The organism is Pseudomonas sp. NBRC 111143 (assembly GCF_001320965.1).
Taxonomy (GTDB): Bacteria; Pseudomonadota; Gammaproteobacteria; order Pseudomonadales; family Pseudomonadaceae; genus Aquipseudomonas; species Aquipseudomonas machongensis.
Window position 1 is genome coordinate 172,471 of record NZ_BCBT01000001.1, and the last position, 56,674, is coordinate 229,144.

Annotated in this window: 54 protein-coding genes (2 of these 54 running past the window's edge); 33 read left to right on the forward strand and 21 right to left on the reverse strand. The window is 64.6% G+C overall.

Annotated features, from left to right (window positions below):
- The 3 genes from APH44_RS00650 to APH44_RS00660 all read left to right on the forward strand — a co-directional run.
- On the forward strand, positions 1-137 hold the 3' end of the coding sequence (locus APH44_RS00650; protein WP_054890755.1) for a nitrite/sulfite reductase. It extends 1,516 nt beyond the left edge of the window; 137 of the gene's 1,653 nt are visible here — the last part of the coding sequence; its start codon lies beyond the left edge, outside the window; the stop codon is at positions 135-137.
- Entirely contained in the window at positions 121-615 is a 495-nt protein-coding gene (locus APH44_RS00655) for a DUF934 domain-containing protein (protein ID WP_054890756.1), read from the forward strand. The genes APH44_RS00650 and APH44_RS00655 overlap by 17 nt, the downstream gene beginning before the upstream one ends.
- Positions 616-742: 127 nt before the next feature.
- Positions 743-2,320, forward strand: a complete 1,578-nt coding sequence (locus APH44_RS00660; RefSeq protein WP_054890757.1) for a hypothetical protein — start codon at positions 743-745, stop codon at positions 2,318-2,320.
- A 64-nt stretch (positions 2,321-2,384) separates the two neighbouring features.
- On the opposite strand, the gene ureG is transcribed toward APH44_RS00660, so the two are convergent.
- The 8 genes from ureG to APH44_RS00700 are packed head-to-tail and all read right to left on the reverse strand — an operon-like array spanning position 2,385 to position 7,929.
- Positions 2,385-3,008, reverse strand: coding sequence for an urease accessory protein UreG (gene ureG / locus APH44_RS00665; RefSeq protein ID WP_054890758.1), 624 nt, complete (start codon positions 3,006-3,008; stop codon positions 2,385-2,387).
- 11 nt (positions 3,009-3,019) lie between these two features.
- Positions 3,020-3,694 carry an urease accessory protein UreF gene (locus tag APH44_RS00670; protein WP_054890759.1) on the reverse strand — a complete coding sequence of 225 codons (675 nt, stop codon included), beginning with the start codon at positions 3,692-3,694 and terminating at the stop codon, positions 3,020-3,022.
- Positions 3,694-4,239 carry a HupE/UreJ family protein gene (locus APH44_RS00675; protein WP_054890760.1) on the reverse strand — a complete coding sequence of 182 codons (546 nt, stop codon included), beginning with the start codon at positions 4,237-4,239 and terminating at the stop codon, positions 3,694-3,696. Before APH44_RS00675 ends, APH44_RS00670 begins: the two co-directional genes overlap by 1 nt.
- A 27-nt stretch (positions 4,240-4,266) precedes the next feature.
- Positions 4,267-4,734 carry an urease accessory protein UreE gene (ureE, locus tag APH44_RS00680; protein ID WP_054890761.1) on the reverse strand — a complete coding sequence of 156 codons (468 nt, stop codon included), beginning with the start codon at positions 4,732-4,734 and terminating at the stop codon, positions 4,267-4,269.
- Between the two features lie 10 nt (positions 4,735-4,744).
- Positions 4,745-6,448 (reverse strand): urease subunit alpha, encoded by a 1,704-nt coding sequence (ureC, locus tag APH44_RS00685; RefSeq protein ID WP_054890762.1) that lies wholly within the window; start codon positions 6,446-6,448, stop codon positions 4,745-4,747.
- Complete coding sequence (locus tag APH44_RS00690) at positions 6,445-6,762, reverse strand: urease subunit beta (protein ID WP_054890763.1); 318 nt, start codon at positions 6,760-6,762, stop codon at positions 6,445-6,447. Before APH44_RS00690 ends, ureC begins: the two co-directional genes overlap by 4 nt.
- Positions 6,763-6,781: 19 nt before the next feature.
- Positions 6,782-7,084 carry an urease subunit gamma gene (locus tag APH44_RS00695; RefSeq protein WP_054890764.1) on the reverse strand — a complete coding sequence of 101 codons (303 nt, stop codon included), beginning with the start codon at positions 7,082-7,084 and terminating at the stop codon, positions 6,782-6,784.
- 11 nt (positions 7,085-7,095) lie between these two features.
- Positions 7,096-7,929, reverse strand: a complete 834-nt coding sequence (locus APH44_RS00700; protein WP_054890765.1) for an urease accessory protein UreD — start codon at positions 7,927-7,929, stop codon at positions 7,096-7,098.
- Between the two features lie 369 nt (positions 7,930-8,298).
- Between APH44_RS00700 and APH44_RS00705 the strand changes: the two genes are divergently transcribed.
- Together APH44_RS00705 and APH44_RS00710 are read left to right on the forward strand one after the other, a co-directional pair.
- The gene (locus APH44_RS00705; protein WP_054890766.1) at positions 8,299-8,709 is read left to right on the forward strand and encodes a DUF2946 family protein; all 411 of its coding nucleotides are present in this window, start codon (positions 8,299-8,301) and stop codon (positions 8,707-8,709) included.
- 62 nt (positions 8,710-8,771) lie between these two features.
- Positions 8,772-10,925 (forward strand): TonB-dependent siderophore receptor, encoded by a 2,154-nt coding sequence (locus APH44_RS00710; RefSeq protein WP_054890888.1) that lies wholly within the window; start codon positions 8,772-8,774, stop codon positions 10,923-10,925.
- Between the two features lie 88 nt (positions 10,926-11,013).
- Here APH44_RS00710 and APH44_RS00715 read toward each other — a convergent pair whose 3' ends face one another.
- Positions 11,014-12,054 (reverse strand): Ldh family oxidoreductase, encoded by a 1,041-nt coding sequence (locus tag APH44_RS00715; protein WP_054890767.1) that lies wholly within the window; start codon positions 12,052-12,054, stop codon positions 11,014-11,016.
- A 416-nt stretch (positions 12,055-12,470) separates the two neighbouring features.
- Between APH44_RS00715 and APH44_RS00720 the strand changes: the two genes are divergently transcribed.
- The 5 genes from APH44_RS00720 (at position 12,471) to APH44_RS00740 (ending at position 19,426) form a co-directional block, all read left to right on the forward strand.
- On the forward strand, positions 12,471-13,283 hold the full coding sequence (locus tag APH44_RS00720; protein WP_054890768.1) for a gamma-glutamyl-gamma-aminobutyrate hydrolase family protein: 813 nt from the start codon (positions 12,471-12,473) through the stop codon (positions 13,281-13,283).
- A gap of 402 nt (positions 13,284-13,685) precedes the next feature.
- Complete coding sequence (gene kdgD, locus APH44_RS00725) at positions 13,686-14,597, forward strand: 5-dehydro-4-deoxyglucarate dehydratase (RefSeq protein ID WP_054890769.1); 912 nt, start codon at positions 13,686-13,688, stop codon at positions 14,595-14,597.
- Positions 14,598-14,700: 103 nt separating this feature from the next.
- Complete coding sequence (locus tag APH44_RS00730) at positions 14,701-16,056, forward strand: MFS transporter (protein WP_054890770.1); 1,356 nt, start codon at positions 14,701-14,703, stop codon at positions 16,054-16,056.
- Between the two features lie 79 nt (positions 16,057-16,135).
- Complete coding sequence (garD, locus tag APH44_RS00735) at positions 16,136-17,689, forward strand: galactarate dehydratase (RefSeq protein WP_054890771.1); 1,554 nt, start codon at positions 16,136-16,138, stop codon at positions 17,687-17,689.
- Between the two features lie 156 nt (positions 17,690-17,845).
- On the forward strand, positions 17,846-19,426 hold the full coding sequence (locus tag APH44_RS00740; RefSeq protein WP_054890772.1) for an aldehyde dehydrogenase (NADP(+)): 1,581 nt from the start codon (positions 17,846-17,848) through the stop codon (positions 19,424-19,426).
- Positions 19,427-19,680: 254 nt separating this feature from the next.
- On the opposite strand, the gene APH44_RS00745 is transcribed toward APH44_RS00740, so the two are convergent.
- The 3 genes from APH44_RS00745 to APH44_RS00755 all read right to left on the reverse strand — a co-directional run bounded on the left by APH44_RS00745 (position 19,681) and on the right by APH44_RS00755 (position 23,511).
- Entirely contained in the window at positions 19,681-21,735 is a 2,055-nt protein-coding gene (locus tag APH44_RS00745) for a pyridoxamine 5'-phosphate oxidase family protein (RefSeq protein ID WP_054890773.1), read from the reverse strand.
- A gap of 166 nt (positions 21,736-21,901) precedes the next feature.
- A complete protein-coding gene (locus APH44_RS00750) occupies positions 21,902-22,651 on the reverse strand; it encodes a FadR/GntR family transcriptional regulator (protein WP_054890774.1) in 750 nt (249 codons plus the stop codon).
- An 80-nt stretch (positions 22,652-22,731) separates the two neighbouring features.
- Positions 22,732-23,511, reverse strand: coding sequence for a helix-turn-helix domain-containing protein (locus APH44_RS00755; protein ID WP_054890775.1), 780 nt, complete (start codon positions 23,509-23,511; stop codon positions 22,732-22,734).
- Between the two features lie 108 nt (positions 23,512-23,619).
- Here APH44_RS00755 and APH44_RS00760 point away from each other — a divergent pair, with 108 nt between their 5' ends.
- The 8 genes from APH44_RS00760 to APH44_RS00795 all read left to right on the forward strand — a co-directional run bounded on the left by APH44_RS00760 (position 23,620) and on the right by APH44_RS00795 (position 31,550).
- Complete coding sequence (locus APH44_RS00760) at positions 23,620-24,435, forward strand: sulfite exporter TauE/SafE family protein (protein WP_216642243.1); 816 nt, start codon at positions 23,620-23,622, stop codon at positions 24,433-24,435.
- Positions 24,436-24,554: 119 nt separating this feature from the next.
- Positions 24,555-24,884 carry a hypothetical protein gene (locus APH44_RS00765; protein ID WP_054890776.1) on the forward strand — a complete coding sequence of 110 codons (330 nt, stop codon included), beginning with the start codon at positions 24,555-24,557 and terminating at the stop codon, positions 24,882-24,884.
- Between the two features lie 330 nt (positions 24,885-25,214).
- Positions 25,215-25,682: a (2Fe-2S)-binding protein gene (locus tag APH44_RS00770; RefSeq protein ID WP_054890890.1), complete on the forward strand. Its 468-nt coding sequence runs from the start codon at positions 25,215-25,217 to the stop codon at positions 25,680-25,682.
- Positions 25,682-27,931, forward strand: a complete 2,250-nt coding sequence (locus tag APH44_RS00775; protein ID WP_054890777.1) for a molybdopterin cofactor-binding domain-containing protein — start codon at positions 25,682-25,684, stop codon at positions 27,929-27,931. The genes APH44_RS00770 and APH44_RS00775 overlap by 1 nt, the downstream gene beginning before the upstream one ends.
- Positions 27,932-27,944: 13 nt before the next feature.
- A complete protein-coding gene (locus APH44_RS00780) occupies positions 27,945-29,288 on the forward strand; it encodes a cytochrome c (RefSeq protein WP_054890778.1) in 1,344 nt (447 codons plus the stop codon).
- A 10-nt stretch (positions 29,289-29,298) separates the two neighbouring features.
- Complete coding sequence (locus APH44_RS00785; protein ID WP_054890779.1) at positions 29,299-30,321, forward strand: XdhC family protein; 1,023 nt, start codon at positions 29,299-29,301, stop codon at positions 30,319-30,321.
- Positions 30,322-30,373: 52 nt separating this feature from the next.
- Positions 30,374-30,973 (forward strand): NTP transferase domain-containing protein, encoded by a 600-nt coding sequence (locus APH44_RS00790; RefSeq protein ID WP_054890780.1) that lies wholly within the window; start codon positions 30,374-30,376, stop codon positions 30,971-30,973.
- Positions 30,974-31,046: 73 nt separating this feature from the next.
- Positions 31,047-31,550, forward strand: a complete 504-nt coding sequence (locus APH44_RS00795; protein WP_141687472.1) for a GNAT family N-acetyltransferase — start codon at positions 31,047-31,049, stop codon at positions 31,548-31,550.
- 106 nt (positions 31,551-31,656) lie between these two features.
- Here the strand turns inward: APH44_RS00795 and APH44_RS00800 are convergent, their stop codons facing one another.
- The 6 genes from APH44_RS00800 to APH44_RS00825 form a co-directional block, all read right to left on the reverse strand.
- On the reverse strand, positions 31,657-32,847 hold the full coding sequence (locus tag APH44_RS00800; RefSeq protein ID WP_054890781.1) for a multidrug effflux MFS transporter: 1,191 nt from the start codon (positions 32,845-32,847) through the stop codon (positions 31,657-31,659).
- A 47-nt stretch (positions 32,848-32,894) separates the two neighbouring features.
- Positions 32,895-33,494, reverse strand: coding sequence for a thermostable hemolysin (locus APH44_RS00805; RefSeq protein ID WP_054890782.1), 600 nt, complete (start codon positions 33,492-33,494; stop codon positions 32,895-32,897).
- A 15-nt stretch (positions 33,495-33,509) separates the two neighbouring features.
- Complete coding sequence (locus tag APH44_RS00810) at positions 33,510-34,994, reverse strand: AMP-binding protein (RefSeq protein ID WP_054890783.1); 1,485 nt, start codon at positions 34,992-34,994, stop codon at positions 33,510-33,512.
- Complete coding sequence (locus APH44_RS00815) at positions 34,991-35,923, reverse strand: TauD/TfdA family dioxygenase (RefSeq protein ID WP_054890784.1); 933 nt, start codon at positions 35,921-35,923, stop codon at positions 34,991-34,993. The genes APH44_RS00810 and APH44_RS00815 overlap by 4 nt, the downstream gene beginning before the upstream one ends.
- Positions 35,924-36,221: 298 nt before the next feature.
- Positions 36,222-37,160 carry a LysR family transcriptional regulator gene (locus APH44_RS00820; RefSeq protein ID WP_054890785.1) on the reverse strand — a complete coding sequence of 313 codons (939 nt, stop codon included), beginning with the start codon at positions 37,158-37,160 and terminating at the stop codon, positions 36,222-36,224.
- Between the two features lie 25 nt (positions 37,161-37,185).
- On the reverse strand, positions 37,186-37,692 hold the full coding sequence (locus APH44_RS00825) for a MarR family winged helix-turn-helix transcriptional regulator (protein WP_054890786.1): 507 nt from the start codon (positions 37,690-37,692) through the stop codon (positions 37,186-37,188).
- 123 nt (positions 37,693-37,815) lie between these two features.
- On the opposite strand from APH44_RS00825, the gene APH44_RS00830 reads away from it, so the two are divergent.
- The 3 genes from APH44_RS00830 (at position 37,816) to APH44_RS00840 (ending at position 41,540) form a co-directional block, all read left to right on the forward strand.
- Entirely contained in the window at positions 37,816-38,628 is an 813-nt protein-coding gene (locus APH44_RS00830; RefSeq protein WP_054890787.1) for an alpha/beta fold hydrolase, read from the forward strand.
- Complete coding sequence (locus tag APH44_RS00835) at positions 38,621-39,787, forward strand: MFS transporter (protein WP_054890788.1); 1,167 nt, start codon at positions 38,621-38,623, stop codon at positions 39,785-39,787. Before APH44_RS00830 ends, APH44_RS00835 begins: the two co-directional genes overlap by 8 nt.
- 340 nt (positions 39,788-40,127) lie before the next feature.
- Positions 40,128-41,540 (forward strand): cytosine permease, encoded by a 1,413-nt coding sequence (locus APH44_RS00840; RefSeq protein WP_054890789.1) that lies wholly within the window; start codon positions 40,128-40,130, stop codon positions 41,538-41,540.
- Positions 41,541-41,616: 76 nt separating this feature from the next.
- Here the strand turns inward: APH44_RS00840 and APH44_RS00845 are convergent, their stop codons facing one another.
- Positions 41,617-41,910: a DUF1330 domain-containing protein gene (locus APH44_RS00845; protein WP_054890790.1), complete on the reverse strand. Its 294-nt coding sequence runs from the start codon at positions 41,908-41,910 to the stop codon at positions 41,617-41,619.
- A gap of 77 nt (positions 41,911-41,987) precedes the next feature.
- Here APH44_RS00845 and ribBA point away from each other — a divergent pair, with 77 nt between their 5' ends.
- The 6 genes from ribBA to APH44_RS00875 all read left to right on the forward strand — a co-directional run bounded on the left by ribBA (position 41,988) and on the right by APH44_RS00875 (position 49,031).
- Entirely contained in the window at positions 41,988-43,100 is a 1,113-nt protein-coding gene (gene ribBA, locus APH44_RS00850) for a bifunctional 3,4-dihydroxy-2-butanone-4-phosphate synthase/GTP cyclohydrolase II (protein WP_054890791.1), read from the forward strand.
- A gap of 210 nt (positions 43,101-43,310) precedes the next feature.
- Positions 43,311-44,336, forward strand: a complete 1,026-nt coding sequence (locus APH44_RS00855) for an ABC transporter substrate-binding protein (RefSeq protein WP_054890792.1) — start codon at positions 43,311-43,313, stop codon at positions 44,334-44,336.
- Complete coding sequence (locus APH44_RS00860; protein WP_054890793.1) at positions 44,333-45,250, forward strand: ABC transporter permease; 918 nt, start codon at positions 44,333-44,335, stop codon at positions 45,248-45,250. Before APH44_RS00855 ends, APH44_RS00860 begins: the two co-directional genes overlap by 4 nt.
- Before the next feature lie 6 nt (positions 45,251-45,256).
- The gene (locus APH44_RS00865) at positions 45,257-46,066 is read left to right on the forward strand and encodes an ABC transporter permease (RefSeq protein WP_054890794.1); all 810 of its coding nucleotides are present in this window, start codon (positions 45,257-45,259) and stop codon (positions 46,064-46,066) included.
- Positions 46,067-46,084: 18 nt separating this feature from the next.
- The gene (locus APH44_RS00870) at positions 46,085-47,233 is read left to right on the forward strand and encodes an ABC transporter ATP-binding protein (RefSeq protein ID WP_054890795.1); all 1,149 of its coding nucleotides are present in this window, start codon (positions 46,085-46,087) and stop codon (positions 47,231-47,233) included.
- Positions 47,234-47,633: 400 nt separating this feature from the next.
- Entirely contained in the window at positions 47,634-49,031 is a 1,398-nt protein-coding gene (locus APH44_RS00875) for a cytosine permease (RefSeq protein ID WP_054890796.1), read from the forward strand.
- Between the two features lie 60 nt (positions 49,032-49,091).
- On the opposite strand, the gene APH44_RS00880 is transcribed toward APH44_RS00875, so the two are convergent.
- Positions 49,092-49,859: a class II aldolase/adducin family protein gene (locus tag APH44_RS00880; protein ID WP_082420944.1), complete on the reverse strand. Its 768-nt coding sequence runs from the start codon at positions 49,857-49,859 to the stop codon at positions 49,092-49,094.
- A gap of 141 nt (positions 49,860-50,000) precedes the next feature.
- On the opposite strand from APH44_RS00880, the gene APH44_RS00885 reads away from it, so the two are divergent.
- The 6 genes from APH44_RS00885 to APH44_RS00910 all read left to right on the forward strand — a co-directional run bounded on the left by APH44_RS00885 (position 50,001) and on the right by APH44_RS00910 (position 56,621).
- Entirely contained in the window at positions 50,001-51,953 is a 1,953-nt protein-coding gene (locus tag APH44_RS00885) for an FAD-dependent oxidoreductase (RefSeq protein WP_054890798.1), read from the forward strand.
- Positions 51,954-51,994: 41 nt separating this feature from the next.
- Positions 51,995-52,597, forward strand: coding sequence for a cupin domain-containing protein (locus APH44_RS00890; RefSeq protein WP_054890799.1), 603 nt, complete (start codon positions 51,995-51,997; stop codon positions 52,595-52,597).
- A gap of 84 nt (positions 52,598-52,681) precedes the next feature.
- Positions 52,682-53,989, forward strand: coding sequence for a substrate-binding domain-containing protein (locus tag APH44_RS00895; protein WP_054890800.1), 1,308 nt, complete (start codon positions 52,682-52,684; stop codon positions 53,987-53,989).
- A gap of 73 nt (positions 53,990-54,062) precedes the next feature.
- Positions 54,063-54,926: a LysR family transcriptional regulator gene (locus APH44_RS00900; RefSeq protein ID WP_054890801.1), complete on the forward strand. Its 864-nt coding sequence runs from the start codon at positions 54,063-54,065 to the stop codon at positions 54,924-54,926.
- A gap of 117 nt (positions 54,927-55,043) precedes the next feature.
- The gene (locus tag APH44_RS00905) at positions 55,044-55,961 is read left to right on the forward strand and encodes an AEC family transporter (RefSeq protein WP_054890802.1); all 918 of its coding nucleotides are present in this window, start codon (positions 55,044-55,046) and stop codon (positions 55,959-55,961) included.
- A gap of 48 nt (positions 55,962-56,009) precedes the next feature.
- On the forward strand, positions 56,010-56,621 hold the full coding sequence (locus APH44_RS00910) for a cell wall hydrolase (RefSeq protein ID WP_054890803.1): 612 nt from the start codon (positions 56,010-56,012) through the stop codon (positions 56,619-56,621).
- Positions 56,622-56,636: 15 nt separating this feature from the next.
- On the opposite strand, the gene APH44_RS00915 is transcribed toward APH44_RS00910, so the two are convergent.
- Positions 56,637-56,674: the final stretch of a TonB-dependent siderophore receptor gene (locus APH44_RS00915; protein ID WP_054890804.1), read on the reverse strand. Its footprint extends 2,131 nt past the window's final position; the window shows 38 of its 2,169 coding nt (coding positions 2,132-2,169); its start codon lies beyond the right edge, outside the window — the gene reads right to left on this strand; the stop codon is at positions 56,637-56,639.

Sequence of the window (56,674 nt, forward strand, 5' to 3'; positions counted from 1 at the left end):
ACGACATGGCTGACGTGATCGAGAAGCTGATCAACGTGTACGTCGAGCAGCGCAACGAAGACGAGCGCTTCATCGACACCTACCAGCGTATCGGCATCGACCCATTCAAGGAACGCGTCTATGCAGCGAATCATTAAGAACAACCAGCTCATCGACGAAACCTGGCACCTGCTGCCCAAGGAAACCTCGTTCGACGAGCTGACCAACTGCGACGACTACATCGTTCCACTGCAGCTGTGGCGCGACCATGCCCATGCCCTCAAGGCCCGCGACGGCGGCCTGGGCGTGTGGCTGGACAGTGACGAAGAAGCCGAGGAAATCGGCGAGGACGTCCAGCACTTCCAGGTCATCGCCCTGAACTTCCCGGCCTTCACCGACGGGCGCAACTACTCCAATGCGCGCCTGCTGCGTGATCGCTACCAGTACAAGGGCGAGCTGCGCGCCATTGGCGACGTACTGCGCGACCAACTGTTCTACATGGCCCGCTGCGGCTTCGATGCCTTCGCCATCCGTGCCGACAAGGACCCGGAAGACGCGTTGCAGAGCCTGAAGGACTTCTCGGTCACCTACCAGGGTGCCACCGACGAGCCGCTGCCGCTGTTCCGCCGCCGCTGATCGCCGCCTGCTGTAACGAACGGCCCGCCTTCTGGCGGGCCGTTTCGTTTGCGCGTTTTTTTCTAATGTTGGGTGCTGGCCTGCCGATATCACTGGTGTACCCGTATCTCTATTCGGCAGGATGCTAATGAATCCGATAACAGCTGCACAGCGCCTGGCCCCGGTCCTGACTGCCCCGCAACCGGCCCCGGCCAGCGCCAGCAACCCGACCGGCATCGCCAGTGTCTCGGCAGTCCCGAGCACCAGCGTGATTCTCGGCCAGAGCAACACCATCAGCGATTCCGAGACCTACTCGCGCCAGGGTCTGCTGCCAGGCCAGGTCCGTTATGTCTGGGAAAAGGACAGCCAGGACAAGCTCGCCACCACGCTGCAGACCGCCTTCCAGTCGTCCAGCAGCGCGGGCCGCTTCAAAGGCATTGGTGCGGCCTTGATCGAACAGCTCGCACAGAACGGCGGCAAGAACATTTCGCAGTCGGTGTTCGCCTTCAGCGACGACTCTCCAATCGACCCTGGCGTGCTCAAGCTGCAGCAGCAGCGCCTGCGCGAGAATCCCGACAGCGGCGTCACCTTCAGCCTGACCACCGCTTCCGGCGCGACCATTCGGTTGTCGCTGGCCAGTAGCGAAAAGGGCCTTGCGGTGAGCGCCGAAGTCGAAGGCGGCTCGCTCAGCAGCGAAGAACTCAAGGGCCTGGGCAACCTCGCCGACTCCTTCCAATCCACCATCGATGGTCTCAACGAGGTGCCACCCCAGCTCAAGCTCGGCGCACTGGTCAAGCTCGATCCGAAGCTGTTCAGCGCCTTGCAGATAAACAGCAAGTTCGAATCCCTGAGCGGCGAGCAGACGTTCTCCCTGAGCCTCGATGACAAGGCGCGCAGCCTCAGCCTGCAGGGCCCGTCCGGCCAGGTGCAACTGAGCCTGGACACCCAGGACGCCGAGCTGCTGGGCAAGTCGGCGCAGCGCAAGGCGGCGATCGACAACTACCTGACCCAGTTCGACGCCGCCCAGCGCCGTGGCCGTGGCGACGAGAACCTGATGAACCTGTTCAAGAACGCGTTCACCCAGCTCAACAGCATTGACGACAATCGCCAACCTGCGGTGCAAAGCCCGACGGCCCTGAACGACAAGGACCGTGCCCTGCTCAGCGGCCTGGCCGACTTCAGCGCCTCGATCAGCGAAACCACACGCAGAAGCAACCCGATGCGCCTGGACGAAACCGACAGTTTCACCTTCAGCACCTCGCAGAGCACCACGGTCAAGAGCCGCGGCCTGCAGGACCGGTCGGTGGAGCAGAACCAGCAGAGCAAACTCACCGCCTCGTTCCACCGCGGCCTCAATCCGCTGACCAACCTGGTGCTGGGCAGCGACCGCGAGTCGCAGAACTACAGCTACCACCTGATCGACGACCAGGCCAGCAGCACCACCCGCCTGGCCTATGACAAAGGCCAACTGGTGGAAGCCAGCGCGACCCAGCAGGCGAGCCAGAAAGAGCGAATCCTCACCTATGTCGATGGCGACCTGAAAAGCGACGTGACCACGCCCAAGGCAGTGACCCAGTCGCGCAACGTGCTGAACCTGCTCAAGGATGCATTCGAGCAGGACCGCATCGCCCAGCGCGATCGCGGTGTGTCGCTGCTCGAGGGGCTGCTGCAATCGCAGCGCAGCCGCTGGTTGCTGCAGACCGATCCGTCGAAGATCGCGGCCTGACAAAGGACCTGTGGGGGCGGCGAACCGCCGCCGCCACAGGGACTGAGTCAAGCTCAGAGAAGGCTTACCCCCTCACCCCCAGCATCCCGCGATCGACGATGAAGTCGATCACCGCCTGCAACCCGTCACCCTTCTTCAGGTTGCTGAACGTCCAGGGTCGCTCGGGGCGCATGCGGTTGGTGTCGCGCTCCATCACTTCCAGCGAAGCACCGACATAAGGTGCAAGGTCGGTCTTGTTGATCACCAGGAAGTCCGACTTGGTGATGCCCGGCCCGCCCTTGCGCGGGATCTTCTCGCCTTCGGCCACGTCGATCACGTAGATGGTCAGGTCGGCCAGTTCCGGGCTGAAAGTCGCGCTCAGGTTATCGCCACCACTCTCGACGAAGATCACCTCCAGGTTACCGAACTTGCGCGCCAGCGCTTCTACCGCCGCCAGGTTCATCGAGGCGTCTTCGCGAATCGCGGTGTGCGGGCAGCCGCCGGTCTCGACACCGACGATACGCTCCGGCTCCAGGGCCCCGGCCTCGGTGAGGATGCGCTGGTCCTCCTTGGTGTAGATATCGTTGGTCACCACGGCGATGTGGTAATGATCACGCATGGCCTTGCACAGGGCCTCGAGCAGCGCGGTCTTGCCGGAGCCGACCGGGCCGCCGACACCGACGCGCAGGGGTTGCTGATAGCTTTGCATGTTGGCAGTCCTCAGGAACGGAACAAACGGGTGTATTGGGTTTCGTGTCGTGACGAGGCGATGGCCAGCAGCGGCAGGCCGCCGCCCAGTTCGTCATCCCCCAGGGTCAAAGCCTGGTCGAGCACAGCGGGCAACTCGGCGCCCAAGTCGCGCAGCAAGGTCTGGGCCGCCTGCTGGCCGAATGGCACCAGCTTGACCCCGGCCATGACGGCGCCTTCCAGCCATGCGAAGCCATGGCCCAGGGCCAAGTCGCGCAGCGGGATCGACCAGTGCGCGCCCAGCCAGGCCATGCCGCCAAGCTGGGATAGCTCGATGCTCTCACGCCAGGCCGGCGCCTGGGCCAGTTGCCAGCCATCGAGCAGCCGCGCCAGGGCGCTGCCCCGCTGGCGCTCTTCAAGCCGCAGCTCGGCCGTCTCGCGGTTGGCCAGCAGAAATTGGGTCCAGCGTGCGAAGGCCTCGGCATCATCGTCCTGGCATGCGCGGTAGAGGCGCGCCAGCAACGGCCAGTCGAGACAGCCCAGGGTGTCGTGCAACTGCTCACGCTGCCAGGCACAAAAGCCGGCCGTGTCACGCACCCAACCGGCCTCGACGGCCCACTCCAGGCCTTGCGAGTAGGTGAAACCACCCACCGGCAGGCCCGGACTCGCCAGTTGCAGCAGACGCAACAGCGCCAGGTCGCTGCTCATCAGCCGGCCAGCACGAACGCGGCGCCGGCCAGCAAGCCACCACCGAATAGCTTCTGCAGCTTGCTGTGGCGGCGCAGCAGGCAGCCAACGCCGAACCCGACCACCAGCAGCAGCGCACTGACGGTGACGAAGCCTGCACTGAACAGCCAGAACGCGCTGGGCGTCGCTTCAACGCCGTGGGCCCAGCCATGGAACAGGGCGAACACCGGCATGGCCAGGGCCAGCAGCACCTGGCGGTTGGGCAGCAGCATGGCGCAGGCGGCCACCACCAGCGAAATGGAGATCATGGTTTCGACACCGACCAGGTCACCGAACAGATGCCCCAGCACCGCGCCGCCGAACATCGCCGAGAGCGTGGCCAGGGGCAAGCTCAGGTTGCGTCGGGTCAGCGCGGCCAATACGCCGGTACCCAGCAGCATGAGCAGGTGGTCCAGGCCTGTCAGCGGGTGCAACAGACCATCCTGCAGCGGGTTGTTGTCGTGGCCGGGGTGGGCGAAGGCTGGCAAGGCAATCATCAATAACGCGAGGGCGAGGGCTTTTTTCATTGTGTGCTCCAAGGCAGTTCGGAAGGATTACAGGCGAACGAAGGGATGATCGTGGGCGTGGCCATGAGGGGCGCTCTGGTAGGCGCCAGCCTCCGGCTCGAATGGCGCATGCTCGATCAGCACCTCAAGGCCCAGGCCGCGCACCATTTCGTCCAGCACATGATCATGCTGGTAGCGCAAAAAGCCGGCCTCGATCTGCAACGGCACATGGCGATTGCCCAGGTGATAGGCCGCACGCGCCAGCAACAACGGATCGGCGCAGCGCACTGTGGACACACGCTCCGGTGCCGCCAGCACCTGCACCAGATGCTGGCCATCGGCATCGGCGAGCAGTTCGCCACCGCGCAGCAGATGGCCGCGCTCAAGCATCAGGCCGGCTTCGCGGCCATCGTCGAGGGTCACGCGCAGGCGGCTCTTGATTCGGCTGTCCACATCCAGGGTGACAGTACCGGTGACCGAGGCAGCCTCGACGACACGGCGGGTCAGGACAATCATGCTTGCTCCTTCAGAACAGGAAATAACGCTGGGCCAGCGGCAGTTCGCTGGCCGGTTCGCACACCAGCAACTCGCCATCGGCGCGCACCTGGTAAGTCTGGGCATCGACCTCGATCAACGGTTGCAGGCCGTTATGCACCATGTCGGCCTTGCGCACTCGGCGACAGCCGCGGGTGACCCCGATCAGGCTGCGCAGCCCGAGCTCCTCGGCCAGCCCACGGTCCATGGCGGCCTGGGGCAGGAAAGTCATGCGCGTGGCGTGGCGAGCTGCACCGAAGCTTGCGTACATCGGGCGGTAGTGCACCGGCTGCGGGGTCGGGATCGAGCCGTTGATATCGCCCATGGGCGCCGTGACGATCAGGCCGGCCTTGATCACCGCCGACGGCTTGACACCGAAGAACGCTGGCGACCAGACCACCAGGTCGGCCAGCTTGCCCACCTCCACCGAACCGACCTCGTGCGCGATGCCATGGCTCAGCGCCGGATTGATGGTGTACTTGGCGATGTAGCGCTTGACCCGGAAGTTGTCGCTGTAGCTGCTGTCCGGCGCCAGGGGCCCACGACGCACCTTCATCTGGTGGGCCACCTGCCAGGTCCGCAGCACCACTTCGCCGACCCGGCCCATGGCCTGGGAGTCGGACGACGTCATGGAGAACGCGCCCATGTCGTGGAGGATGTCCTCGGCGGCGATGGTCTCACGGCGGATACGCGACTCGGCAAAGGCCACGTCTTCGGCAATGCTCGGGTCCAGGTGGTGGCAGACCATGAGCATGTCCAGGTGCTCATCCACGGTGTTGATGGTGTAGGGCAACGTCGGGTTGGTCGAGGACGGCAGCACGTTGGCCTGCCCCGCCGCGCGAATGATGTCCGGCGCATGACCACCGCCCGCCCCTTCGGTATGGAAGGTATGGATGGTGCGATCGCCACTCGCTGCCAGGGTGTCCTCGATGCAGCCGGATTCGTTGAGCGTATCGCTGTGGATCGCGACCTGGATGTCCATCTCTTCGGCCACGCTCATGCAGCAATCGATGGCCGCCGGCGTCGAACCCCAGTCTTCGTGCAATTTCATGCCCATGGCACCGGCGGCGATCTGCTCGCGCAGCGGTTCGGGCTTGGAGACGTTGCCCTTGCCGAGAAAACCGATGTTGATCGGCAAGCTGTCGGCAGCCTGGAGCATGCGCGCCAGGTACCAGGGCCCCGGCGTACAGGTGGTGGCGTTGGTACCGGTCGCCGGACCGGTGCCGCCGCCGATGAAGGTAGTGACGCCGCTGGTCAGGGCTTCATCCACCTGCTGCGGGGAGATGAAGTGGATGTGTGTGTCGATGCCGCCTGCGGTGACGATCTTGCCCTCGGCGGCGATCACTTCCGTCGCTGCGCCGACCGGGATGGTGACGCCGGGTTGAATGTCCGGGTTGCCCGCCTTGCCGATGGCGACGATACGCCCCCCGCGCACGCCGATGTCGGCCTTGACGATCCCCCAATGATCGATGATCAGCGCATTGGTCAGCACCAGGTCCACGGCTTCGGCGGCCAGCATCTGGCCCTGCCCCATGCCATCGCGAATGACCTTGCCACCACCGAACTTGACCTCCTCGCCATAGATCGTAAAGTCCTTCTCGACTTCGACCCACAGCGCCGTATCGGCCAGGCGCACGCGGTCGCCGACGGTGGGCCCGAACATATCGGCGTAGGCCCGACGGGAAATACGGCTCATGCCTTGCCCTCCAGCGCGCCCATCACCTTGCCCTGGAAGCCATACACTTCCCGCTTGCCGGCGTAGGCCACCAACTGCACGGTACGTGACTGACCAGGCTCGAAACGCACGGCGGTGCCGGCGGGGATGTCCAGGCGAAAACCCCGTGCTGGTTCGCGCTCGAACACCAGCGCATCGTTGACTTCGTAGAAGTGGTAGTGCGAGCCGACCTGCACCGGGCGGTCGCCATGATTGGCAACGCTGACGCTGACCGTTTCACGGCCGACATTGAGTTCGATGTCGCCTGCGGCGACCTGGATTTCTCCGGGAATCATGAATGCCTCCTGGGCAGCGTCAGACGATAGGCTCGTGGACCGTCACAAGCTTGGTGCCATCGGGGAAGGTCGCTTCCACCTGGACGTCGGGGATCAGCTCCGGCACACCCTCCATGACCTGGTCACGGCTGAGCACCTCGCGGCCCAGGCTCATCAGTTCGGCAACCGTGCGACCGTCACGCGCGCCCTCCATCACTGCGGCGCTGATCAGTGCCACAGCTTCCGGGTAGTTGAGCTTCAGTCCACGGGCCAGGCGGCGCTCGGCGACCAGCGCGGCCGTGAACAGCAGCAGTTTGTCTTTCTCTCTCGGGGTCAGCTCCATGGGAGGCTCTCTCAGGTGGCCCAGATGCGCGGCGGGCTCGGCGCCAGGCCCAGGACGGCCGGGCGCAACAGATGCCAGAGGCGCTGCAGGGTGCGTTGCACATGTTGGTTGTCGTTATCGAGCAGGCGAATCACCAGCAACGGCCCGAGCAGGGTCGCGCCAGCCGGAGTGTCCACGTCGTCGAGCACCTGGCGTACCTGCTCGAGCAGGTGCGTATCGGCAGGTGCGGCGCAGAAGGTCGCGACCAGCGGATAACCGCCGAGTTTTTCCAGATGCCCGCCCTCTACGCGCAAGCGCTCGTGGAGCCCCGGCTCGTGGGGCAGCTCTACCTGCAGTCGGCTGTCGAGGGCGCCATGATCGAAGCGCTCGTTCATCACCGGACGGCCCAGGCACAAGGTTTCCCAGGCCAGCAGGCGAGCGCCGGGTTCAAGGGTGAAACGGCTGTCGAGCCGGGCCCGGGCGCCGTCGAAGAAGATGCTGTCGTGAGGCAGCCATTCCAGCGTGCTGTCAGCCGCCAGGTGGAAGCGTTGCGCCAGCTGCGCGGTCGGACCGATGCTGCGGTAGAACTTGCTCGCGCCAGGCATGGTCAGCAGCGCGTGGCTGCCAGGCTCCAGATGGATATCGAGTTCGAGCCGGTCACCTGCGACGATGCCGCCGGGCGGGTGAAGGATGTAGACATGACACGGCGCGCCTTCAGGATAGAACGGGCGCTGCACCAAAAGAGGGCCGTAATGTTTGCGCGCACCAAGGCGAGTCACGTCCCCGCGCTTGACGAAGCGCAATTGCAGGTGAGCACTCCAGCCGCTATCGCCTTCAGATTGTTCGAATTGTTGCGCGGACGACATCCTGCAGCCCCTGAAATCCGTGGTGTGGCTAAATATTGGCTGATCTGTCGCGTTTACCTACGATGGGGTACGCAATGACCGCTTGTCTGAATTGCTGAACTGATATAGCAGGTTGCGGGCCAACTCCGCAGATGAACGAAGATGAAATTTTTCGGTCGCCGCTCCGGGATAGGGCGCCGCGCACAACCAAGGAGCGGCCTTGAGCCCGGTTTCGGTGCTTATGGGCCCAGGGGCTGCGTCAGTGGCTGCAGAGTGCTTCAAGCAGGCTTACCCGCGAAAACGGCACCGCGATATTCGCCACGGCGCTGCGACAATCGACCACACCAACACCGCCACCCTCCCCGCCATCCGAATGGTAGATTCGCGGCCATGAAAACCACCCGTCGGACACGTTCGCTGACCGCCTGGACGCTCTATGCCAGCGTTCTGTTCAGCCTGTTGCTCTGTGGCCTGCACCACGGCCAGATGAGCGGCCTGCGTCTGTCGGGCCTGGACGGTGGTTTCTGCGCCCTCGACAGTACCGGCAAAGGCCCGGCCATCGACCTGGGCGACAGCAACAGCGACCAGCACATGGCCCAGCTCGATTGCCCGGTGTGCTCCTCCTTTGCACTGGCCGTGCCGCTGACCGGTAGCCTGTGGTCATTCCCAGCAGCACACAGCGGCCCCCCCTCGCCGATCATCGTGCGCAGTTGGGCGCAGCCGCCGCCGCGCTACCTGCGCCCCGCCATCCCGCCCCGCGCATCCCCTTCCTATTTCCCCGCAGCAGCGCCCCTCGCCTGACCCCAGGCGGGCACGCCCGTGCCCGCGGGTCAGCCATGACCTTTGCGTGGAATCACTACAACATGATCCGCAACACTTCTCTGGTGCTCCTGATGGGCACCACCTGCACCTGTGCCTGGGCTGACGTCGCCCCCGTGCAACTCGACGCCACCACCATCGACGCCGAACAGCAGGCGCCTTCCGGCGTGCAACTGGACGAACCGATCCGTACCGGCTCGCGCCTGGGCCTCACCGCACGGCAGACACCCGCTTCGGTCAGCGTCTCGGACCGCCGGGTAATCGAGCAGCGTGACGCCAAGGACAGCCAAGACGTGATCAACGCCATGACCGGCGTCAACGCCTCGGCCAACCCCGGCTACGGTGGTTTCGTCGCCTACCGTGGCTTCACCCAGAACCAGGTGACCCAGCTCTACAACGGCATCAACCTGGGCTACAGCAGCGCCACCCGTCCGGTGGATGCCTGGGTGCTGGATAGGGTCGAGCTGCTCGGCGGACCGTCGTCGTTCCTGCATGGCGCCGGTGCCGTGGGTGGCTCGATCAACTACATCACCAAGCTCGCCAGCCGCGAAGCGCAAACCCTCGATGGGCGCATCCGCTACGGCAGCTACGACGACTCGGAAGTCGCCTTCGGCATCAACCAGGCCCTGGCCGAGAACCCCGCCGATGCCCGTCACTTCGCGCGCCTGGACTTCAGCCACAGCCAGGGTAATGGCTACATTGACCGCAACCAGCGCAACACCGACAGCCTGGCCTTCTCGTTGCTCAGCGACCTCACGCCCAACCTCACCCACACCCTGGCCCTGGAGTACCAGGAAGACAAAGAGGACAGCCCCTACTGGGGTTCGCCCATCCTGCCGGGGCGCAGCACCATGAAGATCGACAAGAGCCGACGCTTCGAGAACTACAACGTCGCCGACGGACGCTACGAGCAGCGAGTGCGCTGGCTGCGCTCGATCCTCGATTACCAGGTGAGCGACAGCACCAGCGTGCAGAACACCCTCTACCACTACAATGCCCAGCGTGATTACCGCAATCTTGAAAGCTACCGCTACAACAGCGCCGGCAACGTGGTGCGCTCCAGCCCCTACCTGCAGCGCCACCAACAGAGCGTGATCGGCGATCGCGTCGAGCTGCGCCACGACAACAGCCTGTTCGGGCTGAGCAGCCAGTGGTCGCTGGGGCTGGACTGGTCGAGCATGCACCAGACCCTGTACCCGACCTCGGGCAGCTACAGCGACGTGGTCGATCCGGATCACTTCGACCCCGGCAGCTTCTACGACATTCCAGGCGTCAATCGCGGCCTGACCAAACAACGACGCAACGAGGTGCTCAATCGCGCACTGTTCGCCGAGAACCGCCTGCAACTGACCGACCGCCTGGCCCTGCTGACGGCCCTGCGCTACGACTACCTGGACATGCAGGTCACCAACTATGGCCCGGTCAGCCCCAGCTCGCCGGCCTACTTCGAGCGCCGCTGGGAGCCGCTGTCCGGGCGCGTAGGCCTGACCTACGAGCTGACGCCGACAGCCAGTGTCTACCTGCAGTACAGCAACTCCGCCGACCTGCCAGCCGGTTCGCTGGCATCGGCGACCTATTCCAACGTCGGCTTGTTCGACTTGTCCAAGGGCGAGCAGTGGGAGGCCGGCAGCAAGTTCGACTTCCTTGACGGACGCGGCGCCGCCACCGTGGCGGTCTACCAGATCGTGCGCAAGGATTTCGCGGTGCGTGACTCCAACGACCCCAACCTGACGGTGCAGGCGGGCCAGCAGACCTCGCGCGGTATCGAGCTGTCCGGGCGCCTGCAGGTCACGCCCAAGCTGTTGGCCGAGGCCAACTACGCCTATGTCGATGCCCGATACGATGAATTCAACGAAGCGGTGGGCGGCGTGTCGGTATCTCGCAAAGGCAATGCGCCGGTCAACGTGCCGGCCAACGTCGCCAACCTGTGGTTCAGCTATGCCTTCACTCAAGACTGGTCGGCCGGCGTGGATGCTCGCTACGTAGACTCGGTCTACGCCGACAACGCCAACAGCTTGAAGGCCCCCTCCTACACTCTGTTCGGCGCTTTCGCCCGCTATCGTCTGGACCAACACACCACCCTCACCGGTCGCGTACGCAACCTCACCGATGAGGTGTATGCCAAGCAGGCTTATGGGCAGCAGTACTACATGGGCGCGCCGCGCACCTTCGAGGTGGCAATGGATGTGAAGTTCTAGCGCGACACTACGCGCAGAGCAAAGCGTCTGAAAGCTGGCGTGCCCCCTGTGGGAGCGCGCCAGCTTGATGCTCGCAAGGGTGGGTACGCTACAGCGGTCGATCCGACGCCAACAAGCGCTCGAGCCCCTGCCACTCATGCTCGCTGACCGCCACGCCTTGGCGCTGCGAAACCGCCCGCTCCCTGAACCGCCGCTCCCCCGGCAAACGCGACAACCCCGCCGCGTGCATCTGCTCCACCAATGCACGACTGCGCTCGGCAAAACGCCCACCTTCGGCCTTGCTCGGGTCGATGACAATGATCAACTGCCCGGTCCAGGGGGTCTTGGCGCCTGGATGTTGCGACCAGTCGAACTCCCAAGAAAAATGCCCGCCCGTCAGCGCCGCCGCGAGTAGTTCGACCATCATCGACAGCGCCGAGCCCTTGTGCCCACCGAACGGCAGCAAGGCGCCGCCTTCGAGAATTGCCTTGGGATCGGTGGTCGACTCACCTTCGGCATCGACGCCGACACCTGGCGGCAATTGCTCACCCTGGCGCGCAGCGATCTGTACATCGCCATGGGCCATGGCACTGGTGGCCATGTCGAAGACGATCGGGGCAAGCCCCTGGCACGGCGCCGCAAAGGCGATGGGATTGGTGCCGAACAACGGTTTGCGCGCGCCGTGGGGCACCACGCAGGTCATGCTGTTGACCACACTCAATGCAACCAGGCCCTCTTCGGCAAAGGGTTCCACATCTGGCCAGAGCGCCGCGAAATGGTGGGAGTTATGGATAGCCAGCACGGCAATACCCGCCTGCCGCACCTTCTCCACCAACAGCGTGCGTGCCGCCGCCAGGGCTGGCTGGGCGAAACCGCCCCTGGCATCGACCCGCACGAAGCCTGGAGCGACATCCGTGACCTCGGGCACCGCAGCGCCATCGACCCAGCCGCTGGCCAGGGTCGAGACATAACCCGGCATGCGGAACACACCATGACTGTGCGCACCATCGCGCTGGGCGCTGGCGCAGTTGGCGGCCAGCACTGCCGCCACTGCCTCGCTGCATCCATGACGCTGGAAGATCTGCTGCAACCGCTCCTGCAACTGCGCAAGAGGAACACGTACGACAGGACCTGTGGACGGTGCGGACATCTGAAGCTCCCTTTATTGGATTTGGAATGGCGATGGCCCAGGGCACTGCCCGCCACTCTTCCCTCGGCGAGGGTGTGCTGTCAAATCCGGCAAGCGCCGCAAACGCCAGGTTTATTGCAGCGCTGCAAAGACCCGACTGCATCGTTAAATATTATTGACCTACGCCCCTGCCAAAGCCTTGTCGGCTCAGGCTTGCAGCAGTTAGAGCCCCCGAAAATAGGCCAATTGCCCCATGAAGCCGACGCGCCAGTCGTTTGACATATTAAACGGCTCTGGCAAGCTATGAAGCATGTCCCGACCGGTTCCGCGGCCTTCAAGCCGCGCCGGCAGTGCTCGGGACCACAGGTCACGCATCAAGGGCCCAAGGCCGCGGACCTGCACAACAACGACAGGTAAAACCTGTCCCAAGGTGACATATGTCCAACAGCAACATTGGCAACAAGCAACCCTCCCTGCGCAAACCCATCGTCCTGATGACCATGGGCAGCCAAGAGCGCAAAGGTCACGACTACCAGGTCATGACCCATAAATACATCACCCCGCTGGTCGATTTCGCCGACTGCGTTCCGGTCCTGGTCCCGACCTGCTGCGGCACCGACGCCCTCGAGGCATACCTGGACATGGCCGACGGCATCTACCTGACCGGCGCCGGCAGCAATATCGATCCGGCTCTCTATGGCCAGGAGAACGAAACCCCTGGCAAGGCCCAGGACAAGGATCGCGACCTGTTCGACATCCCTCTGGTGCAACTGGCTATCGCCCGCGGCCTGCCGATCTTCGGCATCTGTCGTGGCATGCAGGAAATCAACGTAGCCCTGGGTGGTGACATCTACCAGAAGGTCTACGCCGAACCAGGCTTCAACGACCATCGCGAAAACCCTGAAGACCCGGTCGATGTGCAGTACGCCGCCTCCCACGGGGTGAAGATCAAACCCGGCAGTTGGCTGCGCGAAACCCTGGGCACCGACGAGATCCGCGTGAACTCGCTGCACGGTCAGGGCCTGCGCAACCTGGGTGAAGGCATCGAGCCGATCGCCCACGCCGAAGATGGCCTGGTCGAGGCCATTCATGCACCGAGCATTTCGCCCTTCCTGTTCGCGGTGCAGTGGCACCCCGAGTGGCAAGCAGCGAAAAACCCGGATTCGATCAAGATGTTCCAAGCCTTCGGCGACGCTTGTCGCGCCCAGGTCCGCAAGTCCCAGGCCAGCAAACGCCACCAGGCGGCCTGACCCCTCTTCGTTAGCTTTGATCGCGGGGCGGCGCAAGGTCGCCCCCGCTTCCCCGGTCACCCTCTGCTGGTCCCAGAACACCTCCCGTGGAAGCGGGCGGCGGGCTTGTGCCTGTCTCCGCGATCTTTTTTTCCTGAAGACATACGATGACTGATCGACCGCAGTGCACGATCGGCCGTTTCGGTTGGCTGTTGCGGCGCTATCGCGGGACGAGCCCGCTCCCACAAAAGCGCAGTTCCAGGTGATCCGCCGGCAGCTGCCGCTCACCGCGACAGGGCCCAGCGGATAGGCATCGCTGCAAAAATTTCTCGGGCAGGGCTAGTCATCGTACAAGTTGTACGATAACTTACCTCTCATCTTGGTACACCTTCTTACCCAAGCGCCCACAGGATGCCTACAACAATGAATCCACAAGAACTGAAATCCATCCTCTCCCACGGCCTGCTGTCGTTCCCTGTCACCGACTTCAACGCCCAGGGCGACTTCAACCCCGCCGGCTACATCAAGCGCCTGGAATGGCTGGCCCCCTATGGTGCCAGCGCACTGTTCGCCGCCGGTGGCACCGGTGAATTCTTTTCCCTTGCTGCCAGCGAATACAGCCAGGTGATCAAGACCGCCGTCGATACCTGCGCCACCTCCGTACCAATCCTGGCTGGCGTGGGCGGTGCTACCCGCCAGGCCATCGAGTACGCCCAGGAAGCCGAGCGCCTGGGTGCCAAAGGTCTGCTGCTGCTGCCGCACTACCTCACCGAAGCCAGCCAGGACGGCGTAGCCGCCCACGTTGAGGCCGTGTGCAATTCGGTGAAGATCGGTGTGGTGGTCTACAACCGCAACGTCTGCCGCCTGAACGCTGCACAGCTCGAAAAACTGGCTGAGCGCTGCCCGAACCTGATCGGCTACAAGGATGGCCTGGGTGATATCGAGCTGATGGTGTCGATTCGTCGCCGCCTGGGCGATCGCTTCAGCTACCTGGGTGGCCTGCCGACCGCCGAGGTGTATGCTGCGGCTTACAAGGCGCTGGGCGTGCCGGTCTACTCCTCGGCCGTGTTCAACTTCGTCCCCAAGACCGCAATGGACTTCTACAACGCCATCGCCCGCGACGACCACGCCACGGTCGGCAAGTTGATCGATGACTTCTTCCTGCCATACCTGGACATCCGCAACCGCAAGGCCGGTTACGCCGTGAGCATCGTCAAGGCCGGCGCCAAGCTTGCTGGCTACGATGCAGGCCCGGTACGCACCCCGCTGACCGACCTCACCGGCGAAGAGTATGAAATGCTCGCCGCCCTGATGGACAAGATGGGCCCGCAATAAGCGCAGCCCCGCGGCCTGCCAATGCCGCTGCCGGAGTGCCACCCGCGCTCCGGCCCACAATCCGAATGCCCCGCACAACAATAAATAGTGGGAGAACACCAGCATGCAAGCGACGAAAAAGACGCATGTACGCTACCTGATCCTGTTCATGCTGTTCCTGGTGACCACGATCAACTATGCCGACCGCGCCACCATCGCCATCGCCGGTTCAAGCCTGCAGAAGGATCTGGGCATCGACGCGGTCACCCTCGGTTACATCTTCTCCGCCTTCGGCTGGGCCTACGTGGCCGGGCAGATTCCCGGCGGCTGGTTGCTCGACCGCTTCGGTTCGAAGAACGTCTACGCATTCAGCATCTTCACCTGGTCGCTGTTCACCTTGCTGCAAGGTTTTGTCGGCGGCCTGCCGGTGGCCTGGGCGGTCGTCACCCTGTTCACCCTGCGCTTTCTGGTCGGTTTCGCCGAAGCCCCGTCGTTCCCGGGCAATGCCCGGATCGTTGCGGCCTGGTTCCCCACCGCCGAACGCGGCACCGCTTCGGCGATCTTCAACTCGGCGCAGTACTTCGCCACCGCGCTGTTCGCACCGCTGATGGGCTGGATCGTGTTCACCTTCGGCTGGGAGCATGTGTTCGTGGTCATGGGCGCCCTTGGCATCCTGTTCTCGATGGTATGGATGAAGACCATCTACAACCCTCGCCAGCACCCACGCATCAGCCAGGCCGAACTCGAGCACATCGAGCAGAACGGCGGCCTGGTGGACATGGACCAGAAACGCAGCAACGACGGCCCGAAATGGGGCTACATCAAGCAACTGCTGACCAGCCGCATGCTGCTGGGCGTGTACCTGGGCCAGTACTGCATCAACGCCATCACCTACTTCTTCCTGACCTGGTTCCCGGTGTACCTGGTGCAGGAGCGTGGCATGACCATCCTCAAGGCCGGCTTCATCGCCTCCTTGCCGGCCATCTGCGGCTTCATCGGTGGGGTGCTGGGCGGGGTGCTGTCGGACTGGCTGCTGCGCCGCGGCAACTCGCTGACCTTCTCGCGCAAGCTGCCCATCGTCTGCGGCCTGTTGCTGTCGACCACCATGGTCTTCTGCAACTACGTCGACGCCGAGTGGATGGTGGTCGGCTTCATGACCCTGGCCTTCTTCGGCAAAGGCATCGGCGCCCTGGGCTGGGCCGTGGTCGCCGACACCTCGCCCAAACAGATCGCGGGGCTCTCGGGTGGCCTGTTCAACACCTTCGGCAACATCGCGTCGATCACCACGCCGATCGTCATCGGCTACATCATCAGCGCCACCGGCTCGTTCAAATGGGCGCTGGTGTACGTGGGCGCCAATGCGCTGGTAGCGGTATTCAGCTACCTGGTGATCGTCGGCCCGATCAAGCGCATCGAGCTCAAGGAAGAAGCCGGGCCGCAAGCGGCGCCGAACGCCGAACTGGCCGGCTCGCGCCAGTGACCTGAAGCACGCCGACGCCCCGCAGCGGGCGTCGGTAGCCGGATAAAAGCCTGAAAGAAATGACAAGAAGGGCCTGACCATGCAGTTGATCGAACATTCCGAGTCGCCCCGCTACGTCCGCCTGCACGATGACGACAATGTCGTGGTGGTGGTCAATGACGGTGGCCTGGGCGAAGGTGCGCGCTTCGCCGATGGCCTGACCCTGGTCGAGGGCGTGCCGCAAAGCCACAAGGTCGCCACCGTCGATATCCACAAGGGCGAGCCTGTACGCCGCTATGGACAGATCATCGGTTATGCCCTGCAAGACCTGCGTCAGGGCAGCTGGGTTCAGGAAACCCAGTTATCGATGCCCGCCGCCCCCGAACTCGACAGCCTGCCGCGCTGCGACGCAGTGCCCGCGGCCCTGCCACCACTTGAAGGCTTTACCTTCGAAGGCTATCGCAACGCCGACGGCACCGTCGGTACCCGCAACATCCTCGGCATCACCACCACCGTGCAATGCGTGACCGGCGTGCTCGACCATGCGGTCAAACGCATCCGCGACGAGCTGCTGCCCAAGTACCCCAACGTCGATGACGTGGTCGCCCTCACCCACAGCTACGGCTGTGGCGTGGCGATCAATGCGCGTGACGCCTATATCCCCATCCGCACCGTGCGCAACCTGGCGCGCAACCCCAACCTGGGCGGCGAAGCCCTGGTCATCAGCCTGGGTTGCGAAAAGCTGCAGGCCGGCCAGGTGATGCACGAAGACGACCCGTCCGTGGACCTCAGCGAGCCCTGGTTGTATCGCCTGCAGGACGCTTCGCTGGGTTTCGTCGAGATGATCGAACAGATCATGCAGCTGGCTGAAACCCGCTTGAAGAAGCTCGACCAGCGCCGTCGCGAAACGGTGCCGGCCAGTGAGCTGATCCTGGGCATGCAGTGCGGCGGCAGCGACGCTTTCTCGGGCATCACCGCCAATCCGGCGCTGGGCTATGCCGCCGACCTGCTGGTGCGCGCCGGTGCCACGGTGATGTTTTCGGAGGTCACCGAGGTCCGCGATGCCATCTACATGCTCACCTCCCGCGCCGAAACCCCGGAAGTGGCCGAAGCGCTGGTACGCGAAATGGACTGGTACGACCGCTACCTGCAACAGGGTGCAGCCGACCGCAGCGCCAACACCACGCCGGGCAACAAGAAAGGCGGGCTCTCGAACATCGTCGAAAAGTCCCTGGGCTCGATCGTCAAGTCCGGCAGCGCTGCGATCCAGGGCGTGGTCGGCCCAGGCGAGCGCGTCGCACGCAAAGGCCTGATCTTCTGCGCGACGCCGGCCAGCGACTTCGTCTGCGGCACCCTGCAACTGGCAGCGGGAATGAACCTGCACGTGTTCACCACGGGTCGCGGCACACCTTACGGGCTGGCCATGGCCCCCGTGGTCAAGGTCTGCACCCGCAGCGAACTGGCCCAGCGCTGGCCCGACCTGATCGACATCGATGCCGGGCGCATCGCCAGCGGTCGAGCAAGCATCGAAGAGCTGGGCTGGGAGCTGTTCCACTACTACCTGGACGTTGCCAGTGGCCGCAAGCAGACCTGGGCCGAGCGGCACAAGCTGCACAACGACATCACCCTGTTCAACCCGGCACCGATTACCTGACAGCGTTCTCTCTGTGGGAGCGGGTTTACCCGCGAACACCGGCGCCGCCGGTGCCATACACCGAGTCGTCTGCTTCGCGGGTGAACCCGCTCCCACTGGGGGGCAAGCGAACCCGCCCAGACAACATTATTCCTTCAGCGACTACAGGAGCACCCCATGCCTGAGATCCTCGGCCACAACTTCATCGCCGGCCAGCGCAGTGCCGCCGGCCAGCAGCGCCTGCAGAGCCTGGACGCCACCACGGGCGAGGCCCTGCCCTACAGCTTCATGCAAGCTACCGAAGACGAAGTCGATCAAGCCGCCAAAGCCGCTGCCGCCGCCTTCGCCGAGTTCCGCCAGTTGCCGCCAGCCCGTCGCGCCGAGTTCCTCGACGCCATTGCCGCCGAGCTGGATGAGCTGGACGACAGCTTCGTCGCTATCGTTTGCCGCGAAACCGCCTTGCCCGCTGCACGCATTCAGGGCGAGCGCGGCCGTACCAGCGGGCAAATGCGCCTGTTCGCCCAAGTGCTGCGCCGGGGTGATTTCCTCGGTGCCCGTATCGACCTCGCGCTGCCGGACCGTCAACCCCTGCCACGGGTCGACCTGCGCCAGATGCGCATCGGCGTAGGCCCGGTGGCGGTGTTCGGTGCCAGCAACTTCCCGCTGGCCTTTTCCACCGCAGGCGGCGACACCGCAGCTGCGCTGGCCGCCGGCTGTCCGGTGGTGTTCAAGGCGCACAGCGGCCACATGGCCACCGCCGACCTGGTGGGTTGCGCCATCGTCCGTGCCGCCGAACGCACCGGCATGCCCAAGGGCGTGTTCAACATGGTCTTCGGCGGCGGTGTGGGCGAGTGGCTGGTCAAGCACCCGGCCATCCAGGCGGTCGGCTTCACCGGCTCGCTCAAGGGCGGCGACGCCCTGTGCCGCATGGCCGCCGAACGTCCACAGCCGATCCCGGTATTCGCCGAGATGTCGAGCATCAACCCGGTGATCGTGCTGCCTGGCGCATTGGCCAAACGCGGCGAGACCATCGCCCGTGAACTGGCAGGCTCCGTGTGCCTGGGCGCCGGTCAGTTCTGTACCAACCCAGGGCTGGTGATCGGCCTGCAGTCGGCGCCGTTCAGCCAGTTGCTCGCCGACCTCGGCCAGCACCTGGCGCAGCAGGCTGGGCAGACCCTGCTCAATGCCGGGGGCCTGCGCAGTTATGTGAGCGGGCTGGAACACCTGCAAGCGCACGTCGGCATCGAGCACCTGGCCGGCCAGGCGCAGGTAGGCAGCCAGGCCCGCGCCCAGCTGTTCAAGGCCGACGCGCGCCTGCTGGTGGACGCCGACCCGCTGCTGCAGGAAGAAGTGTTCGGCCCCACCACCGTGGCGGTCGAAGTCAGTGACGATGCTCAGTTGCGCGCCGCGCTGCTGGGCCTGCGCGGCCAGCTCACGGCCACCCTGATCGGCGAACCTGAAGACTTCGAGGCCTATGCCTGGCTGGTGCCGCTGCTGGAAGAAAAAGTCGGACGGATTCTGGTCAACGGCTACCCGACCGGTGTGGAAGTGAGCGATGCCATGGTGCACGGCGGCCCCTACCCGGCCACCTCCGACGCCCGCGGTACTTCGGTCGGCACCCTGGCCATCGATCGCTTCCTGCGTCCGGTGTGCTACCAGAACTACCCGCAGGCCTTGCTGCCGAAGGCCCTGCAGGACGGCAACCCACTGGGGCTGCGACGCCTGGTCAATGGTCAGTGGAGCGACCGCGCGCTCTGACGCGCTTGTAGGAGCGGGCTTGCCCGCGAAAAAGATAGCGCGCTGCCTGGCACGGGCTACGCCCGTGTTCGCGGGCAAGCCCGCTCCCACAGGGATTGGGCTGGCTTCTAGATTTTGAGCAAGACAGTTGCCCCCACAGGGATTGGGCTGGTCTTTAGATTTTGAACAAGACAGTTGCCCTCACAGGGATTGGGCTGGTCTTTAGATTTTGAGCAAGACAGTTGCTCCTACAAGGACAAAGAGACAGCTTGCTATCACAACGCCAGGTGCAAGGGCCCGGATCCGTCAGCCGGCATGGCGCAGCAGATCAACGCCTCGTCCTGCGCCACGGCGAACTCCGGTGCCTCGGCATAGGTGACCGCCCCCTTGAGCACACGGGTCCGACAACTTCCGCATGACCCGCCACGGCAGCCAAAAGGTGGCTCGAGACCACGCTGCTCGGCCAGTTCCAGCAGCGAGCCATCCCCCGGGTTCCAGCGCGCCTCTTTCGCCGAGTCCATGAACATCACCGCAACCGACTCAGTGGCCACCGCCGGCAAGGCCGGCGCTGCCTGCTGTTCGCTGCGCGTGCGGCGCAGGCTCGATGGGCCGAAGGCCTCGGCGTGGATCCGTGCATCGTTGATATCCAGTGCGCGCAGGCCGTCGTACATCTGCTGCATGAACCCCTGCGGCCCGCACAGGTAGAAGTCGTAGTCGTCGAACGGCAGCAGCTCGCGCAACAGGTCGACGCCCAGACGCCCTTCGCGCTCATAATCCACGCCTGCTACCGCACCGCTGGCGTCGCTGAGCAGGCGCACATGCCTGAGCTTGCCCTCGGAGCCAGTCACCAGCGCTGCAAATTCGCTGGCAAAGGCCAGTTGTGCCCGGGTCGAGGCCGATTGAAACACCCAGGCCGGTCGGGCGTAGCGTGTACGCCGCCCCTCATTGACCAGGTGCCTGGCCATGGCCAAGACGGGGGTCACCCCTACGCCCGCGGCCAGCAAGACTACCGGACGGCGCACCGTCGCATCGAGGGTGAAGGCTCCGGCCGGCGCACGCGCCTCGATCAGGTCGCCGATCCTGACCTGCTCATGCAGGTGCCGAGAGACCACACCCTCGCGCTTGACGCTGATGCGCAGTGCATCATCGGCCGGCGCGCCAGACAGGGTGTAGGTGCGCACCAACGGCGCCTGCTCTCCAGGCAACCGTACCCGGATCGGCAGGTGCTGCCCCGCCTGGCGCACCGGCAAGCCCAGACCATCGTCGGGCGCCAGGTGGAACGAACGGATGTGCTCGCTCTCGTCGACGATCTGCGTTACCCGGTACGGACGCCAACTTTGCTGCAATGCCGCGGCCTCCAGGCGCGCCTGCATGTCTTCCCAACTGCCGGTCATCAACACATTGGGCGAGATGCCGTCATCCATGTCGACCCAGCGCAGCGCCAGCCCTCCCGGTCGGCGCACGATCCGCTCGGGGTAGAACCGCCACATGCGCTCGGCGCCGATGAAGGCGAGTGTCTGTGGATCGTCGACGATCACTTCGGTGCGCCCGGTCATCTGCAGCAGGTCGCCGCTGCGCATGTCGACGAACACCAGCCCGGCACGGGGGTTGAGCAGCATGTTGCCCAAAGTATTGAAGAACAGGTTGCCATTGAAATCAGGCACGCTCAGCGTGCCGTCGACGTCGATGTGGACGAAGCCAGGCTTGCCGCCACGGTGCGAGACGTCCACCTGGCGCACGCCATCGCGCACCACGTACGAGGCAACGTAGAAGGAGTCGGCGGCGGCCACCATGGCGCGGTCTGCTGCGTTTAGCTCGGTCGACTCGCTGGGCTCGCCGGGCGCGCTGTCATCGAAGACATAGCGGCGCAGATTGATATAGCGCGGGCAGTTGCCATAGGACTGGGTCGGCTCGATGGTAAAACCGCTGTCGTCTGCCCGGCGCACGAAGCCGTTCAGGCGATTGCGTCGGCGGGTGTGCAACTCGATGCCGAGCATGCCGACGCCGTCACCGTCCTCCAGCCCGGCATCCGCAGGATCGGCTGGCTCACGGGGCAGGTCCAGCAGCAGCCGGCGCGGATCGGGGGATTGCATGAAACCGGGCTGGCCGGTACGCAGCGTTGCCCACGGTTCGCCGTGCGGGTCGACGCTGCCGAGCACCACGAAAGGCAGTTGGGCATAGAACTCGCGGTGCTGGTCGGGCATGAAGTCACGCGACATCTGCACCTTGCCAATCCCCACCATGCGCTCGACCGCACCGACGCTGCGTTGCAGCGTAAGCTCGCCGTCGTGCCAGGGAGAGGGCTTGAGGTCCGACGGAGGCTGGTTCATGGTGGCACCTGAACGGTTGAGTGAGGGTGTATCAATCCTTACTCATTCGCCCGACACTTAGAATCACTGCAGGTGGCAATTGATTATTTCTCTTCAAGAAACAGTCGCGAGCCTTTCCCCGCCCACAAACGCACCGATGAGGGCGGGTTTAGCATATTGAAGCCTTTCAGACGCCCTGTGCTTCTGCCGCCTCATGCGCTTGGCGCAGCCGCTCGCGGCTGTTGCTCAGGTGCAGGCGCATGGCCATTTTCGCCCCTTCGCTGTCGCGTCGGGCAATGGCTTCATAGATGGCCTCGTGCTCATGGCTCAGGCGGCTCATGTAATGGGCCTGGTCATCATGGGCCAGGCGCGCCGAATTGAGCCGGGTGCGGGGAATGATGCTGGTACCCAGGTGATTGATGATGTCAGCGAAATAATGATTGCCGCTGGCCTGGGCGATGCGCAGGTGGAACTGGAAATCCGCCGAGACCGCATCGGAGGCATGCGCGGCGCCTTCGTTGATTTCGTCGAGCGCAGCACGCATGCCGGTCAGTTGTTCGTCGCTACGGCGCTGGGCGGCCAGCCCGGCCGACTCGATCTCCAGGGCGATGCGCAACTCCAGGACCGCCAGCACCTCGCGTAGGGTGACGATGGTCGCCGGGTCGATACGGAAACCGCCGGTGCTCGGCGCGTCGAGCACGAAGGTGCCGATGCCGTGGCGGGTCTCCACCTGGCCGGCGGCCTGCAGCCGCGAGATCGCCTCGCGCACCACCGTGCGGCTGACGCCCTCCTCGACCATGATCTGCGATTCGGTCGGCAGTTTGTCGCCACGCTTGAGTTGGCCGCTGCGAATACGTTCGGTCAGCACCGTGACCAATTCCTGCGCCAGACTGCGCGGTTTGCGTCGGGTCCGTGCCTGTAGCTGCTGCTCTGTCATGCCCTGTAGGTTTCATCGTGAAAAGACAGCCGTCATCATAGCTCATGCAGTTGTACGATCACATACATCCGCCAGGGTTTTCATCTCGCCGCCAAAGCCTTGTGCCGAACCGCCGAGGGCGCCTCGCCCATGACCCTGCGGTACATGCTGGAAAACGCACTGGGGCTGTCATACCCAAGGTCGAGGGCAACCCGGGTGACCGCCTCACCCGCTGCCAATCGCGTGACGGCTGCCATCAGGCAGGCTTGCTGGCGCCATTGTCCGAACGACAACCCGGTCTGCTCGCGAAAGCGCCGGCTGAATGTCCGCGGGCTCCAGTTCAGGTGCATCGCCCAGGCCTCGGCCGTCGTGCTGATCGAAGGCGCCGCGAGAAACGCCTGGCACAAGAGCGCCAGGCGCGGCTCCCCTGGCATCGGCGCGAACAGCGGCAGACACTCGGCGCTGCGCAGCTCATGCAGGATCAGGCCGACCAGTTGGCCATCGCGCCCCTGAGGGTCGTACAGCGCCGGCAGTTCGGCACTGGCCAGCAGCAACTGATGCAGCAGCGGCGTGACCAGCAGCGCCTCGCAGGCCTGTCCCAGCCTCGGCGCCGCAACGGCCTCGATGTACAAGCTGCGCGTGCTCACCCCTCGCATCAGTACCTGATGGGGCTTGCCCGACGGAATCCACACACCGCTGTAGGGTGGAACGACCCAGGCGCCATCGTCAGTCAGTACTTCCATCAAACCGCTCATGCCATAGAGGAACTGCGCACGCCGGTGCACGTGGCGTGGCAATAGCGTGCCAGGCGGATAATCGGTAGCGATCGCCAGCACCGGACGTGGCGTGGCATCGACCTGGCACAGCGGCACATTGCGCATGGGGATCTCCGTGGCTGAAACGCACGGATTATTGGCCAACACTCGAATGCTGGCCAGCCCTCGCCTCCCTACCCTGCATCTCCACTCCCCTGACAAAGGCTGGCGATCATGCTGTACCCCTTGCTCGGTGTCTTCGGCCTGTGTGCTGGCGTCACCACGCTGCTGTTCGGCTTCGGCGGCGGTTTCTTCGCCGTGCCCTTGCTCTATGCATTGCTGCTCACCCGCCATGCGGCGGGCTCCCCGGTGGCGCTGCACGCCATGCAGATCGCCGTGGCCACCTCGGCCATGCTGATGATCTTCAGCAGCGCCCTGGCCACTTGGCGGCACCAGCGCGCCGGCACGTTGCGCTGGGACCTGGTGCGCCCACTGGCTCCGGCCATCGCCCTCGGGGCAATGGCTGGCGCCTGGGCCGCCCTGTACCTGGACAGCACCTGGCTGCGTTGGCTGTTTATCGGCTACTTGCTGCTGAGCCTGCTCGATGCGTGGCTGCGTCCAGGTTTCATGCGCGTTGGCAACCAAGGTCCGGTGCCGCTGGGCAAGGCTGCGGCTGCCTTGGTCGGCCTGCCGATCGGCGCACTGGCAGCGCTGCTGGGGGTCGGCGGCAGCGTGATGACCGTGCCGCTGATGCGCAGGCGCGGCGCCAGCATGGGCACCGCCACAGCCATGGCCAACCCGCTGTCATTGCCCATGGCGCTGGCCGCCACCCTGGTTTATGCCCTGGTGCCGGCGCCAGGAGCGAACCTGGGTGCCGGGCTGCTGGGCTATATCGATCTGCGTGCGGCACTGGCAATGGCCGCAGGCGCCTGGCTCGGCATGCACCTGGCTGCGCCGCTGCTGGGCCGCCTGAGCGATACCCTGCATGCGCGGGCCTATCTGGCACTGCTGGCCTGCGTGCTGGTGGTGATGCTGGTGACCGGCCTCTGAGGGAAACAGCGGATAAGCGGCGCCACAAGGCTGCCCGTCGCCTGACGGCAAATTGCTGGCCCCCAGGCGCTGAAAGCGAAGGCAAACTCCCTTTTCCTTCAGACGCTTAGGACAGCAACATGCGGGTATTTCTAGCAACCCTGGCCAGCTGCGTGTTGGCGGCCACCGCATTCGGCGCCCAGGCCAGGCCGCTAAGCCAGAACGATCGCAGCGTGTGCGGCTGGGGCGCGCAGATCGCCTCGGAGGCGCAGCACGCCAAGCTCTCCGGCGTGACGCTTTATGCAGCGCGCAAGAAGCTGCAAGTGCGGCGCTTCGCCAAACCCTGGATGCGCATGACAGCGTTCGGCATCACCGAGCAAACCTACAACAGCAGCTCACGCCTGCCGCCGAAGGCCATCAAGCAGACCTACTACGAACAGTGCGTCCAGCACGCCGTAGCGCGCCGATAACCAACGCGGGCGGTTCATCAACAACCCCTGGTTCAACTGGCCTGGATGCCGACATCCGATATCGATGCCGGCATTTTCCCTACAGCGTGGGCGTGACAGCTCCGCTGCGACGCCCCCGCCCGATCCTGCCACTAGCGCAATCCACTTGATTTCTTGCCTGATTCTCTGAACATGCTGCCCGATGGATAGGAAAGCTGTCCGCCAAGGTCTAGAGTTTTCAGATCGGAAACCCGCCCTGCGCGCGCGCGGCGTTCCTCCCAGGGCACTGCCTCGACGCACCGCCCTGCCTATAACGACGAAACACCAACCGATGATCAGCGGGTGAACGCCATGGAACTACGCATCAACCAGAAGACCTATCAGGTCGACGCCGACGCCGATACCCCACTGCTGTGGGTGATCCGCGATGACCTGGGCATGACCGGCACGAAATATGGCTGCGGCCTGGCCCAATGTGGCGCCTGCTCGGTGCTGGTGGACGGCAACGTGGTGCGTGCCTGTGTCACGCCGGTGGCCGGAGTGGTTGGCCGTGAAGTGACCACCATCGAAGCGATCGAGGCCGACCCGGTGGGCAAGCGAGTGGTCGCGGCCTGGGTCGAGCATCAGGTCGCCCAGTGCGGCTACTGCCAGTCTGGCCAGGTGATGGCCGCGACTGCGCTGCTCAAGCACACGCCAGCGCCGAGCGACGAGCAGATCAGTGCGGCAATGGTCAACCTGTGCCGCTGCGGCACCTACAACGCGATCCACGCCGCGGTGCATGAGCTCGCCGCCCAGCCTGCCGCCAAGGAGAGCGTCTGATGAACTCGCCCATCGACATCCCGTCCGAACTGCGCGACCTGAAACTGGATCAGCCGGTCAATCTTTCGCGCCGGCGCTTTCTCGCGGGTAGCGCCATCGGTGCGCTGGTGATCGGCTTTGGCTTGCCGCTTGGCTCGGCCCGGGTGCAGGCCGCCACCGCGGTGGCCGCAGAACGCGGCACGCAGGTGCCGGCATTCCTGGAAATCCGCCCTGACGGCACCGTGCGCCTGCTCTGCCCCTTCATGGAAGGTGGCCAGGGCACATTCACCGCCATGGCGCAGATCGTCGGCGAAGAACTGGATATGGACCCGGCCAGCTTCCTGATCGATGCCGCTCCGCCCGGCGAAGCCTACGTGGTGATGGAAAATGGCCTGCGCATCACTGGCGGCAGCATGTCGGTGCGCATGAGCTACCCGACCATGCGCCGCCTTGGCGCGCTGGCCAGGGCGATGCTGCTGCAGGCCGGTGCCGACACCCTGAAGGTGCCGGTCAGTGAACTGAGCACCGAGCCGGGCAAGGTGGTGCATGCCGCCTCCGGCCGCTCGGTCGCTTATGGCGACCTGGCCGAGCGCGCCATGGACCTGCCAGTCCCGGATCCGGCGAGCATCAAGCTGCGCGATCCCAGCCAGTTCCGTTGGATCGGCAAGCCGGTACGCCGTGTCGATGCCTATGACAAGTCCACCGGCAAGGCCCAGTACAGTATCGACCTCAAGGTCGACGACATGCTCCACGCGGCGGTACAGCACGCGCCACGGCTGGGCATGACCGTGGGCGGCCTGCGCAACGAAGCGCAGGTCAAGGCGATGAAGGGCGTGCATTCGGTGCACGTACTGCCGGGTGCCGTGGCGGTGGTCGCCGAACGCTGGTGGCATGCCAAGCGTGCCGTGGAGGCGGTACAGGTCGACTGGCAGGAGCCGGGCGCCGATTCAAAGGTGCGCACGATGCCAGCCGATTTCTCCAGCGATGCCTATCGCGATCACCTGGCCGCACAAACCGGCCCGGCGCGCGATGACGAGAACGAAGGCGATGTGGCGGCTGCGCTCAAGGGGGCCAAGACCCAGGTGGAAGCCACCTACCACAACCAGTACCTCAACCACGGTCAGCTCGAACCACCGTCGGCGCTCGCGCGTTTCAATCCCGATGGATCGCTCGAAGTCTGGCTGCCCAACCAGGCCCCGGACATGTTCCGCGACGACATCGCCAAGCGCACTGGCCTTGCCAAGGAACAGATCATCCTGCATTCGCCGCTCCTGGGCGGCTTCTTCGGGCGCCACTTCCTGTACGACTCGGCCAACCCCTACCCACAGGCCATTGCCCTGGCCAAGGCGGTCGGGCGCCCGGTCAAGCTGATCTGGACCCGCGAGGAAGAGTTCGTACGTGACGTGCTGCGGCCCGTGGCAGTGGTCAAGTTCCGCGCCGGGCTCGACGAGAAGGGCCTGCCGGTTGCCATCGAAGCGGTCAGCGCCACCGAGGGCCCGACCGAGGCAATCGCCGGCAAACAGGGCGAGAAGATCGACCCCACTGCCGTGGAAGGCCTGGCGGGCAAGTCCTATGCCATTGCCAACAAACGCATCGCGCAAATCTATGTCAAGGGCCCGGCCATGCTGGGCTACTGGCGTTCGGTCGGTAATTCGCTGAACGACTTCTTCTATGAGTCGTTCCTTGATGAACTGGCCGACAAAGGCGGGCACGACCCGTTCGAGCTGCGCCTGCACCTGTTGCGCGACAATCAACGCCTGACCACCCTGCTTCAGGCGGTCGGCGAATTGTCCGGTGGCTGGAAACGCGGGCCATTTACCGCCGAGGATGGCACCAAGCGTGCCCGCGGCGTGGCCATGGCTTCGCCGTTCGGTTCGGAGGCGGCGGTGATTGCCGAAGTGTCGATCGAGAACGGCCAGGTCAAGGTGCACGACATCTGGCAGGCGATCGACCCGGGCAGCATCGTCAACCCGGCGATCGTCGAGCATCAGGTCAACGGCGCCGTGGCGCTCGGCCTGTCGCAGACGCTGGTGGAGGAAGCGGTGTGGGTCAACGGCATGCCGCGTGCGCGCAATTACGACCTGTACCCGATCCTGCCGCCATCGCGCATGGCCCGGGTGCATGTGCGCATCGTCGAGAGCGGGGCGAAGATGGGTGGCATCGGCGAGCCGCCGCTGCCGGCAGTGGCACCAGCGGTGGCCAACGCCGTGGCGCGGCTGACCGGCCAACGCGCGCGCAGCCTGCCCCTGAGCCGCCATACCTTTGCCTGACACGGAAGCCCTCATGAAAAACAGCCGACTGGTAACCACCACCCGCTGGCTCGCGCTGCCGTGCCTTGTTGCGGCAGGCCTGCTGGCCTGGTATGTCACCCGCGAGGTCACCTCGCCCTTCGAGCAGGAAACCCCAAGCCCCGACCAGGCGCTGATCGCCCGCGGCGAATACGTCGCGCGCCTGAGCGACTGCGTGGCGTGCCACAGCCTGCCCGGCAAGGCGCCGTTCGCCGGCGGCCTGGAAATGGCAACACCCTTGGGCGCGATCCATGCCACCAACATCACCCCGGACCGCAACAACGGTATCGGCAGCTACAGCCTCGCCGACTTCGACCGCGCCGTGCGCCACGGCGTCGCGCCGGGCGGGCGCCGGCTGTACCCGGCCATGCCCTACCCGTCCTACGCCAAGCTCAGCGATGACGACATGAGGGCGCTCTATGCCTTCTTCATGAAGGGCGTGCAGCCGTCAGACCAGGCCAATATTCCCAGCGATATTCCCTGGCCGCTGAACCTGCGCTGGCCGATCGCCTTGTGGAACGGCCTGTTCGCCGCCGACAAGCCCTACGCTGAAAAGCCCACCGAAGACCCCCTGTGGAATCGCGGCGCCTATATCGTCCAGGGCCCGGGCCACTGCGGCAGTTGCCATACGCCACGTGGCCTTGCCTTCAACGAGAAGGCACTGGACGACTCCGGCAAGGCGTTTCTCGCCGGAGCCCTGCTCGACGGCTGGTACGCGCCGAGCCTGCGTCAGGACCACAACACCGGGCTTGGGCGCTGGAGCGAACCCGAGATCGTGCAGTTCCTCAAGACCGGTCGTAACAAGCATGCGGTGGTGTACGGTTCGATGACCGAGGCGTTCAACAACTCCACGCAGTTCATGAGCGACGAAGACCTGGGCGCGATAGCCCGCTACCTGAAGTCGCTGCCGGGCGACCCCCAGCGCGACGGCGCCCCCTGGCAGTATCAAGCCGTATCGGCGGCTACCCGCCTCGATGCCCCAGGCGCACACAGCTACGTGACCCGCTGCGCGTCGTGCCATGGCCTGGACGGTCAGGGCCAGGCCGAGTGGATTCCGCCACTGGCCGGTGCGACCTCGATGCTGGCCAAGGAAAACGCCTCGGCAATCAATATCACCCTCAACGGTTCGCAGCGTATCGTCGCCGCCGGGGTGCCGGATGCCTACCGGATGCCCGCGCTGCGTGAGCAGATGTCGGACCAGGAGATCGCCGAAGTGCTGAGCTTCGTCCGTACGACCTGGGGTAATACCGGTGGTGCGGTCGATGCACTGGCGGTGGCCAAGCTGCGTGAACATACCGACCCTGCCAGCAGCAGCCCGATCGTGCTGCATATGCGTTGAAGGAGCGCCCATGGAAAGTATCGACCTGCTGGTCCTGCGTACCGCTCGGGACTGGCTGCAAGCCGGCCACCGCGTGCTACTGGCCACCGTCGCCCGTACCTGGGGTTCGTCGCCACGCCCGGTCGGCTCGATGATGGCCCTGCGCAGCGACGGGCGTGTGGTCGGCAGCGTCTCCGGCGGCTGCATCGAAGACGACCTGATCCACCGCTACACCACCGCCTACGGTGGCCCCGGCCTGCCTGACAGCACCCCGCAGCGGGTGCGCTACGGCGTTACCGCCGACGAGGCCCATCGCTTCGGGCTGCCCTGTGGCGGCACGCTGGAGCTGATTCTGGAGTTTTCGCCATCGTGGCAGTCGCTGGCCCAACTGCTTGAGCAGCTCGACAGCGGCCAACTGGTGCGCCGTCAGCTCGACCTGCTCAGTGGCGCGGCCACCCTCCTCCCCAGTGCGGCCCCGGAGCAGTTCAGCGTTGATGGCGAGCACATGGCAAGCACCCTGGGTCCAGGTTATCGACTGCTGCTGATCGGCGCGGGCGCCCTGGCCGAATACCTGGCGACCATGGCCCTGTTCAATGGTTTTCGTGTTTCGGTCTGCGACCCTCGGCCCGAGTACATCGACGGCTGGAACGTGGCCGGTGTCGAGTGCCTGGTCGGCATGCCCGACGATGTCGTGCGCGACTTCGCCCCGGACGTGCGCACCTGCATCGTCGCGGTCAGCCACGACCCCAAGCTCGACGACCTGGCCCTGCTCGAAGCGCTGCGTGGCCCGGCTTTCTATATCGGTGCCATCGGCTCGCGGCGCAACAGCCAGCAGCGTCGCGCGCGGCTGATCGAGCACTTCGGTGAGTCCGATGCCAGCCTTGCGCGCCTGCACGGCCCCATCGGCATCTACATCGGCAGCAAGACCCCAGCCGAAATTGCCGTGAGTGTGATGGCCGAGATCCTCGCCGCCAAGAACGGCGTCGAACTGCCTGGTGCAGTGAACGTCACCAAGGCCAAGCAGGCGCGTGAACAGACCCTGCCTGCCACCTGACCCTGCGGTATGCTTGCGAGCTTTCCATGCCGTCACACTCGGACAACCCACCATGACCGAACCCCAAGCCAGAGCTCGCTGCGCCGCGTTGGTGCTCGCCGCCGGACGCGGCACGCGCTTTGGCAGCGACAAGCGCAAGGCCGTGCTCGCGGACGGACAGGGCCTACTGGCCAGCACCTTGAAACAGGTACAAGCCTGTTTCGACCCGGTGTATGTGGTGGTGCGCTGCGACGATGATCCGCAAACCCTGGGCATCGATGCGCAAGTCCACATCGTACGCGCCGCACAGGCAGCTGATGGCATGGGAGCGAGCCTCGCGGCCGGCATCACGGCCCTGGCCAGCATCGATGCCCCGGCCGTGGCCGTGCTGCTTGGCGATATGCCGTGGATCGCACCACGCACCTTCGAACACCTGCTCGGTCACCTCGCTGCCGAGCGTATCCTCCTGCCGTGCTACCAAGGCCGACGTGGCCATCCGGTCATCTTCGGGCGCCATTTCTGGGCGGCCCTCACCCGCCTGCACGGTGACCAGGGTGGGCGACCGGTCATCGAAGCCAACCCTCACGCCTGTCTTGTGCTGGATCTCGACGACCCTGGCATCCTGCGCGATATCGATACACCCGCCGATATCCGCCTACATCGGCTTGAGTAAAGGCCGACAGGCTTTGATCCTCACGTCCTGGCAGGTACGCTAGCGGGCTTGCCCCCGACCTGGAGCCCCGCCGGTGACCACCACGCTGACCACCTACTACCTGGAAATGACCTCTGCGCACGCCCTGCGCAGCAAGCCTGTCCCCGATGGCCTGACGATCGTCGAGTGCGAAGTCGTCCAACCGCAGCTCAACCGTTTCCTCTACCAACTGGTGGGCAAGGCCTGGGGCTGGAACGACCTGAACAGCTGGAGCGACGAGCAGTGGCTGGCGGTTGTCGGCCAGGACTGCCACCGCACCTGGGTGGCCTACTACCGTGGCGCCATCGCCGGCTACTACGAACTGCACCGCCCCGACGGCGAGAACGCCGAGATCCGCTACTTCGGCCTCGCCCCGCAGTTTCTTGACAAGGGCTTCGGCGGCCCGCTGCTCAGCCAGGCCATCCGCAGCGCGTGGGAGTGGCCCGGCACGCAGCGGGTCTGGGTGCACACCTGCAGCCTCGACCACCCCGCCGCTCTGGCCAACTATCAGGCCCGTGGCCTGCAACTGTACAAGCAAGAGCACGAAGCACTGGGGTGACGGTTGCGCGAGGCTGGCAACGCTTGCGGCCTATGCCCAGTGGCTCGACAGTCCGCTGGCCCGGCCACTGGATTGGTCGGGCGCGCTATACGACTCGTGCAAGCCCCTAGGCCAAGGACGCCTGGCGCGCCACCCGTGCCCCCAGCATCCCGGAAAAAGATACCAGCATCAGTACCGCGAACACCCCGGCGATCGGCAGGTTCGACTCCAACCCGAAGCCGCTGACCGTCGCCGAGGCAATCGAACCGAACACCAGCATCAAGCAGCCCTGCAAGCTCGCAGCCACCCCGGCGCGGTCGGGAAACAGTGCCATCGAGCGGGCCATGGCATTGGAGAAGATAAAGCCCTGGCCGAAGGCGATCAGCATGATGCCAGCAAGAATGTTCACCAGGCTCAAGGTGTCGGCAGCCGCCGCGATGCACAGCACCCCGAGCAGAAACAGCGCCAACCCACTCCACATCAGGGTATCGGGTGAGACGATGCGCACCAGCGCACGGTTGGTCAGCGTGCCGACCAGATAGCAGCACCCCACCCCCAGCGCCGTGGTGCCGAAGTAATGCGCGTCATGGCCGAGCACATCCTGGACGATATGCGGCCCGAACACGTTCCACAGCAAGAATGCGGAAAAGCTCGCGCCGAGTACCACCACCGAAGCACGGAAGCGTCTGTCGGCCAGAATGAACCGATAGCCGACCACTGTCTGCAAGGCGCCGCGGCGGGCACTGGCCGGCAGCGACTCCTTGAGCCCGGCAACGACGAAAGCCAGGACCATGACGGCATAGGCGGCATACAGCACGAAGTTGTAGCGCCAGCCGAAATGCACCTCGATCAGCCCACCGATATAGGGCGCGATGACGGGCCCCAGGCCGAACGCCAGGCTGAGGTAGATGATCGCGACGTAGAAGCGCGGGCCTTTGACGACGTCGACCAGCACAGCACGGGCAACGACCTGGCAGGCGCCAATGGCAAAGCCCTGCAGCGCACGCGCCAGCAGCAGCATCTCGATGGACGTCGCGGCGGTCGCCAGCAGGCTGCCGACCACGAACACACCCAGGCCCAGCAGTACGGCAGGTCGCCGCCCGCGCGCGTCGGCCATCACGCCGAAGAACAGCTGCCCCAGGGCATAGAACAGCAGCGTGATGGTAATGGTGTTCTGCATCAGCGCAGGCCCCGCCCCGAGTTCGCGCCCGATGGACGGCAGGCTCGGCGCATACAGGTCGATGGCGATGCCCCCCAGGCTGTTGACCAGGGGAGCCAGGAAGACGATGAAGTTTTCATAACGCGTGTTGGCGTGCATAGGATCTCCGGCGTGCCGGGCAGCGAAGCGCCCGGCACGCACATGGGTCAGACAGACGCCTGGTGGGCGAACTGCGGTGGCGGGATGGAAGGTGTCGGCGCCTTGAGCCAGGCACTGGGCGAGGACAGGCGCGAAACCAGTACGCGCGGTGCCTGGTCGTAGTAGGTCCCCCAGTTGACACTGGGGTCCTTGACCCGGCGTGGATCGGCCTGGCCCAGGTCGTCGAGGTTGTCGACAATCGCTGCCAGCAGTTGCTGGACCTGCGGCGTCGCGGTCAGCACCACCAGGCCGAAGTTGCGCAGGGCCAGGGTGCGGATGACGTTGTCGAGCAGATACTTGCCAGCACCGCTGCCGCTCTGGAACGAGGCGAAAGCGCCGATCTCCGCGATACGCGCGCGGTCGATGGCGTAGCGTTCATCCAGCGTTTGGTCCAGGTAGTACTCACTGAACAGTTTGCCGGAGTCGCCATAGCTGATGCCGGCACAGGCGTAGCCCGGCGCCCCGCCGGTGGAACCGGTCAGGCAGACGAACAGGTCAGGCTGCGGCACGGGCGTTGCCTCGTAGTGCTTGAGGTAATGACCCCGTACCGCCTCCTGCAGGCAGCGGTAGCCGGGGCGACCCTTGTAGAAATTGCGCACGATGTACATGGGCGACGTCCCGTCCTAGGCGTACAGTTGATCGATGAACCGCGCTTCGATCTCGGCGCGCCGCGGTCGTCCGGTGACCGTGTAGAACTGGTCACGAAACCCTGCGATGTCGCCGACGACCTGGATGCGTCGCACCCGTGCGAAGTCCGCAAGGCGGTGCTCCAGGCGCGCCATCTCGTCCTGCACGCTGGCAGGGCTCGCAGTGCTGAGGATGATGGCGCACGGCTCGTCGCGTCCTTCGCCCATGACGATCATGTCGTCGACCAGCGGGCTCTCCTTGTAGACGTTCTCGACCCACTCAGGCGAAATGTTGCGTGCCGTCGAGAGGATGATCACGTGCTTCTTGCGCCCGGTGATGTACAGAAAACCGTCACGGAACTCGGCGATATCGCCGGTGTGCAGGTAGCCGTCGGACAGGTCGCAGGCCGTGTCGTCGGCGTTGTAGTAACCCGCGCAGAGGGTCGGCGTCTTCACCAGCAACTCGCCGTCGACCAGCTTGGGCTCGATGCCGTCGAGCAGCTTGCCGGCCGAGCCGATGCGCCGCTCTGCAGGCGAGTTCAGCGAGATGATCGAGGAGTTCTCGCTCAGCCCATAGGCCTCGAACACTTGCACACCGCGGGCATCCAGGGCCTGGAGCACCGTGGCTGGAATCTTCGCGCCGCCGGTGATGATGTGCGGATTGGTGGGGCCGAACAGGTCCTCGACACTCGCACCCTGCTCAAGCAGCAGGTTGGCCTCTTCCAGCAGCTTGGGCGGCAGGTAGAGGAAGTTGGGGTGATTGGGTGCGATCAACTCCAGGTAATGACGGGCATTGCCACTGGCCGCGCCGTACTCGGTGACGCCCTCGGGCATCAGGGTCAGGGTGCCACCGGACAGGATCGGAATAAACACACCCAGCACCTGCTCGATCAGCAGGCTCATCGGCACGATCGAGAAGTAGTGCAGCGGCTGCTGCGGCAAGCGCTTCATCACGTTGTCGACCAGCAGCCCCACGGCCGCGTCGCGAATCATCACGCCCTTGGGCTTGGAGGTGGTACCCGAGGTGTGGATCACCGAGACGATACCGGCGGGAATCAGTTCGTCGTCCTGGGCCCAGGGCGTGTCAGTGGACTGGATCATCAATTGCCGGGGGATGAAGCTCGGCTTGTCCGGCAGGATGCGGTGCAGGCGCCGGGCGGTCGGCTCATCGCTGACGAACACGGCGGCGGCCTTGCCGAGCAGGCTACCGATCTGATCGTCGGAAAACTCGATGGGCACCGGCAGCAACACACCACCGACCTTCTGGATCGCCAGCAGGGTGTACACCCACTCGTAGCATGAGCGCATCGCGATACCGAACACCTTGCGCTCGCAGTTGCCGACCCGAGCCTGCAGGGCCTGGGCCAGGCGCTCGACGTCATCGCGCAGGCCATGCAGGGTGTAGTCGCGCCCGTGCATTTCGCGGATCACCACGCGGTCAGTGCTGGTGGTCAGGTAGTGCTGCATTTTCTGGCTGATCATTGGCCGTTACCCCCGATGCGGTAGCTCTGGGCACCGAAGATGCGTCGGCTGATATCGTCGAGGCGACGGCGACCGTGCATCACGCGGGTGTTGTCGATGACCACGATGTCGCCCTTCTTCCAGAAGTGGCTGTAGGTATTACGGGCGGTGACTTCCTTGATCTCGTCCCAGATTTCAAGGGCGATCTCCTCGCCGTCGGCCCAGGTGATGCGTGGCGGCTCGTAGTTGACGCTAGGGCCGAGCATCGAATTGCAGAAGGCCTTGCGACCGCTGAAGCAGCTGGTCTCCACCGCGCTGATCACCAATTCGGAGGCGATCAGGTTCTGGTCGATGCGACGGTAGGTCTGGCCGGCCACCTGGTCGTTGACCTGTTGCAAGTGCTCGTCGGTGACGCTGTCGATCGGCAATTGCAGCTCGATGCTCAGGAAGCGCCGCACGTTGTGCCAGGGAATGCGTCGCGCATAGCGAATGGCACGCGATTCGAAGCTCTTACGGGTTTTCGGCGACAGGTCGAACAGCACTCGCTCGCCATCGCACAACGTGGTCTCGGAGCCGACCGACGCCGCTTCCAGGCAGTAGAACCACTGCAGGTCCGGGTTGAACGGCAAATTGCCGTTCTCCCGGTGCAGCCCCATCTCGTGAACGCCTGCTTCGATCTCGGCGGTATTGGCCGTGGCGGCCTTGCGCGCGGGATCGAAGGTGACCCGGGAGGAATGCGCGCTGACGAAATCGTTGAAGTCTTCGAGCAAGTCGCTGAAGTCGCGGTAGATCACCGCGCCGCTATGGGCCAGGTCTTCATAGAGCGCCGCAGTGTCCATCGAGTCGAAGACGCGCAGTCCCGGTTCGACGGCATAGACACATTCGAAGCCGTAGCACGGCGTGGGATGACGATAGAAAGGTAGAGCTTTAGCTTGAGTGTGGGCCAACATCTGACATCTTCCTTGGGAAATGGATTACAGACAGGCAGGCCGTCCGCCGCCTGACGAAAACACGTTAGGGGAAATGTCGTGGGTGCTGGTTTTAAGAAACCTAAAGCCGTGATGAAAAATTAAAAGTGCGGCCGTGCGACGGAACGCACAGGGGGGAGCGTTTGTCGGGGCACGAAACATCGCACCCGAGCAAGCGCTGCCGATAGGCATGGCCTTACGCGAAGAGGCCGCAAAAGGCCCTGTAACCACTGAATGTTCACTCATCCTGAGCGCCTGCAATCCGTGTCAATAACCTGTGTCACCCTGCGCGGAGCAGGTCCCCCGCCACATCCTGGATCAACCTGCGCAAACTGGAGACATCCGTACCCAGCCCTCGATCACGCGACCAGATCATATCCACCGTGAACACCGGAAACCCCATCGGTGGCTGACACACCCGCACCCCCTCGGGGATACGCAGGTGTGGCAGCAAGCGCGCCGGCAAGGCCAAGGTCGAGGGAACGGCGGCCAGGATGTTGACGCAGGCCTGGTAGCCGTTCGCCCGCACCAGCACATTGCGCGTGCGGCCTATTTTCTCCAGCCAGCTATCGACCATGTTCTTCTCCGAGATCCACGGCGTAGGAAAGACATGCGCCGAAGCACAGAACTCATCCAGGCTCATCGCCCCGTCCAGCGCAAGCCCACGCTGGCTGGTCAGGCAGACGAAACCATCGCTGAGCACCGGCTGCCATTGCAGCTCGGGGTGCAGCTGGTGGTAACTCGGACCGAAGCCGATGGCCAGGTCGATATCGCCGGAAATCAACCGGTCCACCGGCAAGTCGCGGCTTAACCGATCGAGGTGCAGGGAGGTATTGGGGTGATTGCTCGACAAGGTCGCCAGGGCCTGGGGCAGAAAGGCCAGCTCGAAGTATTCCGGCGCGCACAGGCGCCAGATCCTCGGGGCAGCGACGCCATCGCCGGAGGGGGCATCCTCGGCGCAGCGGTTGACCGACTCGATCACCACGCGCAGGTAGGGTGCGATCTTTTCCGCCTTGGCGGTTGGCTGCAACAAACCCTGCGAGGAGGCGAACAGGGTGTCGTCGAAACAACCGCGCAGGCGTTTGAGGCAGTAGCTCACCGTGGGCTGGCTGACGTTCATCAGTTCGGCGGTGCGCTTGGCACTGCGATATTCCAGCAAGTTGAGAAACACCACGATGTCTTGCAGGTCCAGCTGCTTCAGATAATTGCTGTGAAGCATGCAGGCCCCTCCTGGGTCATCATGTTCATGGGATGGGATCGACGTCTTCGGGAAGCTTGGCCAGCATCAACTTGAGCATCTGCGCGAGAGCTTCACGTTCCTCGACCCGCAGCGGAGCGAGGAACTGGTTCTGCAGATCGGTGTGGCTGAAAACCGCTTTTTCGATGGCCGCAAGCCCTGCTGCGGTCAGCGCCACCTTGTAGCTGCGCTTGTCGGCAGGGTCGTGGATCTGCTCGACCATGCCCGCCTCCTTGAGGCGGCTCAGACGATTGGTCATCGCCCCGGAGGTGATCAACAACGAGTTGTACAGCTCGGTCGGGGTCAACTGGTACGGTGCACCGGAGCGGCGCAAGGTCGCCATGACATCGAACTCCCCCTCCTTGAAACCGTACTGCTCGAGCACCGCGCAACGGCGGCGCTCGAGGTGTTTCTGCAGGCGCGCCATGCGCCCGAAGACCTCCATGGACGAAGCATCCACGGAGGGCATCGCCTGCGCCCATTGCGCGACGACGAAATCGACATGATCTTTCATTGGCATAACCGTCCGTTCACCCTGAACTCCCCAAGGGCCACATCCCTGCCGCACCCCGGCACCTTCCAAGTATCTTAACGTTAAGTTATCTTGGTATGCACGAGGTATGAATCGGGAGGGAACATGGCGTTCTTCGAACACAACCGAAATCGCTATTACTACTTTGACGCCGGGGCCGGCACCCCCACCCTGCTCCTGCACGGGCTGGGCAACAGTGGCCGCGCCTGGACAGACCAGGTCGGGGCCCTGCTGCGCCTGGGCCATCGCGTCATCGTACCGGACCTGCTCGGCCATGGCGCGTCCAGCAATGCGCCGGAACACATCACGCCTCATCTGCAAGCCCAGGAGCTGATCGCACTGCTGGATCACCTCGGACTGGCCAGCACTCAGCTCATCGGGCTTTCGCTGGGCGGCATGATTGCCCTGGAACTGGCCTGCGCCTACCCGGATGCCGTGGACAAACTGGTGGTGGCCGCGTCCTTCGCCAGCATGAGCAGCACCGCGCGCCATCAACAGCTCGATGAGTGGGCCGAAAACCTTCGCCAGCCGGACGGCTGCCTGAAGCGCTTCAAGACAACATGGCCACAACTGGTCGGCAGTTCCTTCGCCGCCTCCAGCCAGGGGCAGAGCCTTTACCAGGCCTGGCATGCCCAGGCCGCGATGCAGCGGGCGCGCTGCCAGATCCACTGGTGCGAGGGTATGAAAACCTACGACCTGAACGATCGACTGTCACACATCCAGGCGCCCACCCTGGTACTTGGCACCGACGGCGACCGCATCAGTCCACCTGGCGAGGCCGAGGCCATTGCCAGCCGTATTGCTCACGCCCAGCTCATCACTCTTCCAGGCGACGGCCATGTCTTCAACGTTTCCCATGCCCCGGCCTTCAACCGGGCACTCAGTGGTTTCCTGCAGGAGCAACAGCGACATGGGTGATACACCCTCCAAGGCCAGCGTAGTGCTGCTGGCGATTCTGGTCGGCATCAACCTGCGGCCGATCATGGCCTCGGTCGGCCCGCTGCTCGATCTGCTACAGCGCGACCTGGGCCTGAGCAACTTCCAGGGCGGTTTGCTGACCACACTGCCGGTGATGATGATGGGCCTGTTCGCCCTCGCCGGCCCTTGGCTGCTGCGCCTGCTCGGCGAGGTCAAGGGCGTGGCCATCGGCATGACCCTGATTGCTGCGGCTTGCGCGGTACGTACCTATGTCGAGTCATCTAGCGCACTGATCGCCAGCGCTGCCGTAGGTGGCGTCGGCATTGCCGTGATCCAGTCGCTGATGCCTGCATTCATCAAGCGCAACCACCCGCAAAGCGCAGGGATGCTCATGGGGTTGTTCACTACGGGGATCATGGGCGGTGCAGCCATCGCCGCCGCCATTGCTGCTCCCAGCGCGGGCAAGCTGGGCTGGAACCTCACCCTCGGCTATGCCGCCATTCCGGCCATGATCGCGTTGATCGCCTGGCTGCTCGCCGCAGGCAACGTCCATGCCTATCCCACGGCGGCCGGCCTGCCCTGGCGCAGTGGCCGGGCCTGGCTGCTGCTGGTGTTCTTCGGGATTGGAACCGGGGCATACACCTTGGTGCTCGCCTGGCTACCCCCGTTCTACGTCGAGCTGGGCTGGACAGCGAAAAGTGCCGGCTACCTGCTCGGCGCGCTAACCATTACCGAGGTCATCGCCGGTTTGTTGGTGTCGGCGCTGATTCATCGTTTCCCGGATCGCCGTCAACCCTTGGCGCTGGTGATCCTGCTGCTGATCGGCGGGCTGGCCTGCCTGATGACGGCGCCACTGCAACTGACCGCCCTGGCCATCCTGTGCCTGGGTTTGGGCATCGGTGCCTTGTTCCCGCTGTCGCTGATCGTCACCCTCGATCATGCACGCTCACCGGCCGAAGCCGGGTCGCTGCTGGCCTTCGTGCAAGGGGGTGGCTACCTGATTGCAGCCTCGATGCCGGTGGTGGCCGGGCTGGTGCGCGATGAGTTCAGCTCGCTGCACTGGGCCTGGGCCGTCATGGGTGGCGGGGCTGTGTTGTTGCTTGCCTTGAGCGCCCTGCTCCGGCCGCTCAGCCAGCGAACAGTGGTCGCCCAGGCTTGATCCTCCCCCTCCGGGGCGCGTTCCAGCGCCCCGAACGCCCTCGCCGATTTTTCCTGACCCGCCCCACCTGCGCGCGCAAAGCACTCTTTTAGTGCAAAGGCGCCGCAACCGCCTCCCACCTACCCCGTCCCATGCGCGCTGCAGCCTGGTGGCACAGCCTTTGCGACGGTCTACCGTGCCCCATTCGCGAACTTAGTTTTTTTAACGTTCATGAGCACATATTTACTAATTTATCCATCTGCGCCCACGCCCCATGATCGCTTCCAACAAGAAAGCGTCGCCTTTTGCCGACGCGCATCCGGGCACCTGTGAAGTGCCCATCCTTGCCTTGGAGTCCGTCATGACCAGCGCAGCCACATCGGCACCTCTCATAGAAAAACACACGATCGGATACGTGCCCCCCGAAGACCGCCATGGAAAGGTAAAGGACTTGTTCACCCTGTGGTTCGGCGGCAACATCGCGCCGCTGCCCATCGTCACCGGCGCCCTGGGCGTGCAGCTGTTCCACCTCAACCTGATCTGGGGCATCGTCGCCATCCTGGTCGGCCATCTGGTCGGCGGTGTGCTGATGGCCCTGCACTCGGCCCAGGGCCCGCAGATGGGCATCCCGCAGATGATCCAGAGCCGCGCCCAGTTCGGCACCCTCGGCGCCTTGCTGGTGGTGGTGATCGCGGGGGTGATGTACATCGGCTTCTTCGCTTCCAACATCGTGCTGGCCGGCAAATCGCTGCATGGCGTGGTCGAAAGCGTGCCGGTGCCGGTAGGCATCGTCATCGGCGCCCTGGGCTCGGGGATCATCGGCATCATCGGCTACCGCTTCATCCATGTGCTCAACCGCATCGGCACCTGGGTGCTGGGCATCGGCATCGTGGTCGGCTTCGGCTACATCTTCACCCATGTGCAGAGCGATGACTTCCTGACCCGCGGCAGCTTCAACATTTCCGGCTGGCTGGCCACCGTGTCGCTGGCGGCGCTGTGGCAGATCGCCTTTGCCCCATACGTGTCGGACTACTCGCGCTATCTGCCGGCCGACGTGAAAGTGTCGTCGACCTTCTGGACCACCTACCTGGGCTCAGCCCTGGGTTCGAGCCTGTCGTTCATCTTCGGCGCAGTCGCCGTGCTGGCGATCCCCGCCGGGATGGACACCATGGACGCCGTGAAGCTGGCCACCGGCGCCATCGGCCCGCTGATGCTGGTGCTGTTCCTGCTCAGCGTGATCAGCCACAACGCGCTCAACCTGTATGGTGCGGTGCTGTCGATCATCACCCTGGTGCAGACCTTCGCGTATCGCTGGATCCCGACCGCCAAGACCCGCGCCGTGCTCTCGCTGATCGTGCTGGCCGCGTGCAGCGTGGTGGCCGTCTTCGCCTCGTCCGACTTCATCGGTCACTTCGTCGACATGGTCTTGGTGCTGCTGGTCGTGCTGGTGCCATGGACCGCGATCAACCTGATCGACTTCTATGCCATCCACAAGGGCGAGTACGACATCCAGTCGATCTTCAAGGTCGACGGCGGAATCTACGGGCGTTACAACCCTCAGGCGCTGATCGCCTACGCCGTCGGGATCGTGGTGCAGATTCCGTTCATGAACACGCCGCTGTACGTAGGCCCGGTATCGGAACACATCAATGGTGCCGACCTGTCGTGGCTGGTCGGGTTGGCGGTGACCACGCCGCTGTACTGGTGGCTGGCCAGCCGTGACAGCGCCTACCGTCGTCGCCAGGTGGGTGCCAAGCTCGCTGCCGGACATTGATGCATAGCGCTAGCCCTGCATTTGTGCAGGGCTAGCTGGTTTTTGTGCTGCCCTTTCTCGGCTGAATCGGGCGACTCTACGGCTCGAACCCTTCGACGATGATCACCTCGGCCTTGGCCACTCCCTGCCGATGTCGGCACGCCTCTTGATACAGATCAGACCGGTAGCAGGCCAGCGCCTGCTCGTACGAGTCGAATTCGATCACCACGCTGCGCTGCGGCGTCACTCTTCCCTCCATCGCCTCGCTCTTGCCACCCCGGGCCATAAAGCGCCCGCCAAATGCCACGAACGCCGCCGGCGCACGCTGGGTGTACTGCTGGTACTGCTCCGGGTCGGTAACGTCCACATGGGCGATCCAGTAAGCCTTCATCCGTCGCTCTCCTGTACAGGGTTATTTGTGTATTATGGTATACCATAAAAATCACCTGACCACAGCGAGCGTGCAGCATGGCTTTCAACAGCATCGAAGACCTTCTCGAAGACTACCGCCAGGGCAAGATGGTGCTGCTGGTGGACGACGAAGACCGGGAGAACGAAGGCGACCTGCTGATCGCCGCCGAGCGCTGTGACGCGCAAGCAATCAATTTCATGGCCCGCGAAGCACGCGGCCTGATCTGCCTGACCCTGACCGACGAACACTGCCAACGTCTGGGCCTTGAGCAGATGGTACCGACCAACGGCAGCGCGTTCAGCACGGCGTTCACGGTATCGATCGAGGCCGCCAGCGGTGTCACCACAGGCATCTCTGCCGCCGACCGCGCGCGGACCGTGGCCGCCGCCATGGCCGCAGACGCCCGCCCCGAGCACCTGGTCCAGCCTGGCCACATCTTCCCCCTGCGCGCCCGTGAAGGCGGCGTGCTGACCCGCGCCGGACACACCGAAGCCGGTTGCGACCTGGCGCGCCTGGCAGGCTTCGCACCGGCCTCGGTGATCGTCGAAGTGCTCAACGACGACGGCACCATGGCCCGCCGCCCGGACCTGGAGCTGTTCGCCGAGCACCACGGCATCAAGATCGGCACCATCGCCGACCTCATCCACTATCGCCTGAGCACCGAACAGACGGTCAAGCGCATCGGCGAGCGCGAGCTGCCAACGGTCCACGGCACGTTCCGACTGGTGACCTTCGAGGACCGTATCGAAGGTGGCGTGCACATGGCCATGGTGATGGGCGACATTCGCCGCGAGCAGCCGACGCTGGTACGCGTGCATGTCATCGATCCGCTGCGCGACCTGGTCGGCGCTGAATATGCAGGCCCTGCCAACTGGACACTGTGGGCGGCGCTGGAGCGGGTCGCGGCAGAGGGTGCCGGGGTGGTGGTGATCCTCGCCAACCATGAGTCCTCCCAGGCCCTGCTCGAACGCGTGCCGCAACTCACCCAGCCACAGCGCCCCTACCAGCGCGGGCAATCGAAGGTGTACTCGGAGGTGGGTACCGGCGCGCAGATCCTGCAGGACCTGGGCGTGGGCAAACTGCGCCACCTGGGCCCACCGCTCAAGTACGCAGGGCTGGCGGGGTATGAGCTGGAAGTGGTGCAGAGCATTCCATTCGAAGCTCACTGAATCTTGCGTCACCGACAGGATGACTGGTAACACCGAACGCTTGCCAAAAGCTTGGAATACCATAATATGATATCCCGTAGACCTTGAATCTGCCGGCCGCACCTACAATCACACAACGGCCACGAATTACCTGAGATAGCTGCTCCCGAACACAGTTGGCGGGCGCGACAAAAGCCCGCCTCGAATAACAAAAGCAACGAGGGCGTAACCATGCTGTTGAGCAAACGAGTCACCGCTGTGCTGTCCGCAAGCCTGCTGGCACTGGCCTGCCAGGCCCCCCAGGCCGCCGACAGCCTCAACTTCGTCAGTTGGGGTGGCACCACCCAGGACGCCCAGAAACAGGCATGGGCCGACCCTTTCAGCAAGGGCAGCAACATCAAGGTCGTACAGGACGGTCCGACCGACTACGGCAAGCTCAAGGCCATGGTCGAAAGCGGCAACGTGCAATGGGATGTGGTCGACGTCGAAGCCGACTTCGCCCTGCGGGCCGCCAGCGAAGGCCTGCTCGAACCCCTCGACTTCTCCACCATCCAGCGTGATCGCATCGACCCGCGCTTCGTCTCCGACCATGGCGTCGGCTCGTTCTTCTTCTCCTTCGTGCTCGGCTACAACGAGGGCAAGCTTGGGGCCAACAAGCCGGTCGACTGGAGCGCGCTGTTCGACACCAAGACCTACCCCGGCAAGCGTGCGCTGTACAAGTGGCCGAGCCCCGGCGTGCTGGAGCTGGCCCTGCTCGCCGACGGCGTACCTGCCGACAAGCTTTACCCGCTGGATCTGGACCGCGCCTTCAAGAAACTCGACACCATCAAGAAAGACATCGTCTGGTGGGGAGGCGGTGCCCAGTCCCAGCAATTGCTGGCCTCCGGTGAAGCCGCGCTCGGGCAGTTCTGGAACGGGCGCGTCTACGCGCTGCAGCAGGATGGTGCCCCGGTGGGCGTGAGCTGGAAGCAGAACCTGGTCATGGCCGACTTCCTGGTCATTCCCAAGGGCGCCAAGAACAAGGACGCGGCCATGAAGTTCCTCGCCAACGCCAGCAGCGCCAAGGGCCAGGCCGACTTCGCCAACCTTACCGCCTACGCCCCGGTGAACCTCGACAGCGTCGCCGAGCTCGACAAGAAACTCGCGCCCAACCTGCCAACCGCCTACGCCCAGGACCAGGTCACCCTCGACTTCGCCTACTGGGCCAAGAACGGCCAGGCCATCGCTGCGCGCTGGAATGAGTGGCTGGTCAAATGAAAGTCGCCATCAACGCCCTGCACAATGCCCAAGGTGCCGACCCCGGCACCGGCGCCCCGCGAGCGGCCGTGCGCCGCCCGCCACTGAGCCAGCGCTGGCGTGGCAGTCGCAACCTGCTGCCGGCCCTGTTGTTTCTCGGCCTGTTTTTCTTCGCGCCATTGATCGGCTTGCTGCTGCGCGGCGTGCTGGAGCCGGTGCCAGGGCTGGGCAACTACGAGCAGCTGTTCGCCAACTCAGCCTACGCGCGGGTGCTGTTCAACACCTTCTCGGTGGCGGGCCTGGTGACGGTGATCAGCGTATTGCTGGGCTTTCCGCTGGCCTGGGCGATCACCTTGGTGCCTCGTGGCTGGGGGCGTTGGCTGCTGAACATCGTGCTGCTGTCCATGTGGACCAGCCTGCTGGCCCGCACCTATTCCTGGCTGGTGCTGCTGCAAGGCTCGGGGGTGATCAACAAGCTGCTGATGGCGCTGGGCATCATCGATGCGCCGCTGGAAATGGTGCACAACCTCACCGGTGTGGTGATCGGCATGAGCTACATCATGATCCCGTTCATCGTGCTGCCACTGCAGGCGACCATGCAGGCCATCGACCCGATGGTGCTGCAGGCAGGCTCGATCTGCGGCGCAAGCCCCTGGACCAATTTCTGGAAAGTGTTCATCCCGTTGTGCCGTTCAGGCTTGTTCTCGGGTGCGCTGATGGTGTTCGTGATGTCGCTCGGTTACTACGTCACCCCGGCATTGCTGGGCGGTGCGCAGAACATGATGCTGCCCGAGTTCATCATCCAGCAGGTGCAGTCGTTCCTGAACTGGGGGCTGGCCAGCGCCGCCGCGGCACTGCTGGTGGTGATCACCCTGGTGCTCTTCTACCTGTACCTGAAGCTGCAGCCGGAATCCCCGGTCGGCAATGCGAGGTAATTCTTCATGCTCCTGTCCCCCAACGCCATGGGTCGCCCGCTGCGCACCGGCCTGTACCTGACCACCGGGATCATCGCTGCCTTCCTGCTGCTGCCGGTGGTGTTCATCGTCCTGCTGTCGTTCGGCTCCTCCCAGTGGCTGGTGTTCCCGCCCCCCGGCTGGACCTTCAAATGGTACGAACAGTTCTTCTCCAACCCCGAGTGGATGGACGCCGCGCTGGCCAGCCTCAAGGTGGCTGTGCTGACCACCTTCGCCGCCGTGGCCCTGGGCCTGCCGACTGCCTTCGCCCTGGTGCGCGGGCGCTTTCCCGGGCGCGAACTGCTCTACGGCCTGTTCACCATGCCGATGATCGTGCCGCTGGTGATCATCGCGGTCGCGGTCTACGCGCTGTTCCTGAAGCTGGGCTATACCGGCACGCTGTTCGCCTTCGTGGTCAGCCACGTGATCGTCGCCCTTCCCTTCACCATCATCTCGATCATCAACTCGCTGAAGCTGTTCGACCAGTCGATCGAGGATGCCGCGGTGATCTGCGGCGCCTCGCGGCTGCAGGCGATCGTCAAGGTCACCTTCCCGGCCATCCGCCCGGGCATGATCGCCGGCGGCCTGTTCGCCTTCCTGGTGTCGTGGGATGAGGTGGTGCTCAGCGTGATGATGGCCAGCCCCGACCTGCAGACCTTGCCAGTGAAGATGTGGACCACCCTGCGCCAGGACCTGAGCCCGGTGATCGCCGTCGCCTCGACGCTGCTGATCGGCCTGTCGCTGCTGGTCATGTTCATCGCCAGCGCCCTGCGCCGCCGCAACGAAACCAACGCCTGAGTGCCGGAGACAACAATAATGAGTGCAGTCATCAAAGAAGCCACGCACGGCAAGACCCTGGTCACCCTGCGCAACCTGAACAAGCACTACGGCGACTTCGCCGCGGTCGACAACATCAGCCTGGACATCCAGGACGGCGAATTCCTCACCTTCCTCGGCTCCAGCGGCTCGGGCAAGTCCACCACCCTGTCGATGCTGGCCGGCTTCGAGACCCCCAGCAGCGGCGAGATCCTGGTCGAAGGCCGCTCGCTGGTGAACGTGCCGCCGCACAAGCGTGACATCGGCATGGTGTTCCAACGCTACTCGCTGTTCCCGCACCTGAGCGTGCGCGACAACATCGCCTTCCCACTGACCATCCGCAAGCTGGGCAGCGCCGAGATCGCCAAGCGCGTCGATGCCATGCTCAAGCTGGTGCAGCTGGAAACCTTCGCACACCGACGCCCTGCCCAACTCTCCGGCGGCCAGCAACAACGCGTGGCGATCGCCCGAGCACTGGTGTACGAGCCACGCATCCTGCTGATGGACGAGCCACTCGGCGCCCTGGACAAGAAACTGCGCGAAGACCTGCAGGACGAGTTGCGCCAGTTGCACCGGCGCCTGGGCATCACCATCGTCTACGTCACTCATGACCAGGAAGAAGCCATGCGCCTGTCCCAGCGCATCGCCATCTTCAGCCACGGCAAGATCGTCGGTCTGGGCAGCGGTTACGACCTCTATCAGAACCCGCCAAACGCGTTCGTCGCCTCGTTCCTGGGCAACTCCAACTTCCTGCGGGTCACTGCCAGCAGCCATGGCGCGGCGGCGTTCGAAGGCCAGTCGTTGGCCATTCGCCTGACCTCAGGGCTGGCCGCTGGCCAGGACGCACTGATCATGGTCCGCCCGGAAAAAGCCCTGGCGTTGAGCACCGAGCAGGCAACCCGCGAGCCGCTGCCCGCAGGCTGGAATGAGGTGAACGCCAAGGTCGGCGAAGTCTTGTTCCTCGGCGAAAGCCAGACCTGCCACGTGGTGACGGCAGGCGGTACCGAGATGACGGTCAAGGCGCTGTCGGCGGCGGGCATGCCGATGCAGCCGGGCGATACGGTCAAGGTACGCTGGGCGGTGGCCGATGCCTGCGTGTATACCGAGTGGGCCGAGGGTGACCTGAGCAAGGCTGCCGGCGCACACTGACAGGCCTCTTCGCAGCACGCCGCTGTGGGAAATTCTGTCTTGCTCAAAATCTAAAGGTCTAGCCCGATCCCTGTGAGAGCGGCGGTTCGCCGCCGCGACTTGTCCCGCGCACACGGGCGTAGCCCGTGCCAGGCAGCGCGGTGTCTTTTCGCGGGTTAATGACCCGCTTCGCTCGTTTCGGCCTCTTCGCCACCTGTTCTGCCTTCCATTGCGCTACTGACGCTCGATGCAGATTCAGCATGTCGGGGGCTGCTGCACGGCCCTTTCGCGACAAGAGGCCACTGCTGCAGAAGTCGATTCCTATGCATTGACCATCTTGTATATACATGATGATATAAGAACGAAGTCATTCCTCTGGTTGCCCTAGCCGCCCTACAACAACAAACAAGCGGAGCCCCACATGCCCAGCAAGCCCGTGATCGAGCGGCGCTCGATCGACTACATTCCCGAAGCTGAACGCCATGGACGCGTGTACAGCCAGTTCACCCTGTGGCTGGGAGCCAATCTGCAGATCACCGCCATCGTGACCGGCGCCCTCGCCGTCGTGCTTGGCGGTGATGTGTTCTGGTCACTGATCGGCCTGCTGCTGGGCCAGGTGATCGGCGGAGCGGTCATGGCCTTGCACGCCGCCCAGGGGCCGCGGTTGGGGCTGCCGCAGATGATCTCCAGCCGCGTGCAGTTCGGCGTCTATGGCGCGGCCATCCCGATGGTGCTGGTGTGCCTGATGTACCTGGGGTTCACCGCCACCGGCACGGTACTGTCGGGCCAGGCCATCGGCCAGTTGCTCAGCGTCAGCGACAGCGCCGGCATCCTGATCTTCGCCGGCGTGATCGTGCTGGCCACCCTCGCCGGCTACCGCGTGATCCACTGGATCGGCCGCGTGGCCAGCGTGCTGGGGATCATTGCGTTCGTCTATCTGTTCAGCCGTATCCTGCTGCTCGCCGATATCGGCCAACTGCTGGACAACCGCCACTTCAGCTGGGCCTCGTTCCTGCTGGCGGTATCGCTGGCCGCCTCATGGCAGATCGCTTTCGGCCCCTACGTCGCCGACTATTCACGCTACCTGCCCAGCAACACCTCCGCGCTGAAGACCTTTCTCGCCGCCGGCCTGGGCTCGGTGATCGGCGCCCAGGCATCGATGATCCTCGGCGTGTTCGCCGCCGCCATTGCCGGCGGCCAGTTCTCGGGGCGTGAAGTGGCCTATATCGTCGGCCTGGGCGGCGCCGGTACCACCGCAGCGCTGCTGTACTTCGCCATCGCCTTCGGCAAGGTGACCATCTCCACCCTCAACAGCTACGGCAGCTTCATGTGCATCGCCACGATCATCAGCGGTTTTCGCGGCAGCCTGCAGATCAGCCGCCTGCAGCGCTTGCTGTTCGTGCTGGGCATCGTGGGTGCAGCGACGCTTGTGGCCCTGCTCGGCCAGCATTCGTTCCTGAGTGCATTCAAGTCGTTCATCCTGTTCCTGCTGACCTTCTTCGTGCCCTGGAGCGCGGTCAACCTGGTGGACTACTACTTCATCACCCGCGAGCGCTACGACATCCCTGCCCTGGCCGATCCCGACGGGCGCTATGGCCGCTGGAACTGGCCTGGCATCATCGTCTACAGCATCGGAGTGCTGATCCAGATGCCCTTCATCGACACCAAGCTGTACACCGGGCCCATGGTTGCGCACCTGGGCGGCGTCGATGTGTCGTGGCTGATCGGGTTGGTGGTGCCTAGCGTGCTGTATTACTGGGTTGCCCGGGGCAAGGCCAAGCACGCACCGGCGCAGTTGATCGAACCCCAGGCACGTTGACCGACGCCAGCGCGGTCTTTTGCAGGAGCGGCCTTTCGCGACACAAGGCCGCTCCTGCTGTCAGTCCCGATAATCCGGCGCCACTTTCTCCAGCAACCGCAACAGCGCCCCCCAGGCCAGCCCCATGGCATCCGGGTCCGCCAACTCACCGGGCTTGAGCGGCCGTGCCGGGGCATTGAACTGCCGCTCGGTATGCGCGCAGACCTCGGGCGATGGCAGCACCACCTTCCCGGCGCTCTGCGCCGCCAACTGGATCTCGCAGGCCTTATCCAGATAGAACATGCGCAGAAACGCCTCGCCCGCCGTGCGCCCCACCGTCAGCAACCCATGATTGCGCAGGATCATCACCGGCTTGTCGCCGAGGTCGGCGACCAGGCGCTGCTGCTCGCCCATGTCCAGGGCAACGCCCTCATAGTCGTGGTACGCGACCTTGCCGTAGAACTCCATGGAGATCTGGTTGACCGGTAGCAGCCCGCACTCAAGCGCCGCCACCGCGCACCCGGCGCGGGTGTGGGTGTGCAACACGCACTGGGCATCCTCGCGTGCGCCGTGGATGGCGCTGTGGATGACGAAGCCCGCCGGATTGACCGGGTACGGCGACGCCTCCACGGCGCGCCCTTGCAAGTCGATCTTCACCAGGTTGGACGCGGTGATTTCCTCGAACAGCAGGCCGTAGGGATTGATCAGAAAATGATGCTCGGGGCCGGGTATGCGCACCGAGATGTGCGTGAAGATCAGGTCCGTCATGCGGAAATGCGCAATCAGCCGATAACAAGCGGCCAGTTCCTCACGCAGGGTACGTTCGCTGGGGTGCATGGTGTCATCCAGGGTTGTTCTTGTGGGACGAGCTTACCCCGGTACGAGGGGATGAGCCGAAGCTAGTCCTGCCAAAGTAAAAAAACAAGTTGATTTTTTACTGAAGGTACACTTCCATGAAAAAAACAAGAACGCACGCTGGAGCCCGCACGCATGTCGACTGCCTTTGCTCACCTGTTCGAACCCTTGCAGATCCGTGGCAAACGCCTGAAGAACCGCATCATGTCCAGTGGTCATGACACCTGTCTGCCCACCGACAACCTGGTCAACGACAAGCTCGTCGCCTATCAACGCGCCCGCGCCGAGGGCGGCGCCGGCCTGATCGTGCTGCAGGTCGCCGGGGTGCACGACAGTGCGCGCTACACCTCGCACGTGCTGATGGCCACCGACGATGCCTGCATCGACGGCTACCGGCGCATCGCCCAGGCCTGTCATGCATACGGCACGGTGGTGCTGTCGCAGTTGTTCCATCCCGGCCGAGAGATCATGGAATCGGCCGATGGCCTGCTGGCGGTGGCCTACTCGGCCTCGGCGGTGCCCAACGAGCGCTTTCGCGTGATGCCGCGCGCCCTGGAACAGCCGATGATCGACGAAATCGTCCAGGGCTACGCCAGTGCAGCCCGGCGCCTGCACCAGGCAGGGCTGGATGGCGTCGAGGTGGTGGCCAGCCATGGTTACCTGCCCGCGCAGTTTCTCAACCCACGCGTCAACCGCCGCACCGATGGCTACAACGGCAACCTCGAAGCCCGCCTGCGTTTTCTGCGCGAAGTGCTGGCGGCGGTGCGTGCAGCCACTGACGAACAGTTCATCGTCGGCCTGCGCATCAGCGCTGACGAACGCGACAGCGAAGGGCTGAGCGAAGACGAATCACTGGCGGCCGCCATCGCGGTGCAGAACCAGGTCGATTACCTGCACATCGTCGCCGGCACCTCGGCCACCCTGGGTGGCGCGGTGCATATCGTCCCGCCGATGGCCATCGAGCCGGCCTACCTGGCCCGCGAAGCCGGCAGTTTCAAGTCGCGCCTGGACATCCCGCTGTTCGTCACTGGCCGTATCAACCAGCCACAGGAAGCCGAACAGATTCTCGCCCGCGGCCTGGCCGATGTGTGCGGCATGACCCGCGCGCTGATCTGCGACCCGCAGATGCCGGCCAAGACCGAACAAGGCCGTGTCGAGGACGTGCGCGCCTGCATCGCCTGCAACCAGGCCTGCATCGGCCATTTCCACCGTGGCCTGCCGATCTCCTGCATCCAGCACCCGGAAACCGGTCGCGAACTGCAGTACGGCAGCGTCACACCCGCGCCCCTGCGCAAGCGCATCCTGGTGGCCGGCGGTGGTCCGGCGGGCATGAAGGCGGCCATCGTCGCCGCCGCCCGAGGCCATGAGGTGACGCTGTACGAAGCGGGCCCGCAGCTCGGCGGCCAGGTGCTGCTGGCACAACTGCTGCCACGTCGCAGCGAGTTCGGCGGCGCCAGCACCAACCTGCAGCGCGAACTGGCACTGGCCGGGGTGCAGGTGGTGCGCAATACCCGCGTAGACCGCGCGCTGGTCGAGCGCGAACGGCCAGACCTGGTGATTGCTGCCACCGGCGCCGAGCCCTACTGGCCTGCATTCGAGCGCAGCGGCGAGTTGCAGGTGGTGGATGCCTGGCAGGTGCTGCGCAACGAGCACGCCCTGGGGCGCTCGGTGCTGGTGCTGGACTGGCGCTGCGACTGGATCGCCCCGGGCATCGCCGAACGCCTGGTGCGTGAAGGCCATCACGTGCAACTGGCGGTCAACGGTACTCACTGCGGCGAGAGCCTGCCGCTCTACGTACGTGACCAGATGGCCGGGGAACTGCACCGCCTCGGGATCCCCATCACCCCCTACGCCCGCCTCTACGGCACCGACGACAACACCGTGTATCTGCAACACACCGCCAGTGGCGAGCCCATGATCTTCGAACAGATCGACACCCTGGTGCTGTGCCTGGGTCACCAGCCTGTCGACACCCTGGCCCAGGAGCTGGCCGGGTTGGTCGAAGTACGGCGCATCGGCGACTGCCTGGCCCCGCGAACCGCTGAAGAGGCGATCCATGACGGCCTGGCGGTTGCCTGGTCGCTCTGAGGCTGGTCATACTCCCGGTTTTGCCGATGGACCGACCCTTGATGAGCCAGCGTCCCCTCGTCCCGCAACTCGCCGAAGGCGGCACTACCGCCCCGCAGTTCCTCGGCTCCCGCATCCGCGGCCTGCGCAAGCGCCGCGGCATGACCCTGGCGGAGCTGGCCCGTCTGAGCGAGCTGACCGCCGGCTACATCAGCCAGCTGGAACGCAACCTTTCATACCCCTCGATCCCGGCGCTGTTCAACATCGCCCGCAGCCTGGGCGTGACCATCCAGTGGTTCTTCGCCAGCGAAGCCAGCACCGCGCCCGAGGACCAAGGCTTCGTGGTGCGCAGGCAAAGCCGCCTGAGCGTGCATTACGAAGATGGCGTGGTCGACCAGTTGCTCACCCCGCAACCCAACCGCCAGCTGGAGATGCTGCATTCACGCTTCCCGCCGGGCGCCTACAGCCAGGAAAGCTACAGCCACGAAGGCGAGGAAGCCGGCTATGTGTTGTCAGGGCGTTTCGAGCTGTGGGTAGGCGAACGCCACTTCCTGCTCGAAGAAGGCGACAGCTTCAGTTTTCCCAGCCAGGAGCCACACCGCTATGGCAACCCTGGCGAGGTGGACACGGTGGTCATCTGGGTGATCACGCCGCCAACCTTCTGAACGATCGCCTGCGCCTGATCGTCATTTTTCATTCACACCCCTGTCGTAATCTGCCGGACATACCTGTGCCTCAAGGATCCCGGCATGCCCCGCCCTCTCGCTGTTCTGCTCTGCCTGCTACCCCTGCTGGCTCAGGCGGAGCCCGCCACACTGCGTATCCAGGGCTCCAACACCATTGGCGCAGCACTGGGCCCTGCGCTGGTTCGTGGGCTGCTGCAGAGCCAAGGTGCACAAAACATCCGCAGCGAGCGTGGAAAACTGCCCAACGAGACTGACATCCGTGCCCGCGACGCCCAGGGCCAGCCATTGCTGATCAATATCGCCGCCCATGGTTCCAGCACCGGCTTCAGTGCCCTGGACAGCGGTGAAGCCGACCTTGCCGCCGCCTCGCGCCCTATCTCCGACCAGGAAGCCCAGCAACTGCAACGTCTGGGCGACCTGCGCAGCGCGGCCAGCGAGCAGGTGATCGGCCTGGACGGCGTCGCGGTCATAGTGCACCCCGACAACCGCCTGCAGCAGTTGAGTACCGCACAATTGGCACAGGTCTTCTCTGGCCAGATCCAACGCTGGGAGCAACTCGGCGTAGCGGGCGGTCCCATTCACCTGTACGCCCGTGACGACCGCTCCGGCACCTTCGAAACCTTTCGCGCCCTGGTTCTGCAACCGCAGGCACTGGAGCTCTCGCCACGGGCCGAACGCTTCGAATCCGGCGACGCCTTGGCCGAACGGGTCAAGGCCGATCCCGCTGCCATCGGCTTCAGCAGCCTGACCACCGTGCATGGCGCCAAGCTGCTGGCAATCGCCGAAGGTGATGCTCCAGCCCTGTTGCCAACCCATGCAGCCGTGGCCAGCGAAGACTATCCACTGTCGCGGCGGCTGTTCTTCTATCTGCCGACTCACCCGAATGCTCAGGCCAAGGCCTTGGCCGAATTCACCCAGAGCGCAGCCGGCCAGGCCATTGTCGCCGCCCAGGGTTTCGTCTCGCAGCAGGTCAAGGCAGTGCCGGTCGCGGTACAGGCCCAGATGCCCGCGCAATACCGTGCCCTGGCTGCAGAGGCCCAGCGCCTGAGCGTCAACTTCCGCTTCCAGGAAGGCAGCGCCAGCCTCGACAACAAGGCCCTGCGCGATGTACAGCGGGTCAGCGACTACCTGCGTCAGGTCGGCAAGCTGCATGACAAAACGGTACTGGTGGGGTTTGGCGACCCCAAGGAAACACCCGGCCGCGCCGCCCTGCTCTCGCGCCTGCGCGCCATGGCCGTGCGCCGCGAACTGGCGCGCAATGGCGTGGAGATCCGGGATGTCACCGGCATGGGTGATGAACTGCCGGTGGCCGACAACGACCTGGAACAGGGACGCCTGCGCAATCGCCGGGTCGAGGTCTGGGTCTACTGACCCGCCTGGCGCTTGCCCCCAGAGGCGCGATGCGCGTACCGTGCCGGGCATTCCTGTGCAGGAGAACCGTCGCGTGTCCCTCAAAGCCCTGCGTACCCTGGTCACCATCGCCCGCCACGGCACCTTCGCCCGCGCCGCCGACCTGCTGAGCCTGACCCCTTCGGCGGTCAGCCTGCACATCAAGACGCTCGAGGACGAACTGCAAGTGCCGCTGTTCGACCGCAGCCGCCGCCAGGTGACACTCACCGAAGCCGGGCAATTGGCCGTGGCACGCGCCGAAAGCATTCTCACCGCCTACGACGAGCTGGCCGACACCCTGGCCAGCGGCCCGAGCCTGCGTGGTCGGCTGCGTATCGGTGCGATCCATACCGTGCTCGCCCGACGCCTGCCAAAGGCGCTGGTGTGGATCAAGGCGCACCATCCGCAACTGCACATCAGCGTGGTCTCGGGCATGTCCGCCGAGCTGGCCCGGCGGATCGAAGACGGTGAACTGGACGCCGCCATCACCACCGAACCGGTCAGCCCCTACCCGCAGAGCCTGCAATTCAGCCCGCTGTTCTCGGACCGTTTCTGGGCCGTGGCCAGCCCTGACCTGGTCGGGCAAAGCCTGGCGCAACTGCTCGCCAGTCAACCGTTCCTGCGCTTCGACAAACGCGCCTGGGCGGGCCGGCAGATCGAACAGGAACTGCGCCGCCAGCATTTGCAGGTCAGCGAGCAGATGGAGCTGGACAGCCAGGAAGCCCTGGCACGCATGGCGGCAATGGGCCTCGGGGTGGCGATCATCCCGATGAGCGACGATGACCTGCAACGGCTGCCGCCCGCCACCGTGCTGCCCTTTGGCGAGCCGCAATTGAGTCGCCACGTGGTGTTGCTGGAACATGAAAAGAGTCAGCGCCGACACCTGAGCGCGGTGCTCAAGACCGCCTTGGGCAGTTGATCACGCAGCCACCCGCAACCATGCAGTTTTCCTCAACAGTCAATGCAGAAAACAACGGTTTTTTCTGCTGACTCACCCCGCTAACCTGTGCCGGTACCCGACCACGGAACCGCGACCATGCTGCCCCTGCTCCTCACCACCCTGGTGCCCATCATCCTGCTGATCGCCCTCGGCACCCTGTTGCGGGTGCGCGGTTTTCTCGCGGAGGGTTTCTGGCCCGGCGCCGAGCGCCTGAGCTACTACGTGCTGCTGCCCTCGCTGTTCCTGCATGGCCTGGCCACCGCCAACCTGGAGGGTGTACCGGTGTTCGGCATGGTCGGCGTGCTGATGCTCTCGACCCTGGCCGGCGCGCTCCTGCTGGTGCTCTACCAGGGCGCAGCAGGCCACGATGGCGCTGATTTCACCTCGGTGTTCCAGGGCGGCATACGCTTCAACAACTACATCGGCGCGACCCTGGCGGCAGGCATCTACGGCAGCGCCGGCATCGCCCTGGCGGCCGTGGCCAACGCGGCAATCGTGCCGCTGGTCAATCTGCTTTGCGTACTGGTGTTCGCCCGATTCAGCGCTCGCCACAGCTCTCCCCTCACCGTGCTGCGGGCGATTTTCGCCAACCCGTTGATCGTGGGCTGTGCGGCTGGCCTGCTGCTGCGGGTCACCGGCCTTGGCCTGCCGGCGGGCCTGGAACCCACGGTCAAGGCCCTTGGCCAGGCCGCCCTGCCCCTTGGGTTGCTGTGCGTCGGAGCGGCATTGGGCGGCGCGCGGATGGGCCAGCAGGTCAAGCCCCTGGTGGCCGCCTCGGCGTTCAAGTTCCTGGTCATGCCACTGACCACCTTCGGCCTGTGTCGCCTGCTCGGTCTCAGCGGCCAGGCCGCCGTGGTGGCCGTGCTGTTCCAGGCACTGCCCACCGCGTCGTCGTCCTACGTCATGGCCCGGCAGATGGGGGGCAACGCGCCGCTGATGGCGACCATCATCGCGTTGCAGACCGTCGCTGCAGCGGCCACCTTGCCATTGATGCTCAGCCTCACGCTAAGTTGAAGCCGCTTGGCTAGAATGGAGTCAGCTCACTGACGCGGAAGCCCGATCATGCGCCACTCGTGGATGGTCATCAGCCTGTTCCTGGCCCTGCCCGCAGGCCCGTTGCATGCCGCCGACAGCGCCAAGGCCGCAGTCGCCGAAGACAAGGCCCAGGCGCTGGAACAGAAAGTGGTAAACGACGCCCCGCCACCCAAGGCGCCGGAGAAGATCACCCCCACCGAGGTGCAGGCCGTGGACCCGGCCGGGCAGGCGCCGCTGGACGACAGCATCACCTGCCTTGCTCGCACCCTCTACTGGGAAGCAAAAGGCGCCGACGAGACAGACATGAAGGCAGTGGCCAGCGTAGTGCTCAACCGCCTGGGCAAGGACGGCTTCCCCGACACCATCTGCGGCGTGGTCAAGCAAGGCGTCGAGAGCAAGAGCTGCCAATTCTCTTGGTGGTGCGACGGGCGTCCTGACCAGGTCGAGGAAAAGGAGCGCTACGAGGTCGCCAAGGAAATCGCGCGCAAGGCGTTGAACCAGCAGTTGCGAGACAGCACCGCCGGAGCGCTGTACTTCCATGATCGCACTGTGCGGCCAGACTGGGCCAAGGCCTATCGGCGCACAGCGCAGACCACGCACTTCATCTTCTACAAGCCCAACCAGGCACTGGCGCGATAGCCCGGCGACGGGCCATCAGAAATCGATGGTCCCGGAGAACTTCACCAACCGAG

Bases quoted from the DNA above. Each gene is read 5' to 3' on its own strand.
- APH44_RS00670 (WP_054890759.1), bottom strand. From the start codon at position 3,694: ATGAGCAGCGACCTGGCGCTGTTGCGTCTGCTGCAACTGGCGAGTCCG.
- APH44_RS00825 (WP_054890786.1), bottom strand. From the start codon at position 37,692: ATGAAAGATCATGTCGATTTCGTCGTCGCGCAATGGGCGCAGGCGATG.
- APH44_RS00835 (WP_054890788.1), top strand. From the start codon at position 38,621: ATGGGTGATACACCCTCCAAGGCCAGCGTAGTGCTGCTGGCGATTCTG.
- APH44_RS00870 (WP_054890795.1), top strand. From the start codon at position 46,085: ATGAGTGCAGTCATCAAAGAAGCCACGCACGGCAAGACCCTGGTCACC.
- APH44_RS00715 (WP_054890767.1), bottom strand. From the start codon at position 12,054: ATGTCCGCACCGTCCACAGGTCCTGTCGTACGTGTTCCTCTTGCGCAG.
- APH44_RS00675 (WP_054890760.1), bottom strand. From the start codon at position 4,239: ATGAAAAAAGCCCTCGCCCTCGCGTTATTGATGATTGCCTTGCCAGCC.
- APH44_RS00740 (WP_054890772.1), top strand. From the start codon at position 17,846: ATGCCTGAGATCCTCGGCCACAACTTCATCGCCGGCCAGCGCAGTGCC.
- APH44_RS00860 (WP_054890793.1), top strand. From the start codon at position 44,333: ATGAAAGTCGCCATCAACGCCCTGCACAATGCCCAAGGTGCCGACCCC.
- APH44_RS00830 (WP_054890787.1), top strand. From the start codon at position 37,816: ATGGCGTTCTTCGAACACAACCGAAATCGCTATTACTACTTTGACGCC.
- APH44_RS00890 (WP_054890799.1), top strand. From the start codon at position 51,995: ATGAGCCAGCGTCCCCTCGTCCCGCAACTCGCCGAAGGCGGCACTACC.
- APH44_RS00790 (WP_054890780.1), top strand. From the start codon at position 30,374: ATGACCGAACCCCAAGCCAGAGCTCGCTGCGCCGCGTTGGTGCTCGCC.
- APH44_RS00755 (WP_054890775.1), bottom strand. From the start codon at position 23,511: ATGCGCAATGTGCCGCTGTGCCAGGTCGATGCCACGCCACGTCCGGTG.
- APH44_RS00810 (WP_054890783.1), bottom strand. From the start codon at position 34,994: ATGATCAGCCAGAAAATGCAGCACTACCTGACCACCAGCACTGACCGC.
- APH44_RS00785 (WP_054890779.1), top strand. From the start codon at position 29,299: ATGGAAAGTATCGACCTGCTGGTCCTGCGTACCGCTCGGGACTGGCTG.
- APH44_RS00690 (WP_054890763.1), bottom strand. From the start codon at position 6,762: ATGATTCCCGGAGAAATCCAGGTCGCCGCAGGCGACATCGAACTCAAT.
- APH44_RS00710 (WP_054890888.1), top strand. From the start codon at position 8,772: ATGATCCGCAACACTTCTCTGGTGCTCCTGATGGGCACCACCTGCACC.
- ureG (WP_054890758.1), bottom strand. From the start codon at position 3,008: ATGCAAAGCTATCAGCAACCCCTGCGCGTCGGTGTCGGCGGCCCGGTC.
- APH44_RS00875 (WP_054890796.1), top strand. From the start codon at position 47,634: ATGCCCAGCAAGCCCGTGATCGAGCGGCGCTCGATCGACTACATTCCC.
- APH44_RS00660 (WP_054890757.1), top strand. From the start codon at position 743: ATGAATCCGATAACAGCTGCACAGCGCCTGGCCCCGGTCCTGACTGCC.
- APH44_RS00845 (WP_054890790.1), bottom strand. From the start codon at position 41,910: ATGAAGGCTTACTGGATCGCCCATGTGGACGTTACCGACCCGGAGCAG.
- ureE (WP_054890761.1), bottom strand. From the start codon at position 4,734: ATGATTGTCCTGACCCGCCGTGTCGTCGAGGCTGCCTCGGTCACCGGT.
- APH44_RS00895 (WP_054890800.1), top strand. From the start codon at position 52,682: ATGCCCCGCCCTCTCGCTGTTCTGCTCTGCCTGCTACCCCTGCTGGCT.
- APH44_RS00770 (WP_054890890.1), top strand. From the start codon at position 25,215: ATGGAACTACGCATCAACCAGAAGACCTATCAGGTCGACGCCGACGCC.
- APH44_RS00775 (WP_054890777.1), top strand. From the start codon at position 25,682: ATGAACTCGCCCATCGACATCCCGTCCGAACTGCGCGACCTGAAACTG.
- APH44_RS00750 (WP_054890774.1), bottom strand. From the start codon at position 22,651: ATGACAGAGCAGCAGCTACAGGCACGGACCCGACGCAAACCGCGCAGT.
- APH44_RS00720 (WP_054890768.1), top strand. From the start codon at position 12,471: ATGTCCAACAGCAACATTGGCAACAAGCAACCCTCCCTGCGCAAACCC.
- APH44_RS00820 (WP_054890785.1), bottom strand. From the start codon at position 37,160: ATGCTTCACAGCAATTATCTGAAGCAGCTGGACCTGCAAGACATCGTG.
- ureC (WP_054890762.1), bottom strand. From the start codon at position 6,448: ATGAGCCGTATTTCCCGTCGGGCCTACGCCGATATGTTCGGGCCCACC.
- APH44_RS00765 (WP_054890776.1), top strand. From the start codon at position 24,555: ATGCGGGTATTTCTAGCAACCCTGGCCAGCTGCGTGTTGGCGGCCACC.
- ribBA (WP_054890791.1), top strand. From the start codon at position 41,988: ATGGCTTTCAACAGCATCGAAGACCTTCTCGAAGACTACCGCCAGGGC.
- APH44_RS00855 (WP_054890792.1), top strand. From the start codon at position 43,311: ATGCTGTTGAGCAAACGAGTCACCGCTGTGCTGTCCGCAAGCCTGCTG.
- APH44_RS00840 (WP_054890789.1), top strand. From the start codon at position 40,128: ATGACCAGCGCAGCCACATCGGCACCTCTCATAGAAAAACACACGATC.
- APH44_RS00910 (WP_054890803.1), top strand. From the start codon at position 56,010: ATGCGCCACTCGTGGATGGTCATCAGCCTGTTCCTGGCCCTGCCCGCA.
- APH44_RS00745 (WP_054890773.1), bottom strand. From the start codon at position 21,735: ATGAACCAGCCTCCGTCGGACCTCAAGCCCTCTCCCTGGCACGACGGC.
- APH44_RS00705 (WP_054890766.1), top strand. From the start codon at position 8,299: ATGAAAACCACCCGTCGGACACGTTCGCTGACCGCCTGGACGCTCTAT.
- APH44_RS00730 (WP_054890770.1), top strand. From the start codon at position 14,701: ATGCAAGCGACGAAAAAGACGCATGTACGCTACCTGATCCTGTTCATG.
- APH44_RS00865 (WP_054890794.1), top strand. From the start codon at position 45,257: ATGCTCCTGTCCCCCAACGCCATGGGTCGCCCGCTGCGCACCGGCCTG.
- garD (WP_054890771.1), top strand. From the start codon at position 16,136: ATGCAGTTGATCGAACATTCCGAGTCGCCCCGCTACGTCCGCCTGCAC.
- APH44_RS00905 (WP_054890802.1), top strand. From the start codon at position 55,044: ATGCTGCCCCTGCTCCTCACCACCCTGGTGCCCATCATCCTGCTGATC.
- APH44_RS00695 (WP_054890764.1), bottom strand. From the start codon at position 7,084: ATGGAGCTGACCCCGAGAGAGAAAGACAAACTGCTGCTGTTCACGGCC.
- APH44_RS00780 (WP_054890778.1), top strand. From the start codon at position 27,945: ATGAAAAACAGCCGACTGGTAACCACCACCCGCTGGCTCGCGCTGCCG.
- kdgD (WP_054890769.1), top strand. From the start codon at position 13,686: ATGAATCCACAAGAACTGAAATCCATCCTCTCCCACGGCCTGCTGTCG.
- APH44_RS00700 (WP_054890765.1), bottom strand. From the start codon at position 7,929: ATGTCGTCCGCGCAACAATTCGAACAATCTGAAGGCGATAGCGGCTGG.
- APH44_RS00885 (WP_054890798.1), top strand. From the start codon at position 50,001: ATGTCGACTGCCTTTGCTCACCTGTTCGAACCCTTGCAGATCCGTGGC.
- APH44_RS00655 (WP_054890756.1), top strand. From the start codon at position 121: ATGCAGCGAATCATTAAGAACAACCAGCTCATCGACGAAACCTGGCAC.
- APH44_RS00815 (WP_054890784.1), bottom strand. From the start codon at position 35,923: ATGTTGGCCCACACTCAAGCTAAAGCTCTACCTTTCTATCGTCATCCC.
- APH44_RS00805 (WP_054890782.1), bottom strand. From the start codon at position 33,494: ATGTACATCGTGCGCAATTTCTACAAGGGTCGCCCCGGCTACCGCTGC.
- APH44_RS00760 (WP_216642243.1), top strand. From the start codon at position 23,620: ATGCTGTACCCCTTGCTCGGTGTCTTCGGCCTGTGTGCTGGCGTCACC.
- APH44_RS00800 (WP_054890781.1), bottom strand. From the start codon at position 32,847: ATGCACGCCAACACGCGTTATGAAAACTTCATCGTCTTCCTGGCTCCC.